Annotated in this window: 52 protein-coding genes (2 of these 52 only partly in view); 26 read left to right on the forward strand and 26 right to left on the reverse strand. The window is 68.8% G+C overall.

All coding sequences use genetic code 11. The features are described 5' to 3' along the window. The 5 genes in view from J7E45_RS09565 to J7E45_RS09585 are tightly spaced (at most 24 nt apart) and all read right to left on the reverse strand, a layout consistent with a single transcriptional unit that may run on beyond the window. A protein-coding gene (locus J7E45_RS09565) for a DeoR/GlpR family DNA-binding transcription regulator (RefSeq protein WP_091033372.1) crosses the window boundary here: on the reverse strand, positions 1 to 633 show its 5' portion. It extends 144 nt beyond the left edge of the window; the window shows 633 of its 777 coding nt (coding positions 1-633); the start codon lies at positions 631 to 633; its stop codon lies beyond the left edge, outside the window. Then, the gene (locus J7E45_RS09570) at positions 630 to 1553 is read right to left on the reverse strand and encodes a class II fructose-bisphosphate aldolase (RefSeq protein WP_308162092.1); all 924 of its coding nucleotides are present in this window, start codon (positions 1551 to 1553) and stop codon (positions 630 to 632) included. Before J7E45_RS09570 ends, J7E45_RS09565 begins: the two co-directional genes overlap by 4 nt. Beyond that, positions 1550 to 2494, reverse strand: coding sequence for a 1-phosphofructokinase family hexose kinase (locus J7E45_RS09575; RefSeq protein WP_215068798.1), 945 nt, complete (start codon positions 2492 to 2494; stop codon positions 1550 to 1552). Before J7E45_RS09575 ends, J7E45_RS09570 begins: the two co-directional genes overlap by 4 nt. Then, positions 2491 to 3483, reverse strand: a complete 993-nt coding sequence (locus J7E45_RS09580; RefSeq protein WP_251053576.1) for an ROK family protein — start codon at positions 3481 to 3483, stop codon at positions 2491 to 2493. The genes J7E45_RS09575 and J7E45_RS09580 overlap by 4 nt, the downstream gene beginning before the upstream one ends. Before the next feature lie 24 nt (positions 3484 to 3507). Then, on the reverse strand, positions 3508 to 4404 hold the full coding sequence (locus J7E45_RS09585) for an SIS domain-containing protein (RefSeq protein ID WP_215068800.1): 897 nt from the start codon (positions 4402 to 4404) through the stop codon (positions 3508 to 3510). A gap of 329 nt (positions 4405 to 4733) precedes the next feature. Here J7E45_RS09585 and J7E45_RS09590 point away from each other — a divergent pair, with 329 nt between their 5' ends. From J7E45_RS09590 to J7E45_RS09605, 4 genes are all read left to right on the forward strand, one after another. Then, the gene (locus J7E45_RS09590; RefSeq protein WP_091033378.1) at positions 4734 to 5978 is read left to right on the forward strand and encodes an extracellular solute-binding protein; all 1245 of its coding nucleotides are present in this window, start codon (positions 4734 to 4736) and stop codon (positions 5976 to 5978) included. A gap of 30 nt (positions 5979 to 6008) precedes the next feature. Then, complete coding sequence (locus tag J7E45_RS09595; RefSeq protein WP_215068802.1) at positions 6009 to 6983, forward strand: carbohydrate ABC transporter permease; 975 nt, start codon at positions 6009 to 6011, stop codon at positions 6981 to 6983. 2 nt (positions 6984 to 6985) lie between these two features. Beyond that, positions 6986 to 7906, forward strand: coding sequence for a carbohydrate ABC transporter permease (locus J7E45_RS09600; protein ID WP_205828765.1), 921 nt, complete (start codon positions 6986 to 6988; stop codon positions 7904 to 7906). A 66-nt stretch (positions 7907 to 7972) separates the two neighbouring features. Further along, complete coding sequence (locus J7E45_RS09605) at positions 7973 to 8737, forward strand: hypothetical protein (RefSeq protein WP_215068804.1); 765 nt, start codon at positions 7973 to 7975, stop codon at positions 8735 to 8737. Positions 8738 to 8842: 105 nt separating this feature from the next. On the opposite strand, the gene J7E45_RS09610 is transcribed toward J7E45_RS09605, so the two are convergent. Next, positions 8843 to 10024 (reverse strand): ROK family protein, encoded by a 1182-nt coding sequence (locus J7E45_RS09610; RefSeq protein ID WP_215068806.1) that lies wholly within the window; start codon positions 10022 to 10024, stop codon positions 8843 to 8845. A gap of 159 nt (positions 10025 to 10183) precedes the next feature. Beyond that, the gene (locus tag J7E45_RS09615) at positions 10184 to 10483 is read right to left on the reverse strand and encodes a chorismate mutase (protein ID WP_091033387.1); all 300 of its coding nucleotides are present in this window, start codon (positions 10481 to 10483) and stop codon (positions 10184 to 10186) included. Positions 10484 to 10545: 62 nt separating this feature from the next. On the opposite strand from J7E45_RS09615, the gene J7E45_RS09620 reads away from it, so the two are divergent. Continuing rightward, complete coding sequence (locus tag J7E45_RS09620; RefSeq protein WP_215068808.1) at positions 10546 to 11796, forward strand: AI-2E family transporter; 1251 nt, start codon at positions 10546 to 10548, stop codon at positions 11794 to 11796. A gap of 68 nt (positions 11797 to 11864) precedes the next feature. Here J7E45_RS09620 and J7E45_RS09625 read toward each other — a convergent pair whose 3' ends face one another. The 11 genes from J7E45_RS09625 to J7E45_RS09675 all read right to left on the reverse strand — a co-directional run bounded on the left by J7E45_RS09625 (position 11865) and on the right by J7E45_RS09675 (position 22740). Further along, positions 11865 to 12779 carry an ABC transporter substrate-binding protein gene (locus J7E45_RS09625; RefSeq protein WP_091033393.1) on the reverse strand — a complete coding sequence of 305 codons (915 nt, stop codon included), beginning with the start codon at positions 12777 to 12779 and terminating at the stop codon, positions 11865 to 11867. 48 nt (positions 12780 to 12827) lie between these two features. Next, entirely contained in the window at positions 12828 to 13553 is a 726-nt protein-coding gene (locus tag J7E45_RS09630; protein ID WP_091033441.1) for an ABC transporter permease, read from the reverse strand. Beyond that, positions 13550 to 14230: an ABC transporter permease gene (locus J7E45_RS09635; RefSeq protein WP_091033396.1), complete on the reverse strand. Its 681-nt coding sequence runs from the start codon at positions 14228 to 14230 to the stop codon at positions 13550 to 13552. Before J7E45_RS09635 ends, J7E45_RS09630 begins: the two co-directional genes overlap by 4 nt. Beyond that, on the reverse strand, positions 14227 to 15099 hold the full coding sequence (locus tag J7E45_RS09640) for an ABC transporter ATP-binding protein (RefSeq protein WP_215068810.1): 873 nt from the start codon (positions 15097 to 15099) through the stop codon (positions 14227 to 14229). Before J7E45_RS09640 ends, J7E45_RS09635 begins: the two co-directional genes overlap by 4 nt. A 43-nt stretch (positions 15100 to 15142) precedes the next feature. Beyond that, positions 15143 to 15445 carry a DUF427 domain-containing protein gene (locus J7E45_RS09645; RefSeq protein WP_136041277.1) on the reverse strand — a complete coding sequence of 101 codons (303 nt, stop codon included), beginning with the start codon at positions 15443 to 15445 and terminating at the stop codon, positions 15143 to 15145. 140 nt (positions 15446 to 15585) lie between these two features. Continuing rightward, entirely contained in the window at positions 15586 to 17022 is a 1437-nt protein-coding gene (locus J7E45_RS09650) for an NAD(P)/FAD-dependent oxidoreductase (RefSeq protein WP_215068812.1), read from the reverse strand. Between the two features lie 161 nt (positions 17023 to 17183). Continuing rightward, positions 17184 to 18140, reverse strand: coding sequence for a proline dehydrogenase family protein (locus J7E45_RS09655; RefSeq protein WP_215068814.1), 957 nt, complete (start codon positions 18138 to 18140; stop codon positions 17184 to 17186). A 44-nt stretch (positions 18141 to 18184) separates the two neighbouring features. Beyond that, on the reverse strand, positions 18185 to 18772 hold the full coding sequence (locus J7E45_RS09660; RefSeq protein ID WP_215068817.1) for a biotin transporter BioY: 588 nt from the start codon (positions 18770 to 18772) through the stop codon (positions 18185 to 18187). Positions 18773 to 18845: 73 nt separating this feature from the next. Continuing rightward, positions 18846 to 20264: an MFS transporter gene (locus tag J7E45_RS09665; protein ID WP_215068819.1), complete on the reverse strand. Its 1419-nt coding sequence runs from the start codon at positions 20262 to 20264 to the stop codon at positions 18846 to 18848. Between the two features lie 69 nt (positions 20265 to 20333). After that, positions 20334 to 21443 carry a beta-propeller fold lactonase family protein gene (locus J7E45_RS09670; RefSeq protein WP_215068821.1) on the reverse strand — a complete coding sequence of 370 codons (1110 nt, stop codon included), beginning with the start codon at positions 21441 to 21443 and terminating at the stop codon, positions 20334 to 20336. A 10-nt stretch (positions 21444 to 21453) separates the two neighbouring features. Beyond that, positions 21454 to 22740 (reverse strand): adenylosuccinate synthase, encoded by a 1287-nt coding sequence (locus J7E45_RS09675; protein WP_215068823.1) that lies wholly within the window; start codon positions 22738 to 22740, stop codon positions 21454 to 21456. Between the two features lie 187 nt (positions 22741 to 22927). Here J7E45_RS09675 and J7E45_RS09680 point away from each other — a divergent pair, with 187 nt between their 5' ends. Continuing rightward, on the forward strand, positions 22928 to 23860 hold the full coding sequence (locus J7E45_RS09680; protein ID WP_215068825.1) for a DMT family transporter: 933 nt from the start codon (positions 22928 to 22930) through the stop codon (positions 23858 to 23860). 96 nt (positions 23861 to 23956) lie between these two features. Here J7E45_RS09680 and J7E45_RS09685 read toward each other — a convergent pair whose 3' ends face one another. Together J7E45_RS09685 and J7E45_RS09690 are read right to left on the reverse strand one after the other, a co-directional pair. Next, positions 23957 to 25381, reverse strand: a complete 1425-nt coding sequence (locus J7E45_RS09685) for a mechanosensitive ion channel domain-containing protein (protein WP_215068827.1) — start codon at positions 25379 to 25381, stop codon at positions 23957 to 23959. Between the two features lie 2 nt (positions 25382 to 25383). Next, positions 25384 to 27543 (reverse strand): adenylate/guanylate cyclase domain-containing protein, encoded by a 2160-nt coding sequence (locus J7E45_RS09690; RefSeq protein WP_215068829.1) that lies wholly within the window; start codon positions 27541 to 27543, stop codon positions 25384 to 25386. 105 nt (positions 27544 to 27648) lie between these two features. Here J7E45_RS09690 and J7E45_RS09695 point away from each other — a divergent pair, with 105 nt between their 5' ends. Next, a complete protein-coding gene (locus tag J7E45_RS09695; protein WP_215068831.1) occupies positions 27649 to 28338 on the forward strand; it encodes a Pr6Pr family membrane protein in 690 nt (229 codons plus the stop codon). 86 nt (positions 28339 to 28424) lie between these two features. Here the strand turns inward: J7E45_RS09695 and J7E45_RS09700 are convergent, their stop codons facing one another. After that, complete coding sequence (locus J7E45_RS09700) at positions 28425 to 29849, reverse strand: NAD(P)/FAD-dependent oxidoreductase (protein ID WP_308162093.1); 1425 nt, start codon at positions 29847 to 29849, stop codon at positions 28425 to 28427. 430 nt (positions 29850 to 30279) lie between these two features. On the opposite strand from J7E45_RS09700, the gene J7E45_RS09705 reads away from it, so the two are divergent. From J7E45_RS09705 to cls, 12 genes are all read left to right on the forward strand, one after another. Further along, a complete protein-coding gene (locus J7E45_RS09705) occupies positions 30280 to 31245 on the forward strand; it encodes a MoxR family ATPase (RefSeq protein WP_091028356.1) in 966 nt (321 codons plus the stop codon). 8 nt (positions 31246 to 31253) lie between these two features. Next, positions 31254 to 32141 carry a DUF58 domain-containing protein gene (locus tag J7E45_RS09710; protein ID WP_215068833.1) on the forward strand — a complete coding sequence of 296 codons (888 nt, stop codon included), beginning with the start codon at positions 31254 to 31256 and terminating at the stop codon, positions 32139 to 32141. Next, a complete protein-coding gene (locus tag J7E45_RS09715) occupies positions 32128 to 32616 on the forward strand; it encodes a hypothetical protein (RefSeq protein ID WP_215068835.1) in 489 nt (162 codons plus the stop codon). Before J7E45_RS09710 ends, J7E45_RS09715 begins: the two co-directional genes overlap by 14 nt. Next, the gene (locus J7E45_RS09720; protein ID WP_244175854.1) at positions 32607 to 33593 is read left to right on the forward strand and encodes a VWA domain-containing protein; all 987 of its coding nucleotides are present in this window, start codon (positions 32607 to 32609) and stop codon (positions 33591 to 33593) included. The genes J7E45_RS09715 and J7E45_RS09720 overlap by 10 nt, the downstream gene beginning before the upstream one ends. After that, positions 33590 to 34639 carry a VWA domain-containing protein gene (locus J7E45_RS09725; RefSeq protein ID WP_215068837.1) on the forward strand — a complete coding sequence of 350 codons (1050 nt, stop codon included), beginning with the start codon at positions 33590 to 33592 and terminating at the stop codon, positions 34637 to 34639. Before J7E45_RS09720 ends, J7E45_RS09725 begins: the two co-directional genes overlap by 4 nt. Before the next feature lie 247 nt (positions 34640 to 34886). Beyond that, positions 34887 to 36056 carry a hypothetical protein gene (locus tag J7E45_RS09730; protein ID WP_215068839.1) on the forward strand — a complete coding sequence of 390 codons (1170 nt, stop codon included), beginning with the start codon at positions 34887 to 34889 and terminating at the stop codon, positions 36054 to 36056. Next, positions 36053 to 36586, forward strand: a complete 534-nt coding sequence (locus tag J7E45_RS09735; protein ID WP_215068841.1) for a hypothetical protein — start codon at positions 36053 to 36055, stop codon at positions 36584 to 36586. The genes J7E45_RS09730 and J7E45_RS09735 overlap by 4 nt, the downstream gene beginning before the upstream one ends. A gap of 273 nt (positions 36587 to 36859) precedes the next feature. Continuing rightward, entirely contained in the window at positions 36860 to 38572 is a 1713-nt protein-coding gene (locus J7E45_RS09740) for a hypothetical protein (RefSeq protein ID WP_215068843.1), read from the forward strand. 200 nt (positions 38573 to 38772) lie between these two features. Beyond that, positions 38773 to 41316: an RICIN domain-containing protein gene (locus J7E45_RS09745; protein ID WP_215068845.1), complete on the forward strand. Its 2544-nt coding sequence runs from the start codon at positions 38773 to 38775 to the stop codon at positions 41314 to 41316. Positions 41317 to 41458: 142 nt separating this feature from the next. Further along, positions 41459 to 42247 (forward strand): hypothetical protein, encoded by a 789-nt coding sequence (locus J7E45_RS09750; RefSeq protein WP_215068847.1) that lies wholly within the window; start codon positions 41459 to 41461, stop codon positions 42245 to 42247. Then, a complete protein-coding gene (locus J7E45_RS09755) occupies positions 42244 to 43353 on the forward strand; it encodes a hypothetical protein (RefSeq protein WP_251053578.1) in 1110 nt (369 codons plus the stop codon). Before J7E45_RS09750 ends, J7E45_RS09755 begins: the two co-directional genes overlap by 4 nt. Positions 43354 to 43464: 111 nt before the next feature. Then, a complete protein-coding gene (cls, locus tag J7E45_RS09760) occupies positions 43465 to 44925 on the forward strand; it encodes a cardiolipin synthase (RefSeq protein ID WP_215068851.1) in 1461 nt (486 codons plus the stop codon). A gap of 10 nt (positions 44926 to 44935) precedes the next feature. Here the strand turns inward: cls and J7E45_RS09765 are convergent, their stop codons facing one another. Both J7E45_RS09765 and J7E45_RS09770 read right to left on the reverse strand, forming a co-directional pair. After that, complete coding sequence (locus J7E45_RS09765) at positions 44936 to 45931, reverse strand: hypothetical protein (RefSeq protein WP_251053587.1); 996 nt, start codon at positions 45929 to 45931, stop codon at positions 44936 to 44938. A gap of 69 nt (positions 45932 to 46000) precedes the next feature. Further along, entirely contained in the window at positions 46001 to 46972 is a 972-nt protein-coding gene (locus J7E45_RS09770; protein ID WP_091028392.1) for an alpha/beta hydrolase, read from the reverse strand. Between the two features lie 201 nt (positions 46973 to 47173). Here J7E45_RS09770 and J7E45_RS09775 point away from each other — a divergent pair, with 201 nt between their 5' ends. Beyond that, positions 47174 to 47581: a pyridoxamine 5'-phosphate oxidase family protein gene (locus J7E45_RS09775; protein ID WP_215068855.1), complete on the forward strand. Its 408-nt coding sequence runs from the start codon at positions 47174 to 47176 to the stop codon at positions 47579 to 47581. 34 nt (positions 47582 to 47615) lie between these two features. Here J7E45_RS09775 and J7E45_RS09780 read toward each other — a convergent pair whose 3' ends face one another. Then, a complete protein-coding gene (locus J7E45_RS09780; RefSeq protein ID WP_167633067.1) occupies positions 47616 to 48320 on the reverse strand; it encodes a ZIP family metal transporter in 705 nt (234 codons plus the stop codon). A gap of 117 nt (positions 48321 to 48437) precedes the next feature. On the opposite strand from J7E45_RS09780, the gene J7E45_RS09785 reads away from it, so the two are divergent. Genes J7E45_RS09785 through argG form a run of 4 tightly spaced genes read left to right on the forward strand, consistent with a single transcriptional unit; the run spans position 48438 to position 51873 of the window. After that, positions 48438 to 49703, forward strand: coding sequence for an MFS transporter (locus J7E45_RS09785; RefSeq protein ID WP_167633068.1), 1266 nt, complete (start codon positions 48438 to 48440; stop codon positions 49701 to 49703). Between the two features lie 47 nt (positions 49704 to 49750). Then, on the forward strand, positions 49751 to 49984 hold the full coding sequence (locus J7E45_RS09790; protein ID WP_237682326.1) for an AbrB/MazE/SpoVT family DNA-binding domain-containing protein: 234 nt from the start codon (positions 49751 to 49753) through the stop codon (positions 49982 to 49984). Continuing rightward, positions 49968 to 50384, forward strand: coding sequence for a PIN domain-containing protein (locus tag J7E45_RS09795; protein ID WP_167633069.1), 417 nt, complete (start codon positions 49968 to 49970; stop codon positions 50382 to 50384). The genes J7E45_RS09790 and J7E45_RS09795 overlap by 17 nt, the downstream gene beginning before the upstream one ends. 43 nt (positions 50385 to 50427) lie before the next feature. Further along, positions 50428 to 51873 carry an argininosuccinate synthase gene (gene argG, locus J7E45_RS09800; protein ID WP_215068857.1) on the forward strand — a complete coding sequence of 482 codons (1446 nt, stop codon included), beginning with the start codon at positions 50428 to 50430 and terminating at the stop codon, positions 51871 to 51873. A gap of 55 nt (positions 51874 to 51928) precedes the next feature. Here argG and J7E45_RS09805 read toward each other — a convergent pair whose 3' ends face one another. Next, positions 51929 to 52597 (reverse strand): GntR family transcriptional regulator, encoded by a 669-nt coding sequence (locus J7E45_RS09805; RefSeq protein WP_308162094.1) that lies wholly within the window; start codon positions 52595 to 52597, stop codon positions 51929 to 51931. Positions 52598 to 52890: 293 nt separating this feature from the next. On the opposite strand from J7E45_RS09805, the gene J7E45_RS09810 reads away from it, so the two are divergent. Next, entirely contained in the window at positions 52891 to 55554 is a 2664-nt protein-coding gene (locus J7E45_RS09810; protein ID WP_215069764.1) for a penicillin acylase family protein, read from the forward strand. A 58-nt stretch (positions 55555 to 55612) separates the two neighbouring features. Next, positions 55613 to 56374, forward strand: coding sequence for an alpha/beta fold hydrolase (locus J7E45_RS09815; protein WP_215068859.1), 762 nt, complete (start codon positions 55613 to 55615; stop codon positions 56372 to 56374). Between the two features lie 20 nt (positions 56375 to 56394). Here J7E45_RS09815 and mnhG read toward each other — a convergent pair whose 3' ends face one another. Beyond that, positions 56395 to 56752: the 3' portion of a monovalent cation/H(+) antiporter subunit G gene (gene mnhG, locus J7E45_RS09820; RefSeq protein WP_091028298.1), read on the reverse strand. The gene runs 32 nt beyond the window's last position; only the last 358 of its 390 coding nucleotides appear in the window; the start codon falls outside the window, past its right edge; it ends in the stop codon at positions 56395 to 56397.

Below are 56752 nucleotides of genomic sequence, written 5' to 3' on the forward strand. Positions count from 1 at the left end.
GACCACGACCGCGCGCCGGGCGCGCTCCGCCATCATGCGGTTGACGGCAGCCTCACGTTCGTCCTGCGTGGTGGCACCCGCGGCGGCATCCATCCCGTTCACGCCGATGAAGGCGATGTCAAGCCGCACCCCGCGCAGCAGCTGTTCGACGAACGGACCGACGAGCTCGTAGCTGCGCGAGTGGATGACGCCCCCGGTGACGACGACCTTGATGTCGGGCCGCGTGGCGAGCTGGGCGGCGATGTTCACGGCATTCGTGACGACGGTGATGCCGCCGTTGCCGGACAGGTCGTCTCGGGCGGCGAGCGCAGCCGCGATCGCCGTGGTCGTGGTGCCGCCGGACAGCCCGACCACCATGCCGGGGGCGACGAGGCCCGCCGCGGTCTGCGCGATGCTGTCCTTCTCCTGCGTGCGCAGGTGGCTCTTGTAGCGGATCGGCAGCTCGTAGGCGACGGCCTGTGCCACCGCACCACCGTGCGTACGGGTGAGCAGCCGCTGCTCGGCGAGCGTGTCGAGGTCGCGGCGGGTCGTGGCCGACGAGGCTCCGAACTGCTCCACGAGATCCTCGACGGTGACCTCGCCGCTCGCGGCCAGCAGGTCGAGGATCGCGTTCAGCCGCGCTGCCCGCTTCATCGCCGAGCGCCCTGCACGGTGTCGTCGATTCCCGTCGAGGTCGCAGAGTTCCCCGGATTCTCTGCGATCTGAGTGCGAATCTGCGACGGCGACGCGAACAGGCGGAGCAGGCGGGCAGCCTCGACGGCGAGCGCGTCGCGCGCAGGTGCGAGGTACTTGCGCGAGTCGACCAGCCGTTCATCCGCGTCGAGCTTCTCCCGCACCGCACGGGTGAAGAAGCCGTTGAGGTGCGTGGAGACGTTGATCTTGGTCATCCCGGCGCGCACGGCATCCGCGATCACGGCATCCGCCACCCCCGAGGATCCGTGCAGCACGAGCGGAACCGGCAGCGCCGCATGCAGCCTGGCGATCAGGTCGAGGTCGAGCGACGCCGTGCGGTCGGTCATCGCGTGGGAGGAACCCACCGCGACCGCGAGCGCATCGACTCCGGTCGCCGCGACGAAAGCCCGCGCCTCATCGGGGTCGGTGCGCACACCCGGCGCGTGAGCGCCGTCCTTGCCCCCCACCTCGCCCAGCTCGCCCTCGACGTAGACCCCGGCCGCGTGCGCCCGAGCGGCGACGGATGCCGTGAGCGCCACGTTGTCGTCATAGGGCAGCGCGCCGCCGTCGAACATGACCGACCCGAAGCCCAGTGCGATGGCCTCGTCGACCAGCTCGGGTCGTTCGGCGTGATCGAGGTGCACGGCGACCGGCATCTGCGCGCGTCGGGCAACCGCGAGTGTGGCCAGTGCGATCGGCTCGAGCCCGCCGTGATAGTCGGCGCAGTTCTGCGAGATCTGCAGGATCACGGGCAGCTCGGCGAGGGCGGCGGCACGCACGAGTCCTTCGGCGGTCTCGAGGTGGATCACGTTGAACGCGCCGATCCCCGTGCCGGCAGCGGATGCGGCGGAGACGAGGTCGCGGGCGGAGACGAGGGTCACGAAGGGTCCTTCCGGAACGATTCAGGGTCGGGACGCGAGACGCGCAGCTGCTGTTCGAGTGCGCGCCAGCGCGGGGAGATGTCGCCGGCGAGCGGGGCGAGCACCGCGGCGGCGGACCAGGCCGTGGCCCGTCGGAGGATCTGCTCGGGATCGCGCTCGCCCTCCGCGTACAGCACGGCGCACGCGGCCACACCGGCATCTCCGGCACCGGTGGGGTTGCCCGCAAGCGGCTCATCGAGGCGCGCGTGCACCAGGTCGGAGGCGGTGACGGCGAGCATGCCGTCGGCGCCCAGCGAGAGCAGCACGAGCTCGGCGCCGCGCGCGATCAGCGAACGGGCAGCCTCGACCGGATCGGTGATGCCGGTGGCTTCGATGAGTTCGGCCGCATTGGGCTTCAGCACGTCGGCTCCGGCATCCGCCGCGCGCAGGAGAGCGGGGCCCGAGGTGTCGGCGATGACCGGGATCCCCGCGTCCTTCCCCACCGCGATGAACATGGGGATCAGCGAGTCCGGGGCGCCCGGCGGCACACTGCCGGAGACGACGAGAACGCTCGCGGTCGGCAGCCGTTCGACGACCTCGGCGAGGAGGTCGGCCCACTCGCTGTCGGCCGAGTTGACTCCGCGCTCGTTGATGATCGTGGTGTCGCCGGCGGACTCGTCGACCACGGCGATGCTGCGACGGGTCTCGGCGGCCACCGACACGAGGGCATGCGGCACTGCGCTGGCAGCGAGTTCGGCGGCGAACTCCTCGCCGACGCGACCGCCTGCCGTGGTGACCGCGAGCACCTCCGCGCCTTCGGCGTATGCCACGCGGGCGACGTTGAGCCCCTTGCCGCCGGCGCGCGCGACTCCGGCATCCGCCCGGTGCGTGCCGCCCTCGACGAGCCGATCGATGTGCCAGGTGAGGTCGAGTGCGGGGTTGGGGGTGACGGTGAGGATCACGTGAGCTCCCTTGCACGCAGGGCGGCACCGAGCAGACCGGCGTTGCCGGAGAGTTCGGCGGGGACGAGCGCGGGGATGCGGTGGAAGCTGAGCCGGTCCGCGAGGCGCCTTCGCAGTTCGTCGAAGAGCGCCCCGCCGGCACGAGACAGACCGCCGCCGATGACCACGGCCTGCGGCGCGACGACCGCGGTGAGCTGCGCGAGCGACATCGTGAGGGCGTCGAGCGCCGAGTTCCAGATCTCTGCGGCGACCTCGTCACCGGCGGCCGCGCGGGCGATCACGTCTTTGGCCCCGTCGGGCGCGATGCCGGTCGCCTCTCGGTAGCGCCGCGCGATGGCCCCCGCCGAGGCGACGGCTTCGAGGCAGCCGCGCGCCCCGCAGGGACAGATCGGCCCGTCGGCGATGGGCGAGTGCCCGATCTCGCCCGCGTAGCCGCCCGCGGTGTACGGCACACCGCCCACGAGCAGTGCGCCCGCGATGCCCGTGCCGATCACCAGCACGACGGCATCGGCGTAGTCGCGGGCGCCACCGAGGCGACGCTCCGCCCAGCTCGCCGCGCGGACATCGTGATCGAACGCCACGGGCAGGCCCAGCCGGTCGGAGGCGAGGTCGCGCAGCGGTGAGTCGTGCCAACCGAGATTGCTCGCGAAGACGCCGACCCCGGCGTCGGCATCCACGATCCCCGGCACCACGAGTCCGGCCGCCTGCGGAACGACGTCGGGATGCGCCGCGCGGAGCTCGGCCGCCAGTACTTCGAGACGCTCGAGCAGCACCTGCGTGCGGTCGCCGTCGGCGATCGGCGTGGGCGTGCGACGGAGCCCGAGCGCGGTCCCATCGGCGTCGAACAGCGCCGACTTGATGTCGGTTCCGCCCACGTCGAACGCCAGCACCGGCGCGCCGACGCCGAGCGCGCGCACGTCGGAGAGCTTCTCTCCCGCCGCGTCACGCTCGACGTCGGGAACGGCCGCCGCCGCGTCAGGGTCGATCATCATCGGCTCCGGCCGTGAGTGGGGTCATGCATCCAGGATGACGGATCGCGTGAGGTTGCGCGGCTGATCCGGGTCCAGTCCGCGCTTCACCGCGCGGTCGAGGGCCGTGCGATGCAGCCGGACGAGGTCGGCGAGCGGGTCGATCGCCCGCTGCTCGAAACGGGCACCGGTCGCCGCCACCTCGCCAGCGAGTCCCTCCGGCGCTTCGCCGAACTGCCACGTGACCCTTCCGGGAGCCGCGATGGCGATCGGGCCGTGGCGGTAGTCCATCGACGGATACGCCTCGGTCCACGACTGCGAAGACTCCCGCAGTTTGAGGGCGGCTTCGTGGGCGAGACCGATCGTCCAACCGCGTCCGAGGAACGTGTACTGCTCGGCGTCGCGCAGCTCGTCATCGCCGGGCTCCGCCAGCACGGCCTCGGCATCGGCGATGGCCGCGGTCAGGTCTTCGCCGAGCGAGGCACGGAACAGGGCGAGGGCTGTCGTCGCGAAACGGGTCTGCACCACGGACTGCTCGTCGGCGAACGGCAGCAGCACCGCCTCGTCGACGAGCGACGCGAGCGGCGAGGTCGGGTCGCCGATGACCCCGACGGTGTGGATGCGTCCCTTGACGCGATCGACGAGCTCGAGCACCTCGCTGGTCGTGCCGGACCGGGTCAACGCGACGACGGCGTCGTATCCGCGGTCGATGAACGCCTCGGAAGCCGCGAACGCATCGGTCTCGCCGTGGCCTGCGGTCTCGCGGAGCGCGGCATACGACTGCGCCATGAACCACGACGTGCCGCAGCCGACGACCGCGACCCGCGCACCCGTGGCGGGGAGCATGCCCTGCTCGGCCGTGAGGTCGGCAGCTCGTGCCCACATCTGCGGCTGGGAATGGAGTTCTTCGCGCATGTGCGCGCCGGGAAGCGACTCAGTCATCGGGGTGCCTTTCTGGCGAGATGTTGCGTACTTGTGATCGTTTGAAGCCGAAATCAATCATAGTATGGCGTCAAAGAAGAGCAACCCCCGCTTACCCTTGATTTGTTTGTTCCCCTGACAAATAATCGGACAAGTTCCACCGCCTCGTCGTCGATTCCGATCGTCGCCGAGAACCCCCGAGCCCCGGCTTGAACGATCGTGGAGGCCACCCGGCGAAACGATCACCACGCACCGTCGCGTGAGATGTGCTTGCGACTGTGCACCACACCCCCTTCCCGAAGCGGCCTGCCGCCGAGGGATGGACACTCACAGTGAGGAATGCAATACACATGAAGAAGTCACTGCGGTTCGGCGCCGCCGCCATTGCGGCCGTCGCCACGCTCTCGCTCGCTTCGTGCGGGTTCGGCGGATCGTCCGGAGACGGCGGAGGCGAAGAGGGTTCAGCGACCCTCGACCTCCTCGTCCCCAGCTACTCCGACGCCACCAAGGCGAACTGGGAGACCGTGATCGACGGGTTCGAGAAGGCCAACCCCGACATCAAGGTCAAGCTCGAGGTGCAGTCGTGGGACAACCTCGAGAAGGTCGTCTCCACCAAGATCCAGGCGGGCGAGGCTCCCGACATCTACAACGGCGGACCCTTCGCGGGCTTCGTCGGCGACGAACTGCTCTACCCGACGGAAGACGTCGTCTCCAAGGAGACCTTCTCCGATTTCCAGGAGTCGTTCCTGAAGAACGCCGAGATCGACGGCACCGCGTACGCGCTGCCGATGATCGCGTCGGCCCGCGCCCTGTTCGTCAACAACGCGCTGCTCGACCAGGCCGGCGTCGAGGCGCCGACCGACTGGGACTCGCTGCTGGATGCCGCGACCAAGGTGTCGGCTCTCGGCGGCGGCGTCGCCGGCTACGGCATGCCGCTCGGATCCGAAGAGGCGCAGGCCGAGGCGGCCGTGTGGCTGTGGGGCGGCGGCGGATCGTTCGGCGATGAGTCCGAGATCACGATCGACACCCCGGAGAACCTCGTCGGTGCCGAGCAGATCAAGAAGATGATCGACGCCGGTGCGACCCAGGCCGACCCCGGTTCGACGCAGCGCTCGCCCCTGATGGACATCTTCATCCAGGGCAAGATCGGCATGCAGGTCGGCCTCCCGCCGACGGTCGGCCAGATCGCCGACGGCAACCCCGACCTGGACTACTCCATCGTCCCGATCCCGACCAAGGACGGCTCGCCGTTCACGCTCGGCGTCATGGACCAGCTGATGGCCTTCGAGAACGACGGCGACAAGCAGGAGGCGATCACCAAGTTCTTCGACTACTACTACTCGGCCGACGTATACGTGCCGTGGGTGCAGGCCGAAGGCTTCCTGCCCGTCACCAAGTCCGGTGCCGAGCAGCTTTCCGGCGAAGAGGCCCTCAAGCCGTTCCTCGACGTGCTGCCCGACGCCCAGTTCTACCCGTCGACGAACCCGAAGTGGTCCGCCGCCGACGGTGCGTTCAAGTCGCTGTTCGGCCAGCTGCAGTCGAAGCCCGCACAGGATGTGCTGACCGAGATCCAGGCGCAGGTCGACGCGGGCTGAGCCCGCTGACGGAGAGGTTCGGGTACCCGAATGAGCCAGAAGACAGAGTCCTCGAACCTCGCGGGGGCGGCCACCACCGGCCGCCCCCGCCCCCGGAAGACCCCGGATGCCGTGCGCGGTAGGCCGGGCGGAAAGGACCTGCTCCAGGCTCTGCCCTGGATCGCACCCGCACTCCTCCTCATCATCGGCGTGGTGTTCTTCCCCGCCGGGGTGATGTTCTTCAACTCGACACGGGACATCTCGCTGTCGGGCCTCGACAAGGGATCGGTGGGCTTCGACAACTTCGTCACGGTCTTCACGTTCACCGAGTTCTGGCCGATCTTCTTCCGCACGATCGTGTGGGTCGTGTCGGTCGTGCTGTTCACCGTCGTCATCTCGCTCGGCCTCGCGCAGATCCTCAACAAGGCGTTCCCGGGACGCCAGCTCGTGCGCATGGCCGTCATCGTGCCGTGGGCGGCATCCGTCGTCATGACGACGATGGTCTTCTACTACAGCCTCGAGCCGTACTTCGGGATCCTCAACAAGTTCCTCTACGACATCGGGCTCTCGGATGACGCGGTCGGATACGGCTGGACCAAGAACCCCGCGACGGCCTTCACCTGGTCGATCGTGATCGCGATCTTCGTGTCGCTCCCGTTCACCACGTACACGATCCTCGCCGGACTCCAAGCTGTGCCGGCCGACGCGATCGAGGCAGCCAAGATGGACGGCGCGAGCCCGGCACGCACCTACTGGTCGATCGTCCTGCCGCAGCTGCGCAGTGCGCTGGCGGTCGCGGTGCTCATCAACATCATCAACGTCTTCAACTCGCTGCCGATCCTGAAGGTGATGACCGGATCGATACCGGGCTACGACGCCGACACGATCATGACCCTCATCTTCAAGTACATCGAGCTGCAGAAGAAGGTCGATGTCGCGAGCGCCCTCTCGGTGGTCGCATTCCTCATCGTCATCGTGATCGTCGCGGCCTACGTGAAGATCGTCAAGCCCATGAAGGAGGTCTGATCGTGACCGTGACCGAGACCGCCCTCGTGACCACCGCCGGCGACGGCGCCGCCCCGCGCATCCCGGGGCGCAAGCGCCGCTACACCGAGGACCAGGTGACGCTGCCCCGCGTCATCCTGCGCATGGCCGCCGGATTCCTGGTGCTCGCGATCTTCGTGCTGCCCTACCTGATCATGTTCTTCGGCTCCGTGAAGACGAAGCCGCAGATCCGGTCGGTGGACCCCACGTACCTGCCGACGGAGTGGCACTGGGAGAACTACATCACGATGTGGTCGACCCCCGAGACGCCACTGCCCTACAACCTGATCTCGACGATCGTGATCGCCGTGTTCGCGACGCTGCTCGTCCTGCTGGTGTCACTGCCCGCGGCGTACTACACGGCCCGGTTCAAGTTCCCCGGCCGCATGGTGTTCCTGTTCCTCGTGATCATCACGCAGATGCTGCAGCCGGCGGTGCTCACCTCGGGCCTGTTCCGCCAGTTCACCGTGCTCGGGCTCGGCGACACCTGGACGGCGATGATCTTCATCAACGCCGCGTTCAACCTGTCGTTCGCCGTGTGGATCATGCACTCCTTCTTCGCCGGCATCCCCAAGGAGGTCGACGAGGCCGCGCAGATCGACGGCGCCGGGCGATTCACCGTGCTGTTCAAGATCAACCTGCCGCTCGTGTGGCCGGGCATCGTCACGGCGATCGTGTTCACGTTCGTCGCCTGCTGGAACGAGTTCGCGGCCTCGCTCGTGATCCTGTCGACAGACAAGAACCAGCCGCTGTCAGTCGCACTCACCAAGTTCGTCGGTCAGTACGAGACCAGCTGGCAGTACGTGTTCGGCGTCTCGATCGTGGCGATCCTGCCGGTCGTCATCCTGTTCATGCTGATCGAGAAGCGCCTGGTCGGCGGCCTCACCGCGGGCAGCGTCAAGTAGGCCGCGCCAGGCGAAGGGCACGCGCGTTCGGTGATAGAAATCTCTGAGACGCGACGAAGGAGTCCCATGCCCCATCCACGCCCTGCGCTCGGCGCATCCGTGTTCGCCATCCTCGTGCTGGTGCTGAGTGGCTGCACCGCAGCCCAGCCCGAGGCCGACCCCACGCCGACGGCGACGGGCGAGACGGTGGTCTCCGTGAGCGTGGACGGCCCGGAGATCTCCGGGACTGGGCCGACCGAGCCGTTCCCCGGCGTCGACTTCCCGCTTCGTGAGGGCATGCGCTCGGTGACGATCGACTTCACGTGCGACGGCGGCGGCCCGTTCCGCGTCGAGTTGGGTGACCCGATGACGCTCGGACAGGCGACACTCAACGGCACCTGCGACGGCACGACCGAGCTGGTGTGGCCGATCACCGAAGAGACGGGACCGACCCTCAACGTGTGGGTCACCAACGACGTCGCCTGGACCGCGACTCCGCACTTCTCCACCGCGGAGTTCGTCCGGGACGAGGCGATCACCTCCGAGTGCGATGCCTTCTCCGACATCTACAGCGCGTTCTCGAACGCCGACATCGGCCTCACCGAGTACCAGGCGTTCGACGAGGCGGAGTGGACGCGGCGGGTCGACTCCGCGACCGTCGACCTCGAGACGCTCACGGGCGCCTCGGAGACGACCATGTCCGACCCGTTCAGCGCCCTGCTCGCCTGGGTGCGCGGCGACGGCCACACTCCCGGCTCACTGCTGAAGGACACGAGCCTGATCGATCCGATCAGCGACACCTGCAACACGAACCACAGCCCGCTGATCCTGATCGGCGAGTTCGGCGGCTGAGTCTTGTCTGCCACCTGTTGTGAAGGAGATCTCGTGGAATGAAGGACCGGATGCTCGAATCGGTCCTTCAGAACGGGAGAACCCCTTCAGGCTGTGCGCTGACGGTCAGGGGCGGGGAGTGGATGCTGCAGAGGTGGATGCTGCGCGCAGCTGCAGCGGATTCCAGCGCACACCGAGGGCCGAGGTCAGGGCGGCCTGCGCGGCACCGGCGGCGAGCGACACCCGGGGGTCGGCGTAGCGGACCGGCACCTGCGTCGTCCCGCGGGCGGGATACTCGGTCTCGCGGCGCACCCGATCGAGGAAGCGCGGTCCGAGCTCGGTCGCCGGCCCGCCGATCACGACCTCGGTCGGGTCGAGAAGCGCGCCGATGAGCTTGACCGCCCTGGCGAGCGCACGGGCGCCCTCGTCGAGGTGCTCCTCGTCGGCCTTCGCGGCGAGCGCCCGGATCTCGGGGGCATCCATGGCGTCGGAGAAGTCGCCGCCGAGCATGGCGCCCAGAGCGGCCGCGGACTCCAGGCAGCCGCGCTGACCGCAGCGGCAGAGGCGGGCCGCGTCGCCGAACACCACCTGCACGTGGCCGATCTCTCCCGCGCGGTCGCGAGGGCCGGGCGCGAGCTCGCCGTCCAGCGTCACCGCCGCACCCACGCCGCCGCCGAGGTGGATGAAGAGCCGGTACCCGGAGGGCGACTCCTCCATCCCCGCTTCGGCGATCGCCTCGGCGTCGACGTCGTTGATGAGCAGCACGGGTGCCTCGAGGATGCGCTCGAACCGCTCGGCGAGGGGCACTCCCTCCCACTTCAACTGCACACTCTCCAGCACCGAGCGGCCGTCGGTCGTGCCCGGCAACTGCACTCCCGCGGCGAGGAGTCTCGCTCCGAACTCGCCGGCGACAGCGGTCAGCGCCTCGTCGAGCGACCGATCGCGCTCCTCCACGCTGTACGTCACCCGCCGTGTCTCGAGCTCGGTGCCGTCGAGCGCGACGAGGGCGATGTGCGCGTGGAGCGGCTGGATCACCAGGACAAGGATCAGGTGGTGGCCCGCATCGACGCTGAGGGTGGTCGCGCGTTTGCCGCCGGTGCTCGCGGCCTGCTCCCCCTCGACGATCAGCCGATCCTCGATGAGCTCGGCGACCAGGGACGACGCGGTGGCCGCGGTCAGCCCGGTCGACCTCGCGATGCCTGCCCGCGTCTGGGTGCCCGGATTCCGGAAGACGAGCTGCAGCGCCCGGCGCAGGTTCGCACGCCGCACCGACGCCTGGGTGTCGAGGCTGTCATCCGCGTTGAGCATGTGTTCCCGTTTCCGAGCTCGTCGGTCGCGAGCTGTTGACAGATCGTGGCGCGATCCGTAGTCTCTCCCTAAGTTTATTCATTGAACTTAGTTGGTCAATGAACCTCAAGCTCCGGACGGGCGAGTGCTGCACACACCGTCGCCCGTCCGGCACCTCCTTCAGCGGCTCTCGGCCGCTTCGGTATGGTGGCGGATCACCTCGGCCACGACGAAGTTGAACCACTTCTGCGCGAACTCGGGATCGAGATGGGCCTCCTCGGCCAGAGCCCGCAATCGTGCCACCTGCTGCTCCTCCCGATTCGGGTCGGACGCCGGCATCTCGTGATCGGCCTTCAGATGCCCGACCTGCTGGGTCGCGCGGAAGCGCTCGGCCAGCATGAAGATCAGTGCGGCGTCGATGTTGTCGATGGTGGCGCGAAGTCGGAGCAGTTCGGCCTTCGGGTCCTCGGCGGCGGTCATGCCCCTACTCTAGAGCCGCGGAACACCCGGATTTCGACCTGCCGCACCGCTATCGTGAGCACATGAGCAACGAAGAGTCGCCTGCCTCCGCGCCCCTCGACGGTGCCGTGCCGAGTGCCGCTGTCGACGATGACGCGGTCAAGGACGACAACACGGCTTCCGCGCCCGGCCGCCGCCGGCCCGCACCGGCATCCGAAGTCCCCTCCGCCGAGGCCGCCCCTACCCGCGCGGTCGTGATCGAGCCGATGACCCCGAGCCGCTCCTTCTGGACGCGGATCGATCGCCCCTTCGTGTTCGGTTTCCTGGTGACCCTCGGCGGTCTCGGGGCCATCGTGATCGGCCTCGCCCTCACAAGCCTGTCGACTGTGCTCATCTACGTCGCCCTGGCGCTGTTCGGCGCGCTCGGCCTCGACCCCGCCGTGCGATTCCTGGAGCGTCGGGGTGTCTCGCGGGTGCTGTCGGTCGTCGTCGTGATCCTCAGCCTCATCGTCGTGGTGGCCCTCGTACTGTGGATGATCCTCCCGGTCGTGATCGATCAGATCTCGAGCTTCGTCCGCTCCGTGCCCGACATGATCCGGGAGTTCACCCGCAGCGACCTCTACGCGACCCTCGAAGCCCAGTTCGGCGATCAGTTCCAGGACCTCGTCGCCGAGGTGCAGGCCTTCCTCTCCGACTTCGGCAACCTGGCGACGATCGGCGGCGGCGCACTCGCGGTCGGTGCCTCGATCGCGACCGGCATCTCCGGCGCCATCATCGTCCTGGTCCTGACGCTGTACTTCCTCGCCTCCCTCCCCGCGATGAAGCAGGGGCTGCTGCGTCTGGCCCCGGCCCGCGATCGTGCTCGCGCCGGAGACATCACCGACCAGATCACCGACTCGGTGGGCGGATATGTGATGGGCATGGTGGTGCTCGCGTTCTGCAACGCGACGCTGGCGTTCCTGCTCTACTTCTTCCTCGGCCTGCCGTTCCCCCCGCTGATGGCCGCGATCGCGTTCTGCGTCACCCTCATCCCGCTGGTGGGCTCGGTGCTGTTCTGGATCCTCGGCACCTGCCTGGCCCTCTTCAGCAACCCGATCGCCGCACTCGTCTTCGCCGCGATCTACCTCGTCTACATGCAGATCGAGGCCTACGTGATCACCCCGCGCGTGATGAACCGGGCCGTCTCCGTCCCGGGCTCGCTCGTCGTGATCGGCGCCCTCGCGGGTGGCACCCTGCTGGGGCTGCTCGGCGCGCTCGTGGCCGTGCCGGTCACGGCATCCATCCTCATCATCATCAAACAGGTGCTGGTGCCGAAGCAGGACGCCCGGATCTGACCCACACTCCCGAGACGACGAAGCGCCCGGCCCCCTGAGAGGCCGGGCGCTTCTGTCGAGGTGACGACTCAGAGGTCGTTGTCCGCCAGCCACTGCTTGGCGATGTCGGATGCCGACTTCTGGTCGACCGTGCTCTGCACGTTCAGGGCGACGAGCTCTTCGGCAGTCAGCTTGGCACTGATCGCGTTGAGCACGTCGGAGACCTCGTCGGCGACGTCGCTCGAGACGATCGGCACCACGTTCGACGAGATGATCAGGTTCTCCGGGTCTTCCAGAGCGACGATGTCTTCGGTCTGGAATGCCGGGTCGGCGGTGTAGATGTCGGCGACCTGGATCTTGCCGGCGAGCAGCGACTCGAGAGTGGTCGGGCCGGTCGCCGAGAACTTCAGGTCGACTCCGTAGGTCTCCTTCGCGGCTGCGGGGCCGTACGGACGCTCCTCGAACTCGGGAGCCGCACCGATCGTCACCTCCGACGTGACCTTGGCGAGGTCACCGATGGAGGTGACACCGTTCTCCTCCGCGAAGCTCTTCAGCACCGTGTAGGTGTCCTGATCGGAGGCCTCGGCGAAGTCGAGGGCGGTCAGACCTTCGGGCAGAGCCTCCTTCAGTGCCTCGTAAACCTCGTCCGGCGCGGTGACGTCGACCTCGTCGTCCGAGATGTACTCCAGCAGGCTGCCGGTGTACTCCGGGAAGACATCGATCGCCCCGGACTCGACATCGGGCATGTACGCATCGCGCTGGCCGATGCTGAACTGCTCGTCGACGTCGAAGCCTGCGGCCTCGAGCGCCTGCGAGTAGATCTCGGCGATGATCTCGTTGGAGTAGTACGCCTGCGAGCCGATGACGATGGTCTTGTCACCCGAGCCCGCGTCGTCGGTGGGCGCGTCGAGCGGGTTGCTGCTGGTGCAGCCGGCGAGGACGAGCGCCGCGACGAGCGATACGCCACCGGCGAGGGCGAGTCGTGACTTGCGTGCTGTGAACATGGGACTTCCTCTTCTCTGGGACAAACGGATGGATGCTGTGGGTCGGTGTCAGGCGGCGGCCGGGGCCGCGGCCTTCAGGGCTGCGCGCGATCGACGCTTCCCCGGCGTGGCGCGCACGCCGGCCGGGACCGCGGCGCGCTGGACGATGGCGAGGAGCAGGTCGATGACCAGGGCGAGCACGGCCACGAGGATCGCTCCGGCGAGCACCTGGTCGAACTTGCGCAGCGGGATGCCCTGGATGATCGGTTGGCCGAGGCCGCCGAGGTTGATGTAGGCGGCGATCGTGACCGTGGCGATCACCTGGAGGAGCGCCGCTCGAATGCCACCGACCAGCAGGGGCAGGCCGAGCGGAACCTCGACCTTCCAGAACACCTGCCATTCGGTCATACCCATCGCCCTCGCGGAGTCGAGCACCCGACGGTCGATGGCCTCGAGGCCCGTATACGCGCCGGCGAGGAGGGAGGGGATGGCGAGGAGCACGAAGGTGATGATGGCGGCTTCGGGAACGCGGAGCACACCGAGCAGCAGCACCAACAGCACCATGAGACCGAACGAGGGGATCGCGCGGGCGGCGCCCGAGACGGCGACGGCGACCTCGCGGCCCCGGCCCGTGTGTCCGATGAGCCAGCCGAGCGGCAGCGCGATGACGGCGGCGATCAGCACCGAGATCAGCGTGAAGTACATGTGCTGACCGAACAGGATCGGCAGCGCATACGGGCCCTCCCACCGGTCGGGGGAGAAGAGCCAGGCGAACGCATCCGCGAAGACGTTCATGCGGCGGTCCTCAGGGTGAGCGGCTGCCGGGAGGACGGTGTCTTCGCCGCGCGCGTCCACGGCATCAGCGCGCGGCCGAGCAGCAGGAGCAGCAGGTCGATGACGAGCGCGATCACCACGACCGCCACGACGCCGGAGAACACCTCGGGGAGGATACGGCGCTGCAGACCGTCGGTGAACAGGTAGCCGAGGTTCTGCACCCCGACCAGGATGCCGACCGTGGCGAGGGAGATGGTGCTGACCGCCGCCACTCGCAGACCGGCGAGCACGACGGGACCCGCCAGCGGGAAGTCGACCGTCCAGAACCGACGGAATCCGCCGTAGCCCATCGCGGTGGCAGACTGCCGGATCGCCGGGTCGACCGAGTCCAGGCCGTCTGAGACGGCGCGCACCAGGATCGCGATGGCGTAGATCGTGAGTCCGATCACCAGGTTCACCGGACTCCGGGCGGAGTACCCCGCGACGGACGGAAGGAGGATCAGCAGCGCGAGCGACGGGATCGTGTACAGCAGCCCGGTCAGGACGATCACCGGTCCCTTCACCAGCTGGTAGCGCCAGGCGAGCCAGCCCAAAGGCAGCGACAGGACGAATCCGAGCACGATCGCGATCACGCTCTGCTGCAGGTGGATCACGGCGAGCTCGAGGATGAGGCCGAGATTGTCGACGACCCAGTTCACGGGGCGCCCTTCGTCGCGCTCTCCTCGCTCAGCAGCGCGTCGGTCACGGCGTCCGGAACGTCGATGATCGAGCCCTGCGTGCGGCCGTCGGCATCGACCACCACGGTGCCGCGGGGCGTCTGCTTGAGATGCAGCGCCCGCTTGCCGCGGTCGGCGCCGATGAAGGCCGCCACGAAGTCGTCTACCGGGTTCTCGATGATCTCGCTCGGGCTGCCCACCTGCACGATGCGCGCGCCCTTGTCGAGGATGACGACCTGGTCGCCGAGAAGGAAGGCCTCGTCGATGTCGTGCGTGACGAACACGACCGTCTTGTCGAGTTCGCGCTGCAGCCGCAGGGTCTCCTGCTGCAGGTCGGCCCGCACGATGGGGTCGACCGCGCCGAAGGGCTCGTCCATGAGCAGGATGTTCGGGTCGGCGGCCAGACCGCGGGCGACACCGACGCGCTGCTGCTGACCGCCCGAGAGCTGGCTCGGGTAGCGCTCGGCCAGCGCCTGGTCGAGCCCGACCGTATCGAGCAGCTCGCGCGCCCGCTCGTGGGCAGCGGCCCTCTTCACCCCGGTGAGCCGCAGCACCGTGGCCACGTTGTCGATGACCGTGAAGTGCGGCATGAGACCGGAGTTCTGCATGACGTAGCCGATGCGTCGGCGCAGGGCCACCGGGTCGCCGCCGAGCACGCTCTCGCCGTCGATCTCGACATCGCCGGAGGTGGGCTCGACCATGCGGTTGATCATGCGCAGCAGCGTGGTCTTGCCGCAGCCGGACGAGCCCACGAACACGGTGGTCTTACGCGAGGGCAGCACCAGGCTGAAGTCGTCGACGGCGAGGGTGCCGTCGGGGAACCGCTTCGTGACGTTGCGGAACTCGATCATGGGCTGGTCTCCAGTCGGTCGATCGATGCGAGGGCGGGCGGGGCTACGGGCCGACCTCGACGCGGGGGTCGAAGGCCACGTATCCGGAGAAGTCCTTGCCCACGCGGTCGAACGCCGAGGGGTAGGGGTTCGGATACGACCAGGCGTAGTCGGTGTGGAGCTCGCCCTCGGTCTGCACCGAGAAGTACTGCGCGGCGCCCTTCCACGGACAGGTGTAGGGCGTGGGGCTCTCGACGAGCGCGCCGGGAGCGACGGATGCGGGTGGGAAGTACCAGTTCCCCTCGATGCGGACGAGTTCGCTCTCGTCGGCTTCGGCGATGACGGTTCCTGCGAGTACAGCCTTCATGGTCCTGCCTCCTCGGATGTGGGTTCGAGCGTATAAGACGGTGGCGACATCGGCCCGGCGGTTGCGCACGGGCCGTCAATGTGAGAAACAATCCGGATGCTGTTCGGTGTGCTTCCCCGAACGGATTGCCGCCGTGCGGATCAGGCGGAATCGCGTCCGTACCCCTCCAGCAGGCGCAGCCAGATCTCGCTGACGGTCGGGTACGACGGCACCGCGTGCCAGAGGCGGGCGATCGGCACCTCGCCCACGATGGCCACGGTCGCCGCATGCACGAGCTCCGCCACCTCGGGGCCGACGAACGTCGCGCCCAGCACGACGTCGCGCTCGGTGTCGATCACGAGGCGAGCCTGGCCCTCGAAGCCGTCTTCGTAGAGGCTCGCGCCGGCGACCCAGCCCAGGTCGTAGTCGACGACTTTCACCTCTTTTCCGGCCTCGCGCGCAGCGGCCTCGGTGAGTCCGACCGAGGCGACCTCGGGGATCGAGAACGTGACCTGCGGGACGGCGGCCTGATCCGCGGTGGCGACGTGGCGGCCCCACGGTGCATCGTCGACGTCGGCACCCTTCGCGCGGGCGACGATCACGTCACCGGCGGCGCGCGCCTGATACTTGCCCTGGTGCGTGAGCAGCACGCGTCCGTTCACGTCGCCGACCGCGTACAGCCAGTCGGAGCCGGGAACGCGCAGCGTGTCGTCCGTCGCGATCCAGCGACCCGGTTCGAGGCCGACGACGTCGAGCCCGATGTCTCCGCTTCGCGCTGAGCGACCGGTCGCGGCGAGCACCTCGGTGGCGGTGATCTCCTCGCCCCCGTCGAGGGTGATGGTGACGCCCGTGTCACCACGGCGGACCGACGTGGTCCCGGTTCCGGTGCGCACGTCGACGCCGAGTTCCTTCAGCCCCGCGGCCACCCGCTCGCCCGCGAAGGGCTCCATCCCGCCGAGCAGTCCGCTGCGGGCGATCACGGTCACGGTCGAGCCGAGCGCGGCGTACGCGGTCGCCATCTCGACGGCCACCACGCCTCCGCCGATCACGGCCAGGCTCTCCGGCAGCTCCTCGGCGCTGGTCGCCTCGCGGCTCGTCCACGGGGAGGCCTCGCGGAGCCCGTCGATGGGGGGGATGACGGCATCCGATCCGGTACTGATCGCGACCGCGTGCCGGGCCCGGAGCACGCGCTCGGTGCCATCGGCATCCGTCACCGTCACCTCGCGCTCGCCCGTGAGCCTGCCGTGGCCACGGGCCAGGTCGATGCCGGCCGAATCGAGCCACTTCACCTGCCCATCATCCGACCAGTTGCTGGTGAACGAGTCGCGGCGGTCGAAGACGGCCCGCACGTCGAGCTTGCCGGTCACGGCCTGAGAGGCGCCGGCCACGTGCTGCGCCGCGCGGAGGGCCTGCGCCGAACGCAGCAGCGCCTTCGACGGCATGCACGCCCAGTACGAGCACTCACCTCCGACGAGCTCGCTCTCCACGATGATCGCGGTGAGCCCACCCTGCACGGCACGGTCGGCGACGTTCTCGCCGACAGGACCTCCGCCCAGGACGATCAGGTCGTATTCGTCGGTCTTCTCCGCAGCAGTCATGCGTCGCACCTCTCGTCGTCCGGTTCCGTCGTCCGGTTCCGTCGCCCAGTCTCGCTGAAGAGCAACGCCGAGTCACGGGTGACTTGTTCCCGATCCAGAGCCTCGGGCGCGTCTCGCCGGTCGACCGCGGCCGCCGCCTCGGGGGATTCGCGGTCGTGAGGTCAGAGCTGCACTCCGTGAAGGTCGGCGAGGGCCGCGATCGTGCGCTCCGGGTGTTCAGCCATGCGGTTGAGGACGTAGAGCCACCACTCGGGCCCGTAGACCACGTACTCGCGGGTCGCGTGACCCGTGGCCTGCAGCTCGTCCCGCAGGTCGGGGCCGAGGCCCTGGAGCACCTCGAATTCGACGACGTCGCCCTGCAGTCCGTCGCCGAACCGGTGCTGGAGACGGGACACGAGGGCGGCGTCGTGCGTGGCCAGGTTGACACGGTGCTTCGACTCGAGGAGCACCCCGGCCAGGTCCAGGTAGCTGTCGGCCAGCTCCGCCGAGTCTCGGGCGAGGGCTACGTCCTCGCTCTCGAGGAAGGCCCCTTTGACCAGTCGGATGGGCCCAGGGCGATGCAGTATCCGCTCGAGATCGGAAGCGGAGCGGTGCAGCCGCGCCTGGATCGTCACGCCGGTCTCGGGGTACTCATCCGCGATCGCCTCGTAGAGGTCCAGGACCAGGTCCGTACGGTCGGAGCCTTCGGCGGAGATCATGATCGACGTGCCGGCCTCGCGCGCCGCAGCAGCGATGGTCAGAGCATTCGTCAGGCCCAGCTCTCTGTCGACCACGGATCCCACGTGGGAGAGGTCGAAAGAGATGGTGGATTCGGTCCCGGACGCGGCGAGCGCGTCGATCAGGCGCAGGAACTCCTGGGTCTCGCTGTCCGCCACTGCCTGATCGCGCACGGATTCTCCGACGCATTCGATGCTTCCTCGATGCCCGGCCTCGTGGTTCTGTCGGACCAGACGGATCGCGTCCTCCGCACGTTCGCCGGCGATGTAGCGACGGGCGATCGTGGAAGCGACGGCTGCACCTGCGGGAGAAGACAGCACCCGGCGCTTGAGCTCTTCGTCCAGGGCCCACGCACGCAGGGTGTCGGCAGCGTGCGCCCTCGTCTCGTCGTTCAGTTCCATGATCATCAACCTATGGACAAGCGTCGCTTTCCGGAAACCGACGCCTAGGCGGATGCGACAGCCGGTGCGGCAGCAGGACGACTGTCGGCGAAGGCACGCGGGTAGGCGCGACGCAGGGCGACGACGACGAGGGTGGCCGCGGTCACCTTGATCAGGTCTCCGGGGAGGAAGGCCAGGCTCGACAGCGCGGTGAGGTCGAGCGGGACGCCCGTCACGAGTGCCTGCATCGGGATGCCGAACGCGTACACCACCAACACTCCGCCGACGAGGGCGGCCAGTGCAGTCCGCCACCAGGTGAAGCGTCCGGTGCGCAGGAGGAGACCGATCACGACGACGCCGACGATCCAGCCGATCATGTAGCCCACGGTCGGTCCGACGAAGACACCGAGGCCACCGCGGCCTCCGGCCAGTACCGGGAGTCCCACCGCGGCGAGCGCCAGCACGACCGCGATCGACCAGGGAGCGACGCGCGGGCCGAGCACGAGGCCGGCGAGCATGACACCGAGCGTCTGCCCCGTGATCGGCACCCCGCCCGGCAGCGGCACGACGACCGTACCGAGCACGATGATGAGGGCGGCGAACACGGCCACCCTGCCGAGGGTCGCACTGGTGTCACGAGTTGAGGCGGTCATCGCACATCCTTCCTGAACAGTGTTCACCTGAACACCGTTCATCAGAGTACGGATGCCGCCCCTCCCGCGCAAATCACCCGGCGAGGCCCTCAGGGACAGCCGCGTCCGCCACCCCTCCTTCACCGGCGACCGCGACACGGATCCGCGGCGCGAGGACCGCCGCCGCACCTGCGACGACCGCGGCCAGCACGAACACCCCGAGGAACGGATCCGTGGCCGCGAGCGCGGTGAACAGGGTTCCGGTGACGGCCAGGGCCAGGGCGGCGCCGAACGAATCGGCGACGGTCATGGCGCCGCTGTTGAAGCCCTGGTCCGCGGGTGTCGACATCGCGAGGGTCAGGGCACTGGTCCTGGGGCTCATCAAGCCCATGCCCATCCCCGCGACGACCCAGGCGACCGCGACCATCAGGGCGTCCCAGCCGAAACCGGCGGTCGCGACGATCAGCAGGATGCCGGCCAGTACGAGGATCGTCCCCAGCCGCACGGCCGTGACGCTCGAGAGCCGCACACCCATCCGCCCCTGGACGGTCGCGGCGAGAGACCAGGCGAGAGCGCCGCCGGTCAGAGAGAGTCCCGCGAGCGTCGGCGAGAGCTCGTAGCGATCGGTCAGCAGATAGGGCAGGTAGACCTGTGCGCCGAAGAACCCGGCGGCGGCCACCCCGCGGACGAGGATGACCGAGGGCAGCCCTCGCCGGGCGCGAAGGGTGCCGCGCGGGACCAGTGGGCGCACCGCGATGAGGGCGACCACCACGGCCATGAGCGCCAGCACCGGCCCGACCCCGGGGATGTCGCCGACCAGGTTCAGCGCGAGCACGGCCACCGCGGCCAGCACCGACCAGCCGAGCCTCCCGAACGCCCAGGGCGTCGACGCATCGCCGTCGTTCGCGAGCCCGCGCAGGGCGGGGATGACCATGAGCAGCGCCACGAGCACGAGGATGACGACACCGAGGAAGACCCAGTGCCAGCTCCAGAGCTCGGTCACCGCTCCCGCAACCGTCGGACCGATGAGCGAGGGGATGACCCAGGCGGCCGCGAACCCGGCGAAGATCGCCGGGTGCAGCGCCTGCGGGTAGACACGGGCGACCACGACGTAGAGCGCGACCATGAGCCCTCCGCTGCCGAGCCCCTGCGCGAACCTGCCCGCCACGAGGACCTCCATGCTCGGCGCGAGCCCCGCGACGAGCAGCCCGAACACGAACATCGCGACGGCCGTGTAGAGCGGCGCCACCGGGCCACGACGATCGGCCCAGTTCCCCGCGATCACCATGCCGATGACCCCGGTGGCGAGGGGTCCGGCGAATGCGAGCGCATACAGCCGCTCGCCGCCGAGATCGGCGCTCACCGTCGGCATGACCGTGGTCACGGCGAGCGACTCGAACGCCCCGAGGAACACGAGCGCGCACGCACCGATGGTGATCCAGACATACTCGCTGTTCAGGATGCGTGGTGCGGGTGCGGCCGGCGCGGGCGTCTGCCCGGTCTCTGTGGTCATGGAGACGACGCTAGAACCTCAAGTGAGGTCGAGGTCAAGCGCGGGTTTCGCGAGTGCGACTGCGGGGCTTCAGCGCACGGGCAGGAAGTGCGTCGGCGTCGGGACCTGTGCCTCATGACGGATGCCGAGCGGCGCGCCCGTGCGCTCGTCGAGGTCGAGCAGGGTGATCGTGTCGGAGCGCTGGCCGGCGACGAGCAGCTTGCCCTCGTGCACCAGGTGGTGGCGCGGCCAGTCGACACCCGCATCGGCGAGCGCCACCGACTCGAGGGCCTCACCTCCGCCGCGCACCCGCAGCGCCGCGATGGTGTTGCTGCCGCGCAGGGCCGTGTAGAGGAAGTGCCCGTCACGAGTGCGGGCGAGCTCGGCCGGGAAGTCGGTGCCCACCTCGGCGATCGGGCTCGCCATGGTCACCGACACGACACTCCAGGTGCCGTTCGCCGCGCGAGCGAGCGTGAACACCTCGCACGAGTACTCCGTCACGACGTGCAGGTGTCCACTGGGGTGCACGACCATATGCCGCGGTCCGGTTCCGAGGGGCAGCACGACCTCGTGATCGAGGGTAAGACCGGTGCCGCTCTGCCGCCAGAACCGCACGAGGTCGAATCCGAGGTCGGTCGTGGCGATGCGGCCGTCGGGAAGGAACACGGCGGCGTGGGCGCGCGAGACGCGGTCGCCGCCGACCGCATACGGGTCGACCGCCGCGACGCCGTCGCCGGGAGGGGTCGCGGCCGGAGCATCCGGGTCGACGTCGTCACCGAACAGGGCCGCGCGGAGAGCTGCGGCGGCATCCGGCTTCGCGGGCAGGATGCGCCCCTCCGGATCGAGGTCGAACCGCACCACGCGGCCGTCACCGTAGCAGCTGGCGACCAGCGCCGAGCCGTTCGGGGCGACCGCCACGTGGCAGACGGTGTCGCCGACCACCGCGGGCGGACCCAGCGGAGTGAGCGCCGATTCGCCGGTGCGCGAGAAGGCCTGCACGGCGGAGTCGCCCTCGAGCGACGCGTAGACGACGTCGAGGGACGGATGCTGCGCCAGCCACGACGGCGAGGGCGTCTCCACGACGGCACCGCGGTAGGCGAGCGTGCTGGCCTCACGGCCCTCATCCCCCGCGAGCAGGCCGATGCCCTCGGCCTGCCCATCCATGCCGGGGCCGTAGCCGCCGAGCCAGAATCGCGTCATGGAGCGCCGGTCAGTCGAGCAGACCGTGGCGGACGACGACCTGGTCGCGCTCGGGGCCGACCCCGATCACCGAGATGCGGGTGTTGCTCATCTTCTCGAGCGCGAGCACGTAGTCCTGCGCGTTCTTCGGCAGGTCGTCGAAGGTGCGTGCCACCGAGATGTCCTCGTTCCAGCCGGGGAAGTACTCCAGGATCGGCTTCGCGTGGTGGAAGTCGGTCTGGTTGACCGGCACCTCGTCGAACCGCTCACCGTCGACGTCGTAGGCCACGCACACCGGGATCTGCTCGAGACCCGTGAGGATGTCGAGCTTGGTGAGCACCAGGTCGGTGATGCCGTTGATGCGTGTCGCGTAGCGGGTGATGGGCGCGTCGTACCAGCCGACGCGGCGCGGACGGCCGGTGGTGGTGCCGAACTCGAAGCCCTGCTTGCGCAGCCACTCGCCCTGCTCGTCGAACAGCTCGGTCGGGAACGGGCCGGAGCCGACGCGTGTCGTGTACGCCTTGACGATGCCGACGATGCGGTCGAGCGCACCGGGGCCGACTCCTGCGCCGGTCGCCGCGCCGCCGGCCGTGGCCGAAGAGGAGGTGACGAACGGGTAGGTGCCGTGGTCGATGTCGAGCATGGTGGCCTGGCCGCCCTCGAAGACGACGACCTCGCCGCGGTCGAGCGCCTGGGCGATCAGGTAGCCGGTGTCGGCGACCATCGGCCGCAGCCGCTCGGCGTAGGAGAGCAGGTCTTCGACGACCTCGTCGGCGGTGATCGCGCGACGGTTGAAGATCTTCACCAGCAGGTGGTTCTTCTGGTCGAGTGCGCCCTCGACCTTCTGGCGCAGGATGTTCTCGTCGAACAGGTCCTGCACGCGGATGCCGACGCGGTTGATCTTGTCGGCGTATGCCGGACCGATGCCGCGACCGGTCGTGCCGATCATGCGCTTGCCGAGGAAGCGCTCGGTGACCTTGTCGAGCGTGCGGTGGTACTGCGTGATGATGTGCGCGTTGGCGCTGACCTTGAGCCGCGACACGTCGATGCCACGCGCGGAGAGCGCCTCGAGCTCGAAGAACAGCACCTCGAGGTCGACGACCACGCCGTTGCCGATCACGGGCGTCACACCCGGAGAGAGGATGCCGGAGGGCAGCAGGTGCAGGGCGTACTTCTCGTCGCCGACGACGACGGTGTGCCCGGCGTTGTTGCCGCCGTTGAACTTCACCACCCAATCGGTGCGCTCACCGAGAAGATCGGTGGCCTTGCCCTTTCCTTCGTCGCCCCACTGCACGCCGACGATAACGATTCCTGGCATGGGTATCCCCCTGGCTTTCGCCGGGTTCGCACCGGCTGATGAGCTGGCCCTCTTCGGGCGGTCCCATCCTATCGAAGGGTTCCCCGACGCCCTTCCGGACGTCTTCCCTGCAGACCGGCGGGAAAGCGACGGCGGTTGGCACTTCGGGTGGTCGACCGATGTCGGAGGCCACTGCGAGGATCGGAGGATGTCACGAGCCACATCCGGCGACCCCGGGATCCGCACCGACGCCGGGGCGTCGAAGGCGCAGGGGCCGCTCGTGCTCATCGCCGCGCTGGTCACGGTGGTGCTGTGGGCCTCCGCCTTCATCGGCATCCGCGGAGCAGGCCCGCACTACGACCCGGGTGCTCTCGCGCTGCTGCGGATGGCGGTGGGCACCGTCGTGCTGACCCTCATCGCGCTGCGGCACGGCATCCGTGTTCCCGAGCGCCGCCACTGGCTGCTCATCGCGGTGTGGGGCGTCGGCTGGTTCTGCGTCTACAACCTCGCCCTGAACAGCGCAGAGCTCACGCTCGACGCCGGCACCGCCGCGATGGTCGTGAACCTCGCACCCCTCATGGTCGTGGTCTTCAGCGGCCTGTTCCTGCGCGAGGGCTTCCCGAAGCCGCTCGTGATCGGGGCGCCCATCGCGTTCCTCGGTGTCGTCCTGATCGGCATGAACTCCTCCACCAGCGCGGGGCCAGACATCACGGGGCTGCTGCTCGCCCTCCTCGCCGCCGTCATGTACGCCGGGTGCACGCTCGTGCAGAAGCGGCTGCTCACCTCGGGCGTCGACCCGACCACCCTGACCTGGCTCGGCGCGATCGCGGGCACCGTCGCGCTGCTGCCATGGATCGGGAAGCTCATCGACGCCCTGCAGATCGCACCGCTGGATGCGACGCTGTGGGTCGTCTACCTCGGCATCTTCCCGACCGCGATCGCCTTCACGACCTGGGCGTACGTGCTGCAGCGCAGCACCGCGGGGCAGACCTCCGCGACCACCTATGTGGTCCCGGCCATCGCGATCCTGATGTCCTGGGCGATCCTCGGCGAGGTGCCCACGCCGCTCATGTTCCTCGGTGGCGCGCTGTGTTTGCTCGGCGTGCTCATCACGCGGCTGCGGTGGGGCCGGCGGGCCTGATCGCGGTCTCGCGCCGCAGAACCGCAAGGATGTCGCAGAGAACCCGGGGAACTGTGCGACATTGATGCGTTTCTGCGACCTGCGGCCTGCGCCCGCTCACCGCCCGGTGATGACTCCGCGCGCGATGCCGAGCTCGGCGAGCCGCGAGGCCGCCAGAGTCCGCTTGAGCTCGAGTGACTCCCCGATCTCTGTAGCCAGGCGCGGACGCGTGCGGATCAGCGCATCGATCGTTGTCAGCGGCAGCACGACCACGGTCAGGATCTCGCCGGCCACCGTCACGGCCTGCGTGCGCTCGCGGGTGAGGGCGGTCTGCCCGATGAGATCGCCCTTCTCCGCGGCGGCGAACTCCACCCGGCCGTCGTCGACCTCGAGGGCGAGCATCGCTCGGCCCGACAGCACCACGCGCACCTCGTCGGGCACGACCCCGCTGGGCATCACGATCTCGCCGACGCCGTAGCGCTCCAGCCGGGCATCCGAGAGGATCGCCTCGATGTCGTCGTCGCGCAGGTGCAGGGTCGGCGCGATCTCCTGCATCGCCTCGACCAGGCGCTGCGGCTCGGCGAGCGGATCGGTCGAGTCGCCGTCGAGCGCGAACCCACGGCGTCGCGCGGCGTACCAGAGCCAGGAGAGGTACATGGACAGCGCGCGGGAGGCATCGGCCGGCCCCGCGACGGGGATCGATACGGAGTACGCGCCGGCTCCCGAGTAGTCCACCGTCGCCCGCTGCCGCTGCAGCCGCATCGGCAACGAGTCCGCCACCTCGACGAGCAGCGCCATCACCTCATGTGGCGGGTCGTCGGTCGAGAAGGTCACGGCGGCCTCGGCCGAGTACGGCCCCTCCGGCTCGCTCAGGTTCGTGAACGACGCCCCCGAGAGCGAGGAGTTCGGCACGATCTGGATGCCGGAGCCCGTGTCGATGTGCACCGCGCGCCAGTTCACCTCGACGACCCGGCCCCGAACCCCCGCGGCATCCAGCCAATCGCCGATCTTGAACGGCTGCTCGAACAGCAGCAGCAGACCCGAGATCACACCGCCCACCGCGTTCTGCAGGGCGAGACCGATCACGATCGACCCGACGCCGAGGGCGGTGAACAGCCCGCCCACGTCGGCATCCCACACCCACGAGAACAGCAGCGCGAGTCCGACCCCGACCAGGACGAGTCGGCCGATCTCCACGAAGATCGACGGGATGCGCTCGCGCCACGAGCCCGGCTTCGCGTTGGCGAACAGGGCCACGTTGAACGCCGACAGCACGAGCAGGATCACGAGGAACCCGAACACCGTCGCCACCACGCGCGTCCACACCTGATCCGCCGGCGACTGGATCGCGAAGATCAGCAGGGCGAACAGCGCACCGACCGGGATGACCCAGTTGCGCAGCATCCGCAGCGGCTTCGCGACCGGGTTGCCCCGACGGGTCAGCGCGCCGATCAGCTCGGTGAGGACGACCAGCAGCACGGGCACCCCGACGGCGAGCGTGAGCACCCACCAGCCCCACCCGCCCGTGAACACGTCGCCCATGATCAGACCACCTTCCACACGGTCTCGGTCCTGCCCTGCGTCTCCACCGTCCCTGCTTCGACGTAGGTGACCAGCTCCTGGGTGCGGTCGCGCACGGTCTGGCTCACGTAGATGCCGGGTTCGCCGCTGACCGAGCGCACCCGGTAGGCGAGGTTCACGGCGTCACCCCACAGGTCGTAGGCGAGGCTGGTGCGCGCGACGAGACCGCTGGTCACGGTGCCGGTGTCGACACCGGCACGCAACGAGATCTGGGTGCCGTTCTGCGCGTTGAAGCGCTCGATCACCCCGAGCAGGTTGCGGGCGAAGTCGACGGTGCGGCGGATGTTGTCGACCCGGGGCACGATCAGCCCCGACGACGCGAGATACCCGCCGCGCAGCGTGCGCACCTTCTCGACGCCCGCCTTCTCGGCTGCCTCGTCGAACCCGCGCATCAGCGTGTTGAGGAGGCCGATCTCCTCCTCTGCGCTCATGTCGCGCGTGAGGTCATCGAACCCGACCAGCTCGGCGAACACGACCGACACGTTCTCGTGCGCCTCGGTGATCGCCTCGTCACCCTGCTTGTACTTGGTCGCAACGCTCGCCGGCATCAACGTGTGCAGCAGCTTCTCGTTCTCCTTCTGCTGCTCCTCGATCAGCTCCTGTTTGATGCGCAGGCTCGAGGCCATGTCGTTGAAGGCGTTGCCGAGGTCGCCGAACTCGTCGCGCGAGCTCTGCGGCACCTGCACGTCGAGGTCGCCCTCGGCGACACGATGCACGGCGCCGACGAGCCGGTGGATCGGCCGCGTGAACACCTGCGCGAGCAACAGCGACAACAGGGAGACGCCGAGCATGATCCCGAGCAGCGACAACAGCACGTTGCGGGTGAAGACGTTGACCGGCTCGAAGGCCTCCGCGGTGTCGATCCGCGCGATCACCACCCAGTCGAGACCTTCGATCTCGAGCGGAGCGTACGCGGTGACACTCTCACCGCCGATGAAGTCCCGCCCGACGACCGTGCCGCTGCGGCCCGCCTGTGCCTCCTGCACGGCCTTGGTGTCGACCGGCTGCAGCAGGACCGTGCCCTTGATGGCACCGATGCGGTCGACGATCGTGGGCGCCATCCCTCCGCTGATGAGGCGCTTGACGTAGTCCTCGGGGTCTTCGACGAGCCGCCGAGCGGTGCTGCGCATCAGGTCGTCGCGTCCGACGAGGTAGACCTCGCCGGTGTCGCCGAGGCCCTGCGCCTTCCACTGCTCCTTGCCCGTCATCACGTCGTTGATCGTGTCGATGGAGATCTGGAACGCCATCGCCCCGGTGATGCCACTGTCGTTGCCGACCGGGGAGACGACCCACATCGCGGGGACGTTGAGGGAGGGGATCCAGCGATCGAAGTCCGTGAGGACGACGGTGTTGACGGAGTTGGTCGCGATCGCCTCGGAGTATGCCTTCGACAGGACGGATTCGCGGTAGGGACCGGTCAGCAGGTTTGTACCGAGCTCGACCCCCTTGTAGGCGGAGTAGGTGACATCGCCGTCGAGGTTGAGCAGCAGGGCGTCCTCGTAGCCGGCCTCTTGCACCAGGCGCGTGAAGTAGTCGCCGTACCTTCCGGTCGCAGCCGAGTAGCTCGTGCCGTCCCCGCTGTCGGTGAGATCGAGCTGCGCGTCGTAGTCGGCGTCGAAGTCCTCGTTGCCCGTGACGTACTCCGACTGCACGTACTGCCCGGCACTGGTCTCCGGGATGAATGCCGTATCGCCGTACTCTTCGCCCGACCGCCCCTCGAGCTCGGGGATGAAGACGTCCTGGTAATAGGACTCCACCGCGTCGCGCCGGCTCTCGTCGAGCTCCACGTCGGCGAGGTCGGCGAAGCCCGCATTGACCGCCGTCGACATGTTCTGCGCGCTGAGGTTCCGCGAGTGCAGGGAGGCATCGCGACGAACGCTCTCCATGAACGTCGTGACCTCTGCCGCCCGCATCGAGCGGATCGTGATGAGCTGATCCACCGCCGAGTCGTGGAGGGATTGGCGCCCGTTGATGAAGCCGATGGCTCCCACGATCACGGATGACACGAGGCTCACCGCCAGCAGCATGATGAGGAGTTTCGACTGGATGCTGAGGCCGGCTCGCCGGAACCGCCCCTTCTTCACCACACCCGCATCGACCGTGCCATTACCGCTGTCGCTCATCTGCCCCTCCGCCATGCGCGCACCTGCGTGAACGATCCGACGATATCGATATATCGGTCCCACGGTCTACGGAAATCTGCCGCTACAGTTGCGTCCGGAGGCGAAATGACGACCTGGTGGCCCTATCTGCGCATCGCCGCAGCCCTGCTCGCGCTCGCGGCGGTCGCCGCGCAGCTGACCCGCTCGGTGCAGAACGGCCTCGATGCGACGACCGAGTGGGGCGGCCACCTGCCGACGGTGGCGGCGAACTTCCTCAGCTTCTTCACGATCGAGTCGAACATCCTCGCCGCGATCGTCCTGCTCATCGCCGCGATCTGGGCTCTGCGCCACCGCCGCACCACCGACGCGGAACCCCGCTGGCTCGCGGTGCTCCTGGTGTGCGTCAGCACCTACATGATCGTCACCGGCATCGTCTACAACACGCTGCTGCGGAACGTCGAACTCCCCCAGGGTGTCACCGTCCCCTGGTCGAACGAGGTGCTGCACGTCGTCATCCCGCTGGTCCTGCTGATCGACGTGCTGTTCGCCCCGCGCCGCCGCGCGCTGGGGTGGAGCACCGTCGCCATCACGGCGATCTTCCCCTTGGCCTGGGCCGTCTACACGCTGATCCGCGCGAACTTCATCATCGCTCCAGCCACCGGCGACCCCTGGTGGTACCCCTATCCGTTCCTCGACCCGCACCTGGTTCCCGGCGGCTACCTCGGGGTCTCGGGATACATCGTCGGCATCGCCGTCGCGATCGTCGGAGTGGCCGCGGGCGTGGTCTGGATCGGAAGGCGCCGCGGAACCGACTGACTTCCCCCCCACCCCCTTGCGGACGAGCCGCCCCCTTCCGTGCGCACGGAAGGGGGCGGCTCGCGCAGAAGGGGGCGAGCGGACGGTCAGACGGTGGCGAGAGCCTCGCGGTCGTCGTCGCGCGGCTGCCCCGCGATGAGGCGCGCCGGCTCGACGGCATCCGGATCCACATCGAGGTACCGCTCGAGGGAGTCGTCGAGCTCTTCGAGCCACGGCGTGTGGTGCACGACCGCGAGCGTCCCGGTCATGACCGACTCGTACACGCGGTCACGGTAGCCCATGATGTCGTCCTGCTTGTCGTGCTTCCACGCGAGGAAGATCTCGACGACCCGGTCGATGTCGAACTCCGGGTAGTCGGTGAGCTCCAGCAGGTCGCGGATGTAGTCGGCTTGGAAGCGGATCTCCGCGGCCGCCGAGTCGATCTGCCCGAATCGCGCGCGCCACTCGGCGATGGATGCGGCGCGCTCGGCCTCGTCCGGCAGCGCCATGCGGCCGAGGATCAGGTCGCGCACGAACCAGGCCTGCACGTCGAACATGTTGAACGTGAACCACTGGTCCTGCGCGCCGAGGTAGGTCAGACGCGGATTGCCCTGCCAGACCACGCCGCGGTAGAGACCGTCGGGGTAAACGTTGTTCGGCGACGACAGCGCCAGGTCATCGGGGAGGAACGGGTACTTGTGCAGGTACCCGGTGCACATGATCACTGCATCGACGTGCTTCGAGGTGCCGTCGGCGAAGAATGCGACGCTGCCCTCGAACCGCTCGACGACCGGGCGCTCCTCGATTCCGTCGGGCCAGTCGTAGCCCATCGGCGCTGAGCGGAAGCTCGCCGTCACCGAGCGCGCGCCCATCTTGAACGCCTGGCTGCCGATGTCCTCCGCCGAGTAGCTCGCACCGATCACGAGCACGTCCTTGGCGGCGAACGCCTCGGCGCCACGGAAGTCGTGGGCGTGGCTGATGTAGCCGGGGAAGGTCTCGATACCGGCGAAGTCCGGCATGTTCGGGAAGGAGAAGTGCCCGCTGGCGACGATGACGCGGTCGAACTCCTCCACGGTCGACTCACCGGTGGGCAGGTTCTCGCTGGTGAGTGTGAACACCTCGCGCTCGCTGTCGAACTCGATCCAGCGCACCACGGTCTGGAAGCGGATCAGGTCGCGCACGTCGCTCTTCTCCAGGCGGCCGGCGATGTAGTCCCACAGCACCGGACGCGGCGGATACGAGGAGATGGGACGGCCGAAGTGCTCGTCGAAGCTGTAGTCCGCGAACTCCAGCGCCTCCTTCGGGCCGTTCGACCACAGGTTGCGGTACATGCTGGAGTGCACCGGCTCGCCGAACTCGTCGAGTCCCGTGCGCCAGGTGAAGTTCCACTGCCCGCCCCAGTCGGCCTGCTTCTCGAAGCAGACCAGTTCGGGGATGTCCGCCCCCGCCCGGCCCGCGGACTCGAAGGCCCGCAGCTGCGCCATACCCGAGGGGCCGGCGCCGATGATCGCTACTCGTTCTCTGCTCGTCACGTATCGTCCTCATACTCTTCAGTCATGTATCGGTCAGCGGCCGCATCCGAGCGAGGAACAGGTCTGTCCCGGTGGGAGCGAAAAGCTCGACCTGCCCGGAAAGCGGCTGCCCTTCGACGGTATCAGTGTCGGTCGCGCGAGCCGGCGGCGAGGGGAACGCCCGGGGCGGAGATCTCGACGTGGGGCGGAGCGTTCGCGATGAGAGCTCCGCCCGACGGGGAGAATCCCGCCCCACAGGCGCAGCTATTACGCTGGTCCGCGGGGGGACGCGCCGCGCTCCTCAGGAGGAGAGAGCATGCATGACCTGAACGCCGCATCCCCGTATCCGGCCGCGCCTCCGCCCCCGCCTGCCCCCGTGCGCACACCCGACCCCGCACCCGCGTCGGCACCGGCATCAGCACCGGCGAACGGCGCTCCGACGGATGCCGAGATGGCCAGGGCCACCGAGGTCCTGCGCATCATCTCCACCTCCTACTCGGCGAAGATGGTCGGCCAGGAGCGGCTGCGCACGAGCCTGCTCGTCTCGCTCATCGCCGGCGGCCACATCCTGCTCGAGAGCGTGCCGGGCCTCGCCAAGACCACGGCGGCCAGCACCCTCGCCGACACCGTGAAGGCGCAGTTCAAGCGCATCCAGTGCACCCCCGACCTCCTGCCGAGCGACATCACCGGCAACCAGATCTACGACGCGGCGACGGGCTCTTTCCGCACCGTGCTCGGTCCGGTGCACGCGAACTTCGTGCTGCTGGACGAGATCAACCGCTCCAGCGCCAAGACGCAGAGCGCGATGCTCGAGGCGATGCAGGAGCACCAGACCACGATCGGCGGCGAGATCCACCACCTGCCGAAGCCGTTCCTCGTGATCGCGACGCAGAACCCGATCGAGCAGGAGGGCACGTATGAACTGCCCGAGGCGCAGATGGACCGCTTTCTGCTCAAGGAGATCGTCGAATACCCGAGCCCGGCCGAAGAGCTCGAGGTGCTCAGCCGCATCGACTCGGGCGTGCTCGACCCGGACCGGCATGTGACCAGCGCCGTGAGCCTCGACGACGTGCGCCTGCTGCAAGACGTCGCGAGCCGCATCTACGTCGACCCCGCGATCCGCAACTACATCGTGTCGATCGCCTACGTGACCCGGAACCCGGCGCCGTACATCGGCGAGGAGCGCGCCCGCTTCATCAAGTACGGCGCGAGCCCGCGCGCGAGCATCGCGTTCCTGCAAGCGTCCAGGGCGCTGGCGCTGCTGAAGGGCCGCTCCCACGTGCTGCCCGAAGACATCCGCGAGCTGCGCCACCTGGTGCTCCGCCACCGCGTGCTGCTGACCTTCGAGGCGGATGCCGAGGGCGTCCGCAGCGAAGAGATCATCGACCAGATCTTCGCGTCGGTCCCCACGCCCTGACCCCTCCGATGGCCAGCCTGATCACGCAGGTGAAGAGCAAGCTCTTCATCCACTCGACGCGCAAGTCGCTGCACGCGCTCGACGGCGCCTACGCGTCGCTCCTGCACGGGCGCAGCCTCGACTTCGAAGACCTGCGCAAGTACGAGTACGGCGATCAGGTACGCGACATCGACTGGCGGGCGACCGCGCGGCTGGGCACCCCGCTCGTCAAACGCTCCCGCGCGACCCGCATGCACACGGTGCTGTTCGTGGTCGACACGGGCCGCTCGATGTCGGCCCTCGCCGCCGACGAGCGATCGAAGAAGGAGCTGGCGATCCTCGCGACGGGGGCGCTCGGCGTGCTCACGCTGCGCCACGGCGACGACTTCAGTACCGTCTACGGCGACGCGGCGAAGGTGCGGCGTCTCGCGCCCGGCCGCAGTGAGGGCGCGCTCGAACACGCCCTGCGCACGATCGACCGGGCGATCGACGAGAGTTCGGCGCCCAGCGACCGCGACGCCCTGCTCTCGTTCGTGACCCGCACGATCTCGCGCCGGATGATCGTGGTCGTCATCACCGACGAGGCCCCCGTGACGAGCGAGACCGAGCGGATGCTGCGCCGCCTGCGCGTGCAGCACGACGTGCTCTGGCTCACCCTGCGCGACGCCGACCCGGTGCTGGATCACGCCACCGGACGCATCCGCAGCGATGCGGACAGCCGCTGGCAGGTGCCGGACTTCGTGCAGGGCGACCGCGCCATCGTGCAGGAGCTGACCGCGCAGCACGATGCCGACGCGGCGCGCCGGGATGAGCTCCTCACCCGCCTCGAGATCAGCCACTCCTCTCTCGACGGGCAGGACGACGCCGTCGTGCAGCTGCTGCAGCTGCTGAACCGGAGGTCGAATGCCCGGCTCTGAAGAGCTCTACCCGCCGGCGCAGTACGGCTGGGGATGGATGCTGCTCGCGATCGGCATCCTGATTCTCCTGGTGCTCGGCGCATGGCTGCTCATCGTGCTCACGCGGCCGCGGCGCACGCTCCCCGTGGATGATGCGGCCGGGCACCCGCCACTGATCATCGACGTGCTGTCGCAGCTGCGCACCGAGTACATGGGTCGCATCCAGCAGATCGAGAACGAGTACCGCGAGAGCCGACTCAGTGCCCGGCAAGCGAACCTCGAGCTGAGCCGCGTCGTCCGCACCTTCGTGAACGAGTACAGCGGCCTCGAGGCCCCGGTGCTCGCGCTCGACGACCTCGTGGCGCGGGGCGTGCATCCTGCCCTGATCGACGCCATGGGCAGGCACTACTACCCCAGCATCTTCCGTCCGGGGCCGGCCATCGATCCGATCGCGGGCGCCGAGGCGGCACGAACGGTGGTGCGGGCGTGGCACTAGCGAACGTGTGGATGCTGGTCGCCGCGGTCGCCGTCGTCCTGGTCGCCGTCACGGTCGGCCTGATCCTCGGGCTGCGGCGGAGCGGAGGCGGTCGCGGCGGCGACACGGCGCGCGTCGCTCGCGCCGAACGACTGCGCGCACTGCCGACGTTCCGTCGTGCGCTGGCGCGGCGGGCTCTCGCGCTGTCGGGCATTCTGGCCCTGGGCGCGGTGACGGCGATCGTGGCGGGCGTCGTGGCCGCTCGACCGATGTCGGCCCAGACCATCCAGCCGGTCAACACGAGCCGCGACATCATGCTGTGCCTCGACGTCTCCGGCTCGATGTCCGAGGTCGACGTCGAGGTGCTGACGGTCTTCGAAGAGCTGCTCGACGACTTCGAGGGCGAGCGGATCGGGCTGACGATCTTCAACAGCTCCCCGGTGCAGATCTTCCCGCTGACCGACGATTACGACTTCATCCGCGAGCACCTGGAGAGCATGACCCGGAGCTTCGACTACGTCGACCAGATCCCCGAACACTGGGTCGGCACCCTCAACGGCGACGGCGCCTCCCTGATCGGAGACGGCCTCGCCGCCTGCACGATGGGGTTCGACCGTCCGGGTGACGACCGTTCGCGGTCGGTGATCTTCGCGACCGACAACGAGGTCAACGGCGCCTCCATCGTCACGCTCGACGAGGCGGCGGCGTATGCGGCCTCGAAGGAGGTGCGGGTGTTCGCCCTGAACCCGGTGCAGGGCAAGGATGCCGACGTCAGCGCGGAGCTCACCGCCGCGGCTGAGGCCACCGGCGGGGCCGCGTTCGGCCTGCGCGACACGACGACGGTCTCCGACATCGTCGAGCAGGTGCAGGAGCAGGAGGCGACCGAGCTGCGCGGCGAGGCGCAGGTGGTCTGGACCGACGCACCGAATCTCTGGATCGCGGTGCTCTCGGTCTGTCTCCTCGGCTTCGTCGTGGTGCTGTGGAGGGTGCGACTGTGATCTTCCAGCCCGTGCTGAACCCGCTGCTGATCCTGCTGCTGATCGCCCCGATCGCCGCACTCGCGATCTGGGTCCTGGTGCGACCGCCGCGGTCTGCCGGAGGGACGCCCGCCGACGCGCGCACGGTCGCCGGACACCGCGCACTGTGGGCGATGCGCCTGGTGCTGGTGCTCGCGTGCGCCGCGCTGCTGCTGCGCCCCGGCATCCCGGGAGGCGCGACGCAAACGCTCGCGACCGACACCGACATCGTGCTCGTCGTCGACACGACGGCGAGCATCGTGGCCGAGGACTGGGGCGACGGCGAACCGCGACTCGACGGCATCCGCGAAGACGTGCGCGCGCTGGTCGAGGAGTACCCGGGAGCGCGCTTCGCCCTCATCACCTCGGATGCAGCGGCCGAACTGCGGATGCCACTGACCACCGACACCACGGCGCTCATGGGATCGCTGGAGGTGCTGCGTCCCGAGGTGACGAGTCAGTCGCGAGGCAGCTCGATCGGCATCGCGGCGCCACTGCTGACCGAGACCCTCACCTCGGCCGCGGAGTCGTCACCCGACCGCTCGCGGATGGTGTTCTACTTCGGCGACGGCGAGCAGACGGTCGACAGCGAGCCCGAGTCGTTCAGCTCGAGCGCGAAGTACACCGACGCAGGGGCCGTGTTCGGCTACGGCACGGCGGAGGGCGGGCCGATGCGCATCACGACGGGCGGGCTCTCCGAGGGCGGCGCCGAGTACATCCAGTACGAGGGGGCAGATGCGCTCTCGGTGATCGACGAGACGAACCTGGAGGCCATCGCCGACCAGCTCGGCGTGGAGTACGAGCATCGGACCGCAGAGGCCGCCCCCGTGCTGCCGGAGGCGCCGGCCACCACGACCAACTACGCCGAGTCGGGCGAGGTCGGCAACGTGACGGAGCTGTACTGGGTCGCGGCGCTGATCATCCTCCTCATCCTGGGCATCGAGCTCACGCGCGCGACGATGCTCATCGCGAAGCTCCGGCAGCTGCGCCCGACGCGGCAGCGGCATCCCGGCGGCTCCGGGCAGTAGCACCGATCGCCTCACGCTCGACGCGACCACCGGGGCCGTGCGCGATCCGGTATGAAGGTGCGGGATCCGTGGCGCTCCCGCCCTCCGGTCCGTATCGTTTTACCTGCCACGGGCTACCTGTCCGGGCATAGGTTCGTCGTCGCGGATCGACCGTGTCGCAGGCTCGTGGGGAAGCCGACTCGGTGGGAACGCGCGGCGATGTCATGTCGGCCTGAAGGGCCGGCATCTATCTCTGGGGAACGAATACATGGGGAACATCTTTGCGCTGAAGCGCGCCCGGAAAGCGGCCATCGGCGCCGCCGTCGGGGCCCTGGTCGCCGCCGGCCTGGTCTCATCCGGTGGCGGAGCAGCGATGGCGGCAGAGACCTCACCGCCTCCACTGCTGCAACGCGACGAGAACGTCGTCACGTCGGATCCGATTCCGACCGTCCAGATCGACGACGGCTACGTCTGGGCGCAGACGACCATCGGGTCCACGGTCTACGCCGTCGGCAAGTTCGACAACGCGCGCGAACCGAAGGCCGCACCGGGCACGGCACTCACGGCGCGTTCGAACGTGCTCGCCTACGACATCGACACCGGCGCACTGCTGCCGTTCGCACCCACGGTCAACGGCGTGATCAAGTCCGTCGCTGCATCACCCGACGGCAGCCGCATCTACATCGGCGGATCCTTCAACTCCGTCAACGGCAAAGACCGGTGGAACATCGCCGCCCTCGACGCGAAGACCGGCGAACTGGTCCCCGGCTTCGTGCCCTCCATCGGCGGAACGGGCGTCTACGCCCTCACGACCTCCGGGACGAGCGTCTATGCCGGCGGCCTGTTCACCCAGGCCAACAGCACCGCACGGAAGAACCTGACCGCATTCGACACCGCGACCGGCACCCTCCTGCCGTGGGCGCCGCAGACCGACCAGCAGGTCGACGCCATGGTGATGGACCCGGCCGGGGCGAACACGATCATCGGCGGACGCTTCTCGCAGATCAGCGGCAACACCGCACTGCGCGGCCTCGGAGCGGTCGACAAGACCACCGGCACAGTGGACACCGCCTGGCAGACGCCGTCCGCGATCAACAAGGTCCGGATCACGCGTTCCGCGGGGCAAACGGGAGTCTTCGGTCTCGCCACCGACGCGACGGGCGTCTACGGCACCACCTGGTCTTACGGAGCGGTACAGCCGACCAACCTGGAAGGGGCTTCGCCGCCGAAGCCGGCAGCGGCAAGATCCGCTGGATCGCCGACTGCCTCGGCGACCACTACGGCGTCTATTCCACCGGCGAGGTCGTCTACACGACGAGCCACACCCACGCCTGCGAGACCGTGGGCCTGCACCCCGAACAGCGGCAGACGACGCACCGCTACTCCGAAGCCTTCACTGCCGATACCCGGGGAACGCTGGGACACCAACCCAACGTGAACTACAGGGATTGGGCAGGAACCCCGGCACCATCCGCGTACGCCTGGACCCCGGACTGGGGCGTGGGCCAGACCACGGGTATGGGTCAGGCCGGTCTGTCCATCACGGGCACCGGGAACATGATCTCCATCGGAGGTGAGTTCCGCTCCGTCAACAACGGGCAGTTCGAGGGCATCGTCCGCTTCTCCACCACGCCTCCGGGAGGAGCGAAGGACAAGCCGCGTCTCTCCGGCGACGACTGGACAGGAAGTGTCGAGCGGAACGCCGACGGTTCCACCGGCGCCACCGCCACCCTCCCCTCCAACTGGGATCGTGATGACCTGACGCTGACCTACGAGCTCCACCGCTCCGACAGCGCGACGCCGGTGGCCACGACGACGGCCGACGCGACCTGGTGGAACCGACCGCTCGTCACCCTCGTGGACGAGACAGCGACCGACGATACGCCACGGGAGTACACGGTGACGGCGAAGGACGCCGACGGCAACGTCGCCACCAGCGGCGGCATCACCTGGATCGAGCCCAACTGATCGAAGGGTCTCCGGCCGCCCGCCTCCGCATCCTGAGTGGAGTGAACGAGAGCCATCGATTTCAGGTCTGCAACGGGGCTGATCTCGCCCTGCTTCGCAAACCGGCATCCGATATGCTATTATTTTACATGTCGATAGCTATCATGCTTCGACTTGGGGGTTCGTCGTTGCGAACCGACTGAGCACGGCCTCTGGGGAAGCCGTCCAGTCTGGAGCGCACGGCGACGTCATGCCGATCTGGGGTCGGCGTCAGATGACTGGGGAATCAACATCATGGGGAACAACTCTGCGCTGAAGCGCGCGCGAAAGGCGGCCTTCGGCGCCGTCGTCGGCGTCTTGGTCGTCAGCGGCCTGGTCTCGTTCGGTGGCGGAGCGGCGGTGGCGGCGGAAGTCTCGTCGTCGCCGCCGCCGCTACTGCAGCGCGACGAGAACGTCGTGACGTCGGATCCGATTCCGACGGTCCAGATCGACAACGGTTACATGTGGGCGCAGACGACGATCGGGTCGACGGTGTACGCCGTCGGCAAGTTCGACAATGCCCGCGAACCGAAGGCCGCGCCGGGAACGGCGCTGACGGCGCGGTCGAACGTGCTCGCCTACGACATCGACACCGGGGCGCTGCTGCCGTTCGCCCCCACAGTCAACGGGGTGATCAAGGCCGTCGCTGCGTCGCCGGACGGCAGCCGTATCTACATCGGCGGATCCTTCAACTCCGTCAACGGCAAAGACCGGTGGAACATCGCCGCCCTCGACGCGAAGACCGGCGAACTGGTCCCCGGCTTCGTGCCCTCGATCGGCGGAACGGGCGTCTACGCCCTGGCGACCTCGGGCACCAGCGTCTATGCCGGCGGCCTGTTCACGCAGGCCAACAGCACGGCACGGAAGAACCTCACCGCGTTCGATGCATCCGATGGCGTTCTGCTGCCCTGGGCGCCGACGACCGATCTGCAGGTCGACGCGATGGTGATGGACCCCGCGGGGGCGGACACCATCATCGGCGGACGCTTCTCGCAGGTCAGCGGCGACACCACGATGCGCGGCCTCGGCGCGGTCGACAAGACCACCGGCGCAGTGGACACCGCCTGGCTGGCATCCGACTCGATCAAGAATGGATCGAACAGCGGCACCGCCTCAGGCAAGGCCGGAATCTTCGCCCTCACAGCCGATGACACCGGCGTGTACGGCACCGGCTGGGTATATGCGGCCGCCGAAGTCGGAAACCTCGAAGGCACGTTCGCAGCCGAGGCCGGGACGGGTGAGATCCGTTGGGTCGCGGACTGCATCGGCGACCACTACGGCGTCTACTCCACGGGCAAGGTCGTCTACACGACGAGCCACACCCACTCGTGCGGCACCATGGGCCTGCACCCTGAGCAGACCGAGCGCGTGCACCGCTACTCCGAGGCCTTCACGGCGGATGCTCGCGGAACGCTCGGTCATCAGCCCGCCGCACCCAACTACAAGGACTGGGTGGGCACACCCGCTCCCTCGGCCTACAACTGGACTCCGGACTGGGCCGTCGGCGTGACCTCAGGACTGGGTCAGGCGGGCCTGTCCATCACGGGCACCGGGAACATGATCTCCATCGGCGGCGAGTTCCGCTCCGTCAACAACGGCCAGTTCGAGGGCATCGTCCGCTTCTCGACGACACCTCCGGGAGGAGCCAAGGACAAGCCGCGTCTCTCCGGCGACAGCTGGACGGGAACCGTCACGCCGGACGCCGAAGGCGCCGAGGGCGTCACCGTCACCATCCCTGCGAACTGGGATCGCGACGACCTGACGCTGACGTACGAGCTCCACCGCTCGGACAGCCCCACGCCGGTGGCCACGACGACCGCCGATGCAACCTGGTGGAACCGACCGGACATCACCCTCGTCGACCTGACAGCGCCGAGCGACACTCCGCTGGAGTACACGGTGGTGGCGAAGGATGCCGACGGCAACACCGCCACCAGCGGGGGCATCGCCATGGGGGCAATGAACTAGCCGAGGCTGATGTCGGCCGTCTTCACGGGCCGCACCCCATATGCTATTATTTTACATGTCGGTAGCTATCGTGCTCCGACTGGGGTTCGTCGTTGCGAACCGACCGGGTGCGGACTCGTGGGGAAGCCGTCTCGGTGAGGGAACGCACGGCGACGGCATGCCGGCCTGAAGGTCGACATCAAATCACTGGGGAACAACACATGGGGAACATCCTTGCGCTGAAGCGCGTCCGAAAGGCGGCCATCGGCGCCGTCGTCGGTGTCCTGGTCGTGAGCGGCCTGGTCTCGTTCGGTGGCGGAGCGGCGGTGGCGGCGGAAGTCTCGCCGTCGCTGCCGCCCCTGCTGCAACGTGACGACAACGTCGTCACGTCAGACCCGATTCCGACCGTCCAGATCGACGACGGCTACGTCTGGGCGCAGACGACCATCGGGTCCACCGTCTACGCGGTCGGCAAGTTCGACAACGCCCGCGAACCGAAGGCCGCACCAGGTACCGCGCTCACCGCGCGTTCGAACGTGCTCGCCTACGACATCGACACCGGCGCACTGCTCCCCTTCGCACCCACGGTCAACGGCGTCATCAAGGCCGTCGCCGCATCGCCCGACGGCAGCCGCATCTACATCGGCGGCGCCTTCAACTCCGTCAACGGCAAAGACCGCTGGAACATCGCCGCCCTCGACGCGAAGACCGGCGAGCTCGTCCCGGGCTTCGTGCCCTCCATCGGCGGAACGGGCGTCTACGCGCTGACGACCTCCGGAACCAGCGTCTACGCCGGCGGGCTCTTCACGCAGGGCAACGGCACCGCACGCAAGAACCTCGCCGCCTTCGAAGCCTCGAACGGCGCCCTCCTGCCCTGGGCACCCACGACCGACCAGCAGGTCGACGCCATGGTCATGGACCCGGCCGGGAAAGACACCATCATCGGCGGACGCTTCACGCAGATCAGCGGCAACACCGCGATGCGGGGTCTCGGCGCGGTCTGGAAGGGCAGCGGCGTCGTGGACACGAACTGGCAGGCCCCCCAGACGATCAAGAACGGAGCGACCGCGACTTCCGCGGGGCAAGCCGGGATCTTCGGGCTCGCCACCGACGCGACCGGTGTCTACGGCACCGCCTGGGCTTTCGAGGTGGGCGAGACGGTCAACCTGGAAGGCGCGTTCGCCGCCGAGGCCGGCACCGGCAAGATCCGCTGGGTCGCCGACTGCCTCGGGGACCACTACGGCGTCTACTCCACGGGCAAGGTGGTCTACACCACGAGCCACACCCACGCCTGCGGGACTGTCGGCCTGCACCCGGAGCAGCCGAAGACCACGCACCGCTACTCCGAAGCCTTCACGGCCGACGCGCGCGGAACACTCGGACACCAGCCTGCGGCTCCCAAGTACAAGGACTGGGCGGGCACGCCCGCTCCCTCGGCCTACGCGTGGTCGCCGGACTGGGCCGTCGGCGTGACCTCGGGACTGGGTCAGGCGGGCCTGTCGATCACCGGAACCGGGAACATGATCTCCATCGGCGGCGAGTTCCGTTCCGTCAACAACGGCCAATTCGAAGGCATCGTCCGCTTCTCGACCACGCCTCCCGGCGGAGCGAAGGACAAGCCGCGCCTCTCCGGCGACGACTGGGTCGGCTCTGCAACGCGAACCACCGACGATGCGAAGCGCGTCACCGTCACCATTCCCGCCAACTGGGATCGTGACGATCTCACGCTGACGTACGAGCTCTACCGGTCGGGCACCTCGACGCCCGTTGCGACCACGACGGCGGATGCGACCTGGTGGAAGCGTCCGGACGTCGTGCTCACCGACACGGCGGCCCCGACCGGTCCGCTGCCGCAGTACACGGTCGTCGCGAAGGACGCCGCCGGGAACACCGCCACGAGCGGCGTCGCCCGGACGACGCCGCCGACCGGCACCATCGCGCTGGTCTCGAAGTTCAGCGGCAAGGCCGTCGGAGTCTCCGGCACCGCATCCCCCACGGTGCAGCAGCCCGTCACGGGAGCGGCATCACAGCAGTGGACCACGGTTCCGAAGCCGGACGGCAAGTTCCAACTGAAGAACGTGGCCACCGGGGCCTGCCTCGCGGTGTCCTTGAGCAAGGTCTTGTCGGGAAACGCGCAGGTGCTGCAGTGGGCCTGTGCCGACACCGCCAACTTCCTCTGGAGCCTCACGGACGTCGGCAACGGCTACGGGCAGCTCGTCGCCGGCCACTCCGGCAAGTGCCTCACGCTCAGTGGCGGCGCCGCAGACGGCGCGAACTACGTCCAGACCGACTGCGGCGCGACCACCGGCGCGGACAACCTCAAGTTCCTCCTGCGCCCCGCCGGCACCGTCGCGCTGGTCGCGAAGGACAGCGGCAAGGCCCTCGGAGTCTCCGGCTCCGCCTCCCCCGCAGTCCAGCAGCCCGTCACGAAAGCCGCATCCCAGCAGTGGACCATCGTGCCGAAGCCGTACGGAAAGGTCCAGCTCAAGAACGTGGCGACAGGAGCGTGCCTCGCCGTGTCGTTGAGCGCCAAGGTCCTGTCGGGACACGCGCAGGTGCTGCAGTGGGACTGCTCCGACCAGGCGCACCTCCTGTGGAGCCTGAAGGACCTGGGCAACGGTTACAGCCAGCTCGTCGCCAGCCACTCCGGCCAGTGCCTCACGTTGCTCGGCGGCAACACCGCAGACGGTGCGAACTACATCCAGAACGACTGCACCGCCACACCGTCGACGTTCTCGCAGTTCACCCTGCCCACCGCAGGCTAGGGCGCACGGACAGGGAGCCGACCTCGGGGATACCTGAGGTCGGCTCTGTTGTTCCCTGGATAGGATGTTCAGCGCTTCCCGTGCCGATTCGAGGACCGCTCGTCTGCCGCAGCACGGGGCGCGACTGGCGAGGAGGTGGAGCGTGAGGCACGCTTCGACACGCCCCGTCACCGAAGCGCACCGCACACCCCTCCCGAACGAGGCAGCGGCCGCGCTGCTCCGCTCGAACCGTCGCCGGCGCAGCATCCGCCGGTGGGTCGCGATCGGGACCATCCCGCTCACCCTCGCAGCCCTGTTCTTCGTGGGCAAGCTGCTGAGCATGTACGCGTTCGCTCATCAGGCGATCACCGCGTACGTGGTCGACGACTTCGCAGGCTCCGAAGCCTCGGCGCGCGGACAGGACTTCCTCAACTGGTTCGAACCGTACAAGGCACCGTTCAACATCGGAACCGCCCTCGGCGCGGCCGAGCAGCTGCCCGAGGCCAGGGCTGAGCTCGAAGAGGCGCTCGATCTCGCCACCGGACTGGAGGTATGCGGGGTGCGGATCAACCTCGCGCTCGTCGTCGAGCGGATGGGCGACGCCGCGCGTGCCGACGGCGACGGTGCCGCCGCCGCCGAGTTCTACGGCGAGGCACTGACCATCACGGTCGAAACGCCGGAGGAGTGTCACAGCGAAGAGGCGCAGCAGCAGTCCTCCGACCCGCAGCGCGACATGTCCGACACCCTCGACGGCACCGAGGATCGGCTCAAGCAGAAGCAGCAGGAGCAACAGCAGGAGCCACAGGAACCCGAGCAGCAGCCCGGTGAAGACGAGCAGCCCTCCGAGGGCAAACTCGACGAACTCGAGGGCAAGCTCGAACAGGGCACGCAGGAGCGGGATCAGCAGCAGGGCGATGAGCCCGGCGGCACGGGAACGGACAAGCCGTGGTGAGCGATCACGAGCAGCAGCGGGCCCGCTACCTCGCCGGGGCCGAAGGGGCACCTCCCGTCCCTCCGCCCGGCGGTTATCACGGTGCGCGACGCCAGGCATCGGCTCCCCCTCGCGAATCCGCCGTCGCCCCGCCCGCGACCCCGACGCCCGAGGAGCCGAAGCAACCCGCGAACGCCCTCGGATGGATCGCCCTCGCCATCGCCGTCCTGTTCGCGCTGACCCTGCTCGGCACGCTGGTCGCTGGCGGCACGGACGTGCTCTACGGCGTCACGATGCTCACGGCGCAGCTCGTGGTGGTCGGCACGGTCGTCGCCGCCCTGTTCTCGCCGCGTGCGCGGAAGCTGGGGGCGATCGCGCTGATCGTGACCGTCCTGTTCAACGTCGCGACCGTCGGCGGCATGAGCGCCCTGCAGACCTCGGCCGCGGGCAGCTACGAGGGCGCCAAGACCGCAGATCAGAAGCACGCGGAGGCGTACCCCGGCATCAAGGGCACCGATCCGCAGGAGACGCTCGGGCAGCAGTCTCTGGAAGAGGTGCGCGCACAGTCCGAGGAGCTCTTCGCCGACATCCGGACGAGGCTCACCCAGGAATTCGGATACACGTGGGTTGCCGTCGGCGACGAGGATCTGCGCCCCGAACGCAACGGCTACGGCGGCGAATCGATGCTCGTCGAGTACACCTCCGCGGGGTGGGCGACCGAGCAGCCCGTGCAGGGCTACGCGCGCAAGCAAGAGGTGATGGCCGCGATCGACGACGTGGTCGTGCAGCACGGGCTGTGGAACCTCTACTCCTTCAACGACCCGACCGGGTCGGGGATCGACCCGTCGATGATCGCGAAGCTCTACGGCAGCGACGATCCCCGCACGCAGCACACGTGGGAGTACTACACCGAGAACTACCCCGATCCGATGCGGTTCTACGCCAACATCTACGACCTGTCGAACGACCAGGACGGCGGATTCCTCGCCGCGCGCGAAGCGCAGGCCGCCCGCTCCGGAGAACCGCTCGAGGGTCTGCAGCTCGTCGTGATCGCCAGCGGTGTGCTCGGCGAAGACGACCGTGCCGAGTTCGAGACGAAGCTGCAGGAGTACCCCGGCTTCGAGTGACCGTCCGGAGCATGCGTGACGTCGGCGCATGCCCCACCCCCGCAGGATGAGCCGCGTCCCGACGGCGCCGCGGCGCGTGCCACACTCAGGCATCCCCTCGAAGGAGGACGCATGGACGCGCTCGTCTCCGCGAACCTGATCTGGACGATCCTGGCCCTCGCGGCCCTCGCCATCAATGTGATCGCCCTGATCTACATCCCCCGCGACCGCAAGCCCACGGCCGCGATGGCGTGGCTGCTGCTCGTGTTCCTGTTGCCCTTCATCGGCATGGGCCTGTACCTGCTGATCGGCAACTTCCGGCTGCCCAAGAAGCGCCGCGACGAGCAGAGGCGCATCACGGAGATGATCTCCGCCGAGGCCGTCGACCATCCCGACGCACAGGCTCCCCGGTGGCTCCAACGCGTGGCTCAGCAGAACCACGCGCTCACGGGGCTGCCGGTGGTCGGCGATTCGTCGGCCGAGCTGATTGACGACTACCAGGGGTCGATCGACGCCATGGCCGCCGCGATCGACACGGCCGAGCGCTACGTGCACGTCGAGTTCTACATCGCCGCACGAGACGCCACGACCCAGGGGTTCTTCCTCGCGATCGAGAGGGCGGTCTCCCGCGGTGTCTCCGTGCGACTGCTGGCCGACTACATCGCCTCCCGCAAGATCCCGAAGTCCGAGGAGACGTTCGCCGAGCTCGACCGGATCGGTGTCACCTGGTCGTGGATGCTGCCGGTGCGGCCGTTCAAGGGCCAGTACCAGCGGCCCGACCTGCGCAACCACCGCAAACTCGTCGTCGTGGACGGGCGGGTCGGGTTCGTCGGTTCGCAGAACCTCATCTCGCGCGACTACAACGCGGAGAAGAACATCAAGCGCGGGCTGATGTGGCAGGAGCTGATTGCGCGGGTCGAGGGTCCGGTCGTCGCCCAGGTCGACGCCGTCTTCCTGTCCGACTGGCTGATCGAGACCGGAGAGGATCTGTCGGCCGTCGAACGAGTCCCGGCATCCGCCGTGCCGACGCCCGCGGGCGCCGACCTGCACTGCCAGATGGTGCCCAGCGGTCCGGCGTACGGCACCGAGAACAATCTGCGGATGTTCCTCTCCCTGATCCACGGCGCCACCGAGAAAGTCATCCTCACCAGCCCGTACTTCGTGCCCGACGAGGCCATGATCTACGCGATCACCACGGCCTGCCAGCGCGGGCTCGACGTGCAGCTGTTCGTGTCGGAACTCGGCGACCAGGGGATGGTCTATCACGCGCAGCGTTCCTACTACGAGACCCTGCTGCGCGCGGGAGTGCGCATCTTCCTGTATCCGGCGCCGTACATCTTGCACGCGAAGCACTTCTCGATCGACGACGACGTCGCCGTGATCGGCTCGAGCAACATGGACATCCGCTCGTTCAGTCTGAACTCGGAGATGTCGCTGCTCGTGCGGGGTGAGTCGTTCGTGGCGCAGATGCGCGAGGTCGAGCAGAAGTACCGCGCCGCGGGGCGCGAGCTGACCCTCGACGAGTGGCTGCACGAGCCCGCGAAGTCGACCTTCCTCGACGGGGTGTTCCGGCTGACGTCGGCGCTGAACTGAGACGACCCGCTCAGGAACCGAGCGTCAGCAGCATCCGGGCGAGCACGTACCGAGCATGCCCGCGGGAGGTGCGCGGGTCGTAGCCCAGGGTCTCGACGAGAGCCGTCATCCGCTCCTGCACGCTGGAGTGATGACGACCCAGGCGCAGGGCTGCGGCGCGCACGCTCTGCTCCTCGGCGACGGCGTCGAGCAGCTCGCGACTGCGGTCGTCGAGGGCGGCGAGCGCGGCGGCATCCGGATGGAGAGGCCCCTGCTCCGCGGCCTCCGCGACGAGCAGCAGGGCTCCGAGGTCGGCGACGTCGACGATCGGCTCGGCGGGACTGGTCAGCCGTACCGCCACCAGCGCGGAAGCCCAGGACCGCGGAAGCTGCTCCCCGGGTCCCGCGGTGCCGAGACCGAGGCGCAGCCCTTCGCTGTCGGGCCAGGCGCTCACGGCATCCGTCTCGGCATCCAGGATCGTCGCGCGGGTCAGGCCGTGACGGGTGGCGACCACCGCCGACGGATGCTGCGGCAGGGGCGCGGGATCGGGCGGTGAGGCGACCAGGCGCAGCGTGCTCGCGCCGAGCCGGAGCCGAGGCAGCGCGGCAGCCCGCTCGTCCGACCCCGCGTAGGAGCTGATCGCGAGTTCGACGGCGCTCTCCGGACCGACCGAGCGGCGTGCGCGGATGATGCCGAGGGCGAGGGCGAGACGTTCCAGGATCATGGCGTCGTTGGTGTGCGCGGCACCCTCGCGTTCGATCCACGCGATCGCTCCCGGCCCGCTCTCGCGCACCGGCCAGGCATGCGAGGGCTCGATCGGGTCGATGCGCACACCATCGGCCCGCACCCGCACGATCTGCCGTCCGTCGCGCTGGCCGACTGTCGCGCCGCTGAGCACAGCGGCCCCGCGCAGCATGCTCTCCACGCCGACCGATCGGGCGACGAGGGCGTCGAAGTACGTGACGACCTTGAGCGTCTCACTGGCATCCGGGTCGAGGGCGGTGAGCCGCCCCAGCAGATCTTGCATGTCGGGCTCCATCGCGCACGGGGATTCCACCCTACGGGGTCGGTGCGGCCCCGCAGGGTGGGATCGGACTCAGGAGAGCAGGCGATTCACCCAGTTGTCGCGAGCGGCGAGCATGGCCTGCGCGACGGCGGTGTGCGGGGCGAACATGTCGAAGCCGTGGAAGCCGCCGGCCCAGACGTGCAGCTCGGCCTGGACCCCGGCCTCCCAGAGCTTCGTGGCGTAGGCGACATCCTCGTCGCGGAACACCTCGGCGCTCCCGCAGTCGATGAACGCGGGCGGCAGACCGCTGAGGTCGGTGGCCCTGGCCGGGGCGGCGTAGATCGAGACGTCGTCGGTGCCCTTGCGGTCGCCCAGGAGGGCGGTCCATCCCGTGACGTTCGACCCGCGGTCCCAGATGCCGATGCCGTCGATCTGGTGGGTCGAGACCGACTCGTCGCGGTCATCGAGCATCGGGTAGATGAGCAGCTGCCCGATCAGCTCAGGGCCTTGCCGGTCGCGGGCCAGCAGAGCGGTGCCGGCAGCCAGACCGCCGCCCGCGCTCCCGCCGCCGATCATGAGGCGTGACAGGTCGATGCCGAGCTCCCCCGCGTTCTCGGCCGCCCACAGCAGCGCGGCGTAGCAGTCCTCCACCGGGTACGGATCGGGGAACTCGGGGGCGAGCCGGTACTCGACCGTGACGATCACGCCGTTGAACCGCTCGGCCCAGTCGAGGAAGCCGACGACCCCGAGCCAGCGGTTGCCGATGATCATCCCGCCGCCGTGGGTGTGGAAGAAGCCGGGACCGGTGCCGGTCCTGCCTTCCTTCTCGATCACGGAGACGACGATCTCGTCCCCCTCGTGGCCGGGGATCGACACGTCGCGGTACGTGAAGCCGCGCTCGGCGAGCGCGGCGAAGATCTCGTCCTCGCCACCGACCGGCGACTGACGCAGGAACGGGATCATCTCCGGCGTGAGCGTGGACGGCATCTGGTCGCCCACGAGGGCGAGAGCCGCTTCGAGCTCGGGGTCGAAGGGCGGGCGTGCCAGGGTCGTGTCAGTCATCAGAACTCCTTTGTCCTCGGCCGCCATCGCGGCGGCGTCCCGCCAGCCTCGTGCACGCCGCATCCGAGGGTAACCCGCCGGTCGGGGCGGATCCGACGCCTCCCGTCCGCCGGGTGGCGGGGGCGCGGTTCCGCCGGTGGCGGACTCCCTTGAAGGGTCGTGTCGCCCCGGATAGCCTGGCGCCAGAGGGAAGGAATGCGCATGATCCGAGAACTCGATGAACAGCAGTCCTACGACCTGTTGAGCACCACCACGATCGGACGCATCGGCTTCGTCCATGACGGGCGGGTGCAGATCCACCCGGTGAACTTCGCGGTCTCCGGGCACGATTTGGTTCTGCGAACGTCACCCGACGGCCTGCTGGCCGATCTGACGCGCGAGCCTGTCGACGTCTCGTTCGAGGTGGACTATCACGATCCGATCGGGAGCACGGCGTGGAGCGTCCTGCTGCACGGCAGCCTCTCCCGAGCGGCCGAAGAAGTGGCGGCCGACATCACCGCTCGAGTGCACCCCTGGGCGGGTGAGGATCGCAGTCTCCCTCTGGTCCTGCACATCGACAGCATCTCCGGTCGCAGCGTACGCCGAGAGCCGGCACACCCGAAGATCTGAGACGCAGCGGCGGGGTCTGCCGTCGCGCGCGCTCTCACGCCAACGCCAGCCCCGCGGCGAGCGCGAAGCCCAGCACGGTCGCGAGCCCCGTCGATTCCTTCGCCTTGGACTGCGCCTCGGGGACCATCGAGTCGACGAGCATCACCAGCAGCGCTCCGGCCGCGAAGCCGCTCGATGCGGATCGGAAGGCGTCACCCGTCACGCTCGCCAGTGCGAAGCCCGCGACGGTCGCCGCCGCACAGATCACGGCCACCCCCGCCCAGAGCAGCAGCACTCGAGACTTCGCCATGCCCCCCTCGAGCAGGTCGGCGGCCGACCCGATCGACTCGGGCAGGTTCGAGACGAGGATGGCCACCACCAGCGCGATGCTCACCGGCTCTCCCGATGCCAGGCCGATGCCGAGCACGAGCTGCTCGGGGATGCCGTCGAGCAGGGCACCGACAGCGAGCTGGCCTCCACCCGCCTGTGACTTGGTCTTCGCGGCACGGGCATCGAGGATGCGATCCGCGATGTAGTAGCTGATGGCACCGGCCGCGACGCCGACCACCAGCGGGACGGGACCGGCGAGGTCGAGCCCTTCTTCCCAGAGCTCGAACGCGATCGAGGCCATGAGGGCACCGGCGCCGAACCCGAGGACGATGCCGAGCCACCGCGGCGGCCATTTCCGGAGCAGGGCGAGCACCGCGCCGATGAACAGTGGCGCTGCCGCCACCACACCCCACAGGACTGCTTCGCCCATGCCGCACCTCCGTGGGGCCTACTCTCCCACCTCCTGCTGCGTCTCCCTGGCTCGACCCACCAGGGGAGAAGGCGGTGAATAGGATGACAGCAGCGGGCGGCGACGGAGCGAGGCGGAATGAGCGACAGACCCAAAGAGGTGCTGCGCGTCCCCGCGTTCGCCCTCTTCTGGTCGTCCTCGACCCTCGGCGCGTTCACCGGGGCGGTGACCGCGATCGCGTTCCAGGTCCTGATCGTGACGACGCTGGACGCCACTCCGTTCGAGATCGGCCTGCTCAACGCGGCCAACGTCGTGCCCTACCTGCTCTTCGGCCTGGTGGTCGGCGCACTGATGGACAGATGGCGGCGCAAGCCGGCGATGGTCTTCGCGAGCATCGGCCGTGCGCTGACGCTGGCGCTCGTGCCCGTGCTGTGGCTCACGGGGACTCTGACCGTCTGGTCGTTCGGCGCCCTGTTCCTGCTCTACGGCGCGCTCACCCTCATCGCGGACTCGGCCGCGCAGCCGATGCTCCCCCGCCTCGTGCCCCGGCATCAGCTCGTGGCCGCGAATGCGCGCCTCGGCCAGGCAGGCACGGTCGCCCAGACCACGGGCCCCGCCGTCGGCGGTGCCCTCGTCGGCTGGCTGGGAGCTCCGTTCGCGATCCTGATCGACGCCGTCGCGTACGTCGTGAGCGCGGTGCTGTTGAGTCGGATCCGTGTCGAGGAGGCGAAGGCGCAGCGCCGGACCGATGGCCGCCACCTCGGACACGACATCATGGAGGGCCTGCGCTGGACGTACTCCCACCGCACGCTCGCCCCGATGGCCGCATCGATCAACGTCTGGTTCCTCGGCAACAGCATCGCGCTGACCGCATTCGCCCCCTATGCGCTGAGAGAACTCGGACTGAGTCCGCTGATGTTCGGCATCGTCCTCGCGATGGGCGGCGTCGGCGGATTCGCCGGCGCTCTCCTCGCCCCGGCGGCGGGAAGACGATTCGGCGTCGGCGGCGCCGTGCTCACCGGACGCATCCTGTCGGCGGTCGCCTGGACCGCGATCGTCGTCCTCCCGCTCTCGGACATCGCCTCTCTCGCCATCATCGCCATCCCCCTCGGAGTCGGGCAGCTCCTGTTCGGGCTGGGTATGGGTCTGGAGGATCCCAACGAGATGGGCTACCGCCAGGCCGCAGCCCCCGACCACATGCAAGGGCGGCTGAACGCGTCGATCCGCACGGTCAACCGCGTCACCTTCCTCGTCGGCGCACTGCTCGCGGGCGGCCTCGCCACCGCTTTCGGCTACCGCGTGACGATCGCGGTGGCCGTGGTGGTGTTCACGGTCGCCGCGCTGATCGTTCTGTTCTCCCCGCTGCGCACGGCACGCCATGAGGATGTCGCCCCGCCGGAGTAGTCGGTCGGCCCGACCCCCTCGTGCCGACCAAATGGTATTCTGATGGCATGAAAGCAACCATGGATAAGGCAGGAAGAATCGTGATCCCTGCACCGCTCCGTGAGCGCGTGGGGCTGATCCCGGGCCCGGTCGACTTGATCCTCGACGGCAATGGCATCCGAATCGAGATCGAGGCGCCGGACAACCTCATCGAGAAGGATGGGCGCCTCGTCATCGCGTCGTCTGGCACCACTCTCACGCCCGAAGACATCCGCGAGCTGCGCCTTGCCGACCAGCGCTGACCTTCTTCTCGACACGAGCGCGGCGGTCGCTCTCCTCGTCGAAGACAACACCGCGCACCTCGCTGTCCAGACCGCCTGCGCCGGCGCAGTCCTCGGACTCGCGGGCCACGCTTCGACTGAGACCTACTCCGTTCTCACGCGCCTCCCCGGCCCGAATCGTCTGACTCCGCCCGCCGCGGCTCGCGCGATCCGGACTGCGTTCCCCCGGTCGGTCTCCCTCCCAGAAGAGACTGCGCGGACCGCCGTCGACGTTCTCGCCGATGCCGGGGTCTCCGGTGGAGCGGTGTACGACGGATTGGTCGCGCTCTGCGCTCGCACAGCCGGCGTGACGCTCCTCAGTTGCGACCGCCGCGCCATGGTTACATACGCAGCCCTCGGCGTGGCTGTCGCCGTCGTCTGACGCGGCACGGGGCGACACGCCGCACGCGGATAGACTGGAAAGCATGTCCAAGGTCCTCCAGTCCCTGCCCGTCGGCGAGCGCGTCGGCATCGCCTTCTCCGGAGGACTCGACACCTCCGTCGCCGTCGCGTGGATGCGCGAGAAGGGCGCCGTGCCCTTCACGTACACCGGCGACCTCGGCCAGTACGACGAAGACGACATCGCGTCGATCCCGGGCCGTGCGTTGGAGTACGGCGCCGAGGCCTCGCGCCTGATCGACTGCAAGACGGCCCTGGTCGAAGAGGGCCTGGTCGCCCTCTCCTGCGGCGCCTTCCACATCCGCTCCGGCGGCAAGACCTACTTCAACACCACGCCCCTCGGGCGCGCGGTCACCGGAACGCTGCTGGTGCGCGCCATGAAGGAGGACGGCGTCGACATCTGGGGCGACGGCTCCACCTACAAGGGCAACGACATCGAGCGGTTCTACCGCTACGGCCTGCTCGCCAACCCGCGCCTGCGCATCTACAAGCCGTGGCTCGACGCCGACTTCGTCACCGAGCTCGGCGGCCGCAAGGAGATGAGCGACTGGCTCGTCGCCCGCGACTTCCCGTACCGCGACTCGGCCGAGAAGGCCTACTCGACCGATGCGAACATCTGGGGCGCGACGCACGAGGCGAAGACCCTCGAGCACCTCGACGTCTCGCTCGAGACCGTCGACCCGATCATGGGTGTGAAGTTCTGGGACCCGTCGGTCGCGATCGAGACCGAAGACGTCACCGTCACGTTCGAGGCGGGCCGCCCCGTCGCGATCAACGGCGTCGAGTACTCCGACCCGGTCGCCCTGGTCATGGAGGCGAACACGATCGGTGGTCGCCACGGCCTCGGCATGAGCGACCAGATCGAGAACCGCATCATCGAGGCGAAGTCGCGCGGCATCTACGAGGCTCCCGCCATGTCGCTGCTGTTCATCGCCTACGAGCGCCTCGTCAACGGCATCCTGAACGAGGACACCCTCGCCACCTACCACGAGCAGGGTCGCCGCCTCGGCCGCCTGATGTACGAGGGCCGCTGGCTCGAGCCGCAGTCGCTCATGCTGCGCGAGTCGATCCAGCGCTGGGTCGGCCTCACGATCTCGGGCACCGTCACGATCCGTCTGCGCCGTGGCGACGACTGGACCATCCTCGACACGGTCTCGCCGAACCTGTCTTACGGCCCCGAGAAGCTGTCGATGGAGCGCGTCGGCGACGCCGCCTTCGGGCCGGTCGACCGTATCGGTCAGCTCACGATGCGCAACCTCGACATCGCCGACTCGCGGGCCCGCCTCGAGCAGTACGCGGGCCTGGGCCTCGTGGGCGGTGCGACCGGCGAGCTGGTCGGCCGGGTGACCGCCGGCGAGTCCGCCGAGATCACCGAGTCGGTCCACGGCTCCGTCTCCGAAGCCGATGAGAGCCTGGCGGATGCGGTCGACACCGCGTCCGAGGGCGCGGCTTTCGACTCCGGCACCGACTGACGCCGTACGTCCGACGTCGGGAGCTGGTGCTGCCGACGTCGGAGAGGTGCACCCGCTAGGCGGGTGAGTCGCGGACGCTGCGCCGTTCATCGGCGCCGTCGAGCTCCTCGGCGCGGTCGATGATGCTCGGCAGCACCTCGTCGAAGAGCGTCACGATCGCCGCGCGGGTCTCGGCCGCGTCGCGCTGCCGGATGGCCTCGCGGACAGCGACTGTGGATTTCTCGACCGCCACCCAGTCGAACGAGCCCCGCGCGTGCTGCGAGAAGCGGCGGATCTGCGGCCCGAGGAACTCGATGACGGTCACCCGCGTGGAGTTGCCCTCGATGCGGGCGAACCCGTTCGCGATGGTACGCAGCGCTCCACCGAACTCGACGACATCCTGCTCCACGACCGCGGCGGACATGTCCTCGGTGAGATCGACGAGATACGTGACGTCGTCAGCCTGGATCAGCGGCATCGCATGGCGCACCGAGCCGATCCAGATGTCGCCGAAGAGTGCGAGCGCGTCTCGGATGCGGTCGAGGTCGAGGGGAGCCACCCGCGTGTAGCGGTTGCGCTGCATCTCGACGAGTCCTCCCTCGGCGAGTCGCGCCAGCGCATGCCGCACGGGCGTCTTCGACGTCCCGAGGTCCGCCGCCAGCTCGTAGTCGCGGATCGGTTCGCCCGGTCGCAGCTCGCCACTGACGATCGCGTCCCGCAGTCGCTGATAGACGTCTTCACTCACTGAACGCCGTTCCAGCGCTCCATCCATGCTCACCAAAATCACACCCTCCTTCGACCACTGTGTCTCCCCCACCACTCGATGCGGCCGACATCGGCGGCCGACGGCACTCTCGTGCCGAGCCTCCGCATCGCCCCTGATTCGCGCGTAGCGCAACGGGTAACATAACACATGCGCCTGAATAGATGATCATGAGCGCTCGGACGGATATGATGCGAAGGCGCGACCCTGAAACGCGCACTGGGGCTCGGTGGGACTGAGTTCCACCTGTCTACCCGAAAGAGTTCTCGACGATGATGACCGATTCGCAGGAGTCCGCCGTATCCGCGCGCCCGTCACTGGGTGCCCGGATCGGACGCATCTCTTTCCTCGTGGTGGCCGCGATCGTCGTGATCGCCGTGGCCGCCGCGTTCTTCGTGACGTGGACGATCCAGCGTTCGTTCCCGCAGACCGCGGGCACCGTTGAACTCGACGGCTTGAAGGCCGAGGTCACGGTGCAGCGCGACGAGCGCGGGATCCCGACGATCACCGCCGACTCGACCGACGACCTGTTCTACGCCGAAGGCTTTGTGCACGCGCAGGACCGGTTCTTCGAGATGGACTTCCGCCGACACGTCACCGCGGGGCGGGTCGCCGAGATGTTCGGAGAATCCCAGGCGGCCACCGATGCGTTCCTGCGCACACTCGGCTGGCGCACCGTCGCCGAAGCCGAGGTCGAGGCGATGGACGACACCACCCGCGGCTACTACGAGGCCTATGCCGACGGGGTCAACGCCTACCTCGCCACACGGTCGGGCGCAGAGCTCTCGCTCGAATATGCCGTTCTCGGAATCCAGAACCCGGACTACGCTCCGGAGCCGTGGGAGCCCGCGGACTCGGTCGCCTGGCTCAAGGCCATGGCCTGGGATCTGCGCGGCAACATCGAGGATGAGACCGAGCGTTCCCTCCTGGCCGCCGAGCTGGATGCCGGCACGGACGACGACGCGGGCGAGTCGGTCGACACCGGCGAGATGCTCGCGAAGCTCTACCCCGACTACCCGTTCGACGAGAATCCGGTGATCGTTCCGAAGATCTCGACGGTGCCCGCACTCGACACCGGTGCCGAACCCGCCGCATACACGCCCTCCGAATCGGACGACGAGATCCAGCAGGCGACCACCACGATCGAGTGGGAGGAGACCTCGAACGTGATCGAGGCGGCGAGCGAGCTCGTCGGCGACGTCGGCGAGGGCATCGGATCGAACTCCTGGGTGGTCTCCGGCGACCTCACCGAGACGGGGATGCCGCTGCTCGCGAACGACCCGCACCTCGGCGCCTCACTGCCATCGGTCTGGTACCAGGTGCAGCTGAAGTGCTCGACCGTGAACGACGCCTGCCCGTTCGACGTGGGCGGCTTCTCGTTCTCCGGGCTTCCCGGCATCGTGATCGGCCACAACCAGAACGTCGCCTGGGGGTTCACCAACCTCACCACCGACGTCACCGACCTCTACGTCGAGCGGGTCGTCGGCGACGAGTACTGGCGCGACGGGGCGCTGGTCCCGCTCGAGCAGAGCACCGAGACCATCAAGGTCGCCGGCGGCGATGACATCGAGCTGACGATCCGCTCCACCGTGCACGGACCCATCATCTCGGGCCTCACCGACGACTTCACCGCGATCGCCGATGACCCGGAGCCGGCGCTGGCCGAAGGCACGGAGGCGCCCGCTGCCCCGCCCGCCGGGCAGGACGACGCCGAGTACGCCGTCAGCCTGCGCTGGACCGCACTCGACCCCGGCACGACCGCGACCGCGATCTTCGCCCTCTCCACCGCGCAGGACTTCGACGACTTCCGCTACGCCGCATCCCTCTTCGATGTGCCGGCACAGAACCTCATCTACGCCGACACCGAGGGCAACATCGGCTACCAGACCCCGGGGCGCCTCCCGATCCGCGGCGCCGGCGACGGATGGATGCCGCAGCCGGGATGGGACAGCAGCTACGACTGGACGGGCTACATCCCGTTCGACGAACTGCCCGTCTCGTACAACCCGAGTTCGGGGTACATCGTCACCGCGAACAACGCGATCGTCACCGACGACTATGCGTACTTCCTCTCCCGCGACTGGGACTACGGCTATCGCGCGGCGCGCATCGCCCACCTGATCGAACGACGCGCGGCCGCCGCTCCGCTGACCGCCCAGGACATGCGCGACATCCAGATGGACGATGAGATGTGGATCGGCACGCAGCTGGCGACCGCCATGGCCGACGTCGACGTGAGTCGCGCGGACGTCCAGGCAGCCGTTGACCTCCTGCTCCCGTGGGACGGCCAGAACGCGGCCTCTTCGCCCGCCGCGGCCTACGCGAACGTGCTCTGGTCGAACCTCGTGCAGAACATCTTCGGCGAGCGCGAGCAGCCCCTGCCCATCGACGGGCAGGGACGCTTGTTCACGGTCGTCGCCGACATGCTCGAGGACCCATCCGATCCGCTCTGGAGCAACCCGGAGATCGACGTCGACGGGATGGAGGCCATGCTGGCATTGTCCGCCGAAGAGGCCTACGACGAGCTCGTCACTCTGCAGGGAGACGTTCCCACCCGCTGGAACTGGGGCGACCTGCACGCGATCACCCTCACCAGCGACACCCTCGGCACCTCGGGGATCGCGCCTGTCGAGGCCCTCTTCAACCGCGGGCCGTACCCGGTGAGCGGCGGGGCCTCCGTGGTGAACGCGACCGGGTGGGAACTCGGCGTCTCGTACGCCACCACCACGGTGCCGTCGATGCGCATGGTGATCGATCTCTCCGACTTCGACGCCTCGACCTGGAACCACCTCACCGGCGCTTCCGGGCACGCCTTCCACGAGCACTACACCGACCAGACCGCCGATTGGGCCGTCGGGCTCCAGCAGCCCTGGGCGTACTCGGGGAAGGCCGTCGGAGCGTCGACCGTCGACACACTGATCCTGTCGCCGACCGGCTGATCCGCGGGGCTGCGCCGTCCTGAAGGGACGGCGCAGGTTGCTCCGATACCGTGGGTGGGTGCCATCCAGTTACCTCGCCCCGAAGGGCACGACCGTCACGCTCCTCGAGTTCGAGCACGGCGGCGCCACGCTCATCGCCGAGACGTTCGGCGAAGGCCCCCACACCTACCTCCTGCTGCACGGCATCGGCATGGGTCGCAGCGTCTACCTCGACGTCGTGCAGCGGCTCGAGGGCCGAGTGATCGCGCTGGACCTGCCCGGCTTCGGCGAGGCACCAGAGCCGACGCGCACGCTCACCATGGAGCGTCATGCCGACCTCGTCGCCGCCTACCTGCAGCACGTGGACTCGGGCCCGGTAGTCGTGATCGGGCACTCGATGGGCAGCCAGATCGCGGCCGAGCTCGCCGCACGGCATCCGTCCCTCGTGGAGGGTGTCGTGCTGGCCGGGCCCACGGTGAACAAGGCGGCGCGCAACATCGCGGCGCAGGCCCGCTACCTCCTGACCGACCTCGTCGGCGAACGGCCGCTGGTGATCTGGCGCGGCGCGCGGGAGTACCTGCGCGGAGGCCCGCACCTGATCCGCAAGATCCGTGCCACCGTCGTGCACGAGCCCGAGGACGCCTTCGTGCGCATCGAGTGCCCGGTGCTGGTGCTGCGTGGTGAAGACGACCCGCTCGCGCCGATGAGCTGGTGCCAGGAGATCCTCGACGCGATCCCCGGCGCCGCGCTCGAGGTCATCCCCGACCACGGACACGGCACCCTCATCAGCGACTCCGAGCCCGCAGCCCGCCTGATCCACGAGTTCGCCGCCCGGCTCTGAGGCTCGGTCTCGCGGGTAGCTCAGCCGGCGGCGGGCGGGGTCTGCTTCGACTCGGCGAGCTCGTCCACGACGAGGCCGCGCTGCTCGATGGTGCCGTTGCGGTAGGCCTGGCGCCCGACCATGTGCGCAGACAGCGGAGCCGTCGCGAATTGCATGAGCACGACGGGCGCGACGAGCACGAAGCCCAGCAGGATCCCGCCGATCGACCGCTGCGACAGGGCGATCGCGATGCAGATCAGCAGCAGTCCGAGCACCTGCGGCTTGGTCGCCGCGTGCAGCCGGGACGGCACGTCGCGGAAGCGCAGCAGTCCGACCGCCGCCGACAGGCACAGCAGCGCCCCGAGCAGGATCAGCACGAGCACGGCCACGTCGATGACG

The sequence above is a fragment of the Microbacterium sp. ISL-59 genome (assembly GCF_018613945.1).
GTDB classification, from domain to species: domain Bacteria; phylum Actinomycetota; class Actinomycetes; order Actinomycetales; family Microbacteriaceae; genus Microbacterium; species Microbacterium oxydans_B.

Coding starts and splice junctions, on each gene's coding strand:
- J7E45_RS09585 (WP_215068800.1), bottom strand. CDS start 4,404: ATGACTGAGTCGCTTCCCGGCGCGCACATGCGCGAAGAACTCCATTCC.
- J7E45_RS09785 (WP_167633068.1), top strand. CDS start 48,438: ATGAGCGACAGACCCAAAGAGGTGCTGCGCGTCCCCGCGTTCGCCCTC.
- J7E45_RS09640 (WP_215068810.1), bottom strand. CDS start 15,099: ATGATCGAGTTCCGCAACGTCACGAAGCGGTTCCCCGACGGCACCCTC.
- J7E45_RS09645 (WP_136041277.1), bottom strand. CDS start 15,445: ATGAAGGCTGTACTCGCAGGAACCGTCATCGCCGAAGCCGACGAGAGC.
- J7E45_RS09670 (WP_215068821.1), bottom strand. CDS start 21,443: ATGACGCGATTCTGGCTCGGCGGCTACGGCCCCGGCATGGATGGGCAG.
- J7E45_RS09630 (WP_091033441.1), bottom strand. CDS start 13,553: ATGAACGTCTTCGCGGATGCGTTCGCCTGGCTCTTCTCCCCCGACCGG.
- J7E45_RS09780 (WP_167633067.1), bottom strand. CDS start 48,320: ATGGGCGAAGCAGTCCTGTGGGGTGTGGTGGCGGCAGCGCCACTGTTC.
- J7E45_RS09680 (WP_215068825.1), top strand. CDS start 22,928: ATGTCACGAGCCACATCCGGCGACCCCGGGATCCGCACCGACGCCGGG.
- J7E45_RS09710 (WP_215068833.1), top strand. CDS start 31,254: ATGGCCAGCCTGATCACGCAGGTGAAGAGCAAGCTCTTCATCCACTCG.
- J7E45_RS09675 (WP_215068823.1), bottom strand. CDS start 22,740: ATGCCAGGAATCGTTATCGTCGGCGTGCAGTGGGGCGACGAAGGAAAG.
- J7E45_RS09810 (WP_215069764.1), top strand. CDS start 52,891: ATGACCGATTCGCAGGAGTCCGCCGTATCCGCGCGCCCGTCACTGGGT.
- J7E45_RS09620 (WP_215068808.1), top strand. CDS start 10,546: ATGAGCAACGAAGAGTCGCCTGCCTCCGCGCCCCTCGACGGTGCCGTG.
- J7E45_RS09705 (WP_091028356.1), top strand. CDS start 30,280: ATGGCCAGGGCCACCGAGGTCCTGCGCATCATCTCCACCTCCTACTCG.
- J7E45_RS09615 (WP_091033387.1), bottom strand. CDS start 10,483: ATGACCGCCGCCGAGGACCCGAAGGCCGAACTGCTCCGACTTCGCGCC.
- J7E45_RS09765 (WP_251053587.1), bottom strand. CDS start 45,931: ATGCAAGATCTGCTGGGGCGGCTCACCGCCCTCGACCCGGATGCCAGT.
- J7E45_RS09695 (WP_215068831.1), top strand. CDS start 27,649: ATGACGACCTGGTGGCCCTATCTGCGCATCGCCGCAGCCCTGCTCGCG.
- J7E45_RS09590 (WP_091033378.1), top strand. CDS start 4,734: ATGAAGAAGTCACTGCGGTTCGGCGCCGCCGCCATTGCGGCCGTCGCC.
- J7E45_RS09655 (WP_215068814.1), bottom strand. CDS start 18,140: ATGGAACTGAACGACGAGACGAGGGCGCACGCTGCCGACACCCTGCGT.
- J7E45_RS09610 (WP_215068806.1), bottom strand. CDS start 10,024: ATGCTCAACGCGGATGACAGCCTCGACACCCAGGCGTCGGTGCGGCGT.
- J7E45_RS09790 (WP_237682326.1), top strand. CDS start 49,751: ATGAAAGCAACCATGGATAAGGCAGGAAGAATCGTGATCCCTGCACCG.
- J7E45_RS09730 (WP_215068839.1), top strand. CDS start 34,887: ATGGGGAACATCTTTGCGCTGAAGCGCGCCCGGAAAGCGGCCATCGGC.
- J7E45_RS09775 (WP_215068855.1), top strand. CDS start 47,174: ATGATCCGAGAACTCGATGAACAGCAGTCCTACGACCTGTTGAGCACC.
- J7E45_RS09580 (WP_251053576.1), bottom strand. CDS start 3,483: ATGATCGACCCTGACGCGGCGGCGGCCGTTCCCGACGTCGAGCGTGAC.
- J7E45_RS09660 (WP_215068817.1), bottom strand. CDS start 18,772: ATGACCGCCTCAACTCGTGACACCAGTGCGACCCTCGGCAGGGTGGCC.
- J7E45_RS09665 (WP_215068819.1), bottom strand. CDS start 20,264: ATGACCACAGAGACCGGGCAGACGCCCGCGCCGGCCGCACCCGCACCA.
- J7E45_RS09625 (WP_091033393.1), bottom strand. CDS start 12,779: ATGTTCACAGCACGCAAGTCACGACTCGCCCTCGCCGGTGGCGTATCG.
- J7E45_RS09685 (WP_215068827.1), bottom strand. CDS start 25,381: ATGGGCGACGTGTTCACGGGCGGGTGGGGCTGGTGGGTGCTCACGCTC.
- J7E45_RS09770 (WP_091028392.1), bottom strand. CDS start 46,972: ATGACTGACACGACCCTGGCACGCCCGCCCTTCGACCCCGAGCTCGAA.
- J7E45_RS09595 (WP_215068802.1), top strand. CDS start 6,009: ATGAGCCAGAAGACAGAGTCCTCGAACCTCGCGGGGGCGGCCACCACC.
- J7E45_RS09740 (WP_215068843.1), top strand. CDS start 36,860: ATGGGGAACAACTCTGCGCTGAAGCGCGCGCGAAAGGCGGCCTTCGGC.
- J7E45_RS09690 (WP_215068829.1), bottom strand. CDS start 27,543: ATGAGCGACAGCGGTAATGGCACGGTCGATGCGGGTGTGGTGAAGAAG.
- J7E45_RS09745 (WP_215068845.1), top strand. CDS start 38,773: ATGGGGAACATCCTTGCGCTGAAGCGCGTCCGAAAGGCGGCCATCGGC.
- cls (WP_215068851.1), top strand. CDS start 43,465: ATGGACGCGCTCGTCTCCGCGAACCTGATCTGGACGATCCTGGCCCTC.
- J7E45_RS09715 (WP_215068835.1), top strand. CDS start 32,128: ATGCCCGGCTCTGAAGAGCTCTACCCGCCGGCGCAGTACGGCTGGGGA.
- argG (WP_215068857.1), top strand. CDS start 50,428: ATGTCCAAGGTCCTCCAGTCCCTGCCCGTCGGCGAGCGCGTCGGCATC.
- J7E45_RS09650 (WP_215068812.1), bottom strand. CDS start 17,022: ATGACTGCTGCGGAGAAGACCGACGAATACGACCTGATCGTCCTGGGC.
- J7E45_RS09605 (WP_215068804.1), top strand. CDS start 7,973: ATGCCCCATCCACGCCCTGCGCTCGGCGCATCCGTGTTCGCCATCCTC.